Here is a 50,115-nt window from a genome sequence, read left to right on the forward strand (position 1 = left end):
ACGGAAATTACGACGATCGCCATCGCGACGGTCGTCACGACGGTACCGCGGATTGTCATTGCCGCGGCCGCCGCGGTATCCGCGATGGTCGTCATGACGCTGGCCGTCGCGGTTGAACTTGCGCGGACCGTTGTGGAAACGACGCTCCTGGCCTTCACCTTCACCATCACGATGGAAATCGCGGTCGCGGCGGAAACCGCCGTTGCCCTTGCGATAGCCGCCCTTGTGGTCGTCGTTGTGGAAGCCACCGGAACGGTGTCCGTAGGACTTGCCGCCGTTGCCGCGCGGCTTGAATCCCTTGCCGCCGCGGTTGCCCGGACGACCCGAACCGTAGGACTTATGGTTTCCGTAGGACTTGCCGCGGGATCCGCGCTGTTCTTCTGCCATGCTTTTCCTTGTTTTCCTTAGATTTTTTCTCGATGATTGTGATTTGACGGTTATACCGATCGCGTCGGTTCGGCGCTCATGCGCGTTCGACCGCGCCAAGAGCCTTCTTGCCTCGACGGATAAGCGCGAAACGCCCGTGCAGGAAGTCGTCTTCCGTGAGGGTCTGGTCCTGGTCCGCGACGCGTGCGTTGTTGAGGTACACGCCACCGGATTTGATGGTCTTGCGGGCCTCGGAAATCGACTTGAACAGTCCGGCCTTCATTCCGGCTTCGGCGACGCGGTCGCCGACGGAGGCCTTGGCGAATTCGCCATCGACCTTCACACCTTCGAGGGCCGCTTCCAGCACGGACTCCTCGATGCCGGCAAGGTCTCCGCCACGGCCGAACAACGCGCCGGCCGCGTCCAGCGCCTGGCGCGTCGCCTCTTCCCCATGCACGAAACTGGTGACCTCCCAAGCCAGGGTGCGCTGTGCCTCGCGCGCGCCCGGATTGGTCTTGCTCTCCTCGACGAGACGTTCGATTTCGGCCTTCGGCAGGAAGGTGAACGCCTTCAGCAGGTTCTCCATCTCGCTGTCCGGACGGTTGAACCAGAACTGGTAGAACTTGTAGGGGCTGAGCATGGTGCCGTCCAGCCAGACGGCGTTGCCTTCGGACTTGCCGAACTTCTTGCCCTGGGCGTCGGTGATGATCGGGCTGGTGAACACGTTCACGTCCACGCCACGCACCTTGTGGATCAGGTCGAGGCCGGAGGTGAGGTTGCCCCACTGGTCGGAACCGCCGATCTCCATCACGCAATGGTATTCGTCGAACAGGTGCAGGAAGTCGTTGCCCTGCAGCACCTGGTAGCTGAACTCGGTGAAGGAGATGCCTTCCTCGGAGTTCAGACGCCGCGCCACCGTGTCTTTGGCGAGCATGGTGCCCATGCGGAAGTTCTTGCCGACGTCACGCAGGAAGTCGATGACGCTCATCTGCGCGGTCCAGTCGTAGTTGGACACGAAACGCACCGGATTGTCGCCTTCGGTTTCGAGGATGCCGCCGATCTGCTTCTTCAGACGCTCGGCCCAGCCGGCCACGACATCCTTCGGATTCAGCGTGCGTTCGCCGGATTGACGTGGATCGCCGATCAGTCCGGTGGCCCCGCCCACCAAGGCGATGGGATGGTGGCCCGCCGCCTGAAGGTGACGCATGTTGATCAGCTGCACCAGATTACCGATGTGCAGGGAGGCTGCGGTCGGGTCGAAACCGCAATAATAGGTGATGGGCTCTCCGTTCAACGCTTCGGCGAGTCGATCCCTGTCAGTGGACTGGGAAATCAACCCGCGCCATTCCAGTTCATCAAGGACGGAATCGAAACCGGCCTCCTTGAAATCGATGACGTGAGCCATAGCTGTTTTCTCCCTATCGAATTGTGGACGTTACCGCGTTTTACGCACCCTACAGTCTCGCAGAAGACGAAGACAGCGGGACTTGGCGTTTCCGCCCGCGATCACGGGAACGCGGGATTCGTCCAACCAGCGCAGAAACGCCCGTCAGTCATGCCTTCCACCAGTCGCACCTATGTTGAAGACCGTGCCAAGCCATGTCGCTATGGTCGTCGTCATTTCCTTCTGCGGATCATCTCGCGCACGGTTTCGATGATCTTGCTGTATTTCGCCGATTCGGTGGAACGCATATGCGGGAACGCCGCGATCATGCGGCGCTGCTGCCTGTTGAGCACCGAGGCGACCGCCGTCTGCGCATGGGCGAACAGTTCCTGCGAGGACTCGGAGAGACCATGCACCTTCTCCGAGAACACGTCCCTGCCCCATTGCCACGAGTCGCCGGCCTTTTCGGCGTACGACTGGACCATGTCGCCGAGTTTCGCGAGGTTGTCGGCCAAATCGGCCATGCCGAGCACGGTGACGATGGTATCGATGATGACGGCCACGGCGAACACCGCGCACATCGCATGCACGGCAGGCAACGGAATCACGCTCGTGGCGTATGCGACTGCCGGGTGCACGACGTTGACGATGAGCACGCCGGCGAAACCGAACACCACGGCGCCGAGCAGGCAGATGCGGCCGTGGATGTTGAACCGGTAGTTGCTGTAATCCCACCATCGCGCGTGGAACAGCCGCTCCATGCCCCATGACGTGACGTATTCGAGCACGCTCGCGCCGAGCGAGGAAACGAGAAAAATCGCCATGGAATCGTGCACGTCACGCAATAGCACGACCGCGAGCACCGCTCCACAACCGTAGATCGGGCATAACGGCCCGTTGAGGAAACCACGGTTCACCCAGCGGCGTTCGGTCGCCGAAACGAGGATCGATTCGTAGATCCAACCGATGAATGAATAGAACAGAAACCAGAGAAACAGATATTCCAAGGCAATCATGCCGAATCCTCGTCGTTTCGAATCGTCGTCAGCGCGAAATGCCGGAGGTGCCCGGCCTTTTCGGCCTGTCGAACCTTTCCATGGAGAACGTTTCCCTGGTGGCGCTGATCTTGTCGGCCAAGGTGACCAGATATCCTTCGACATACCTGGGAGGAACCGGCGTCAGGGGAAACATATGGTGCGCGATGCTGTCACGCTCCACACGATTGAGCCTGAAATCCCTCATCGCGTTGCGCATGGCCGCTCCCCCGTGGGTGAATCCATGGAAACGGTGCGCGCCATCGTCCCAATCATGCCAGTCATAGAGAAAATAATCGTGGAGCAAAGCGGCGCGGACCAGCGAATGCAGGTCGACCCGATGCCACAGATGCAGCCGGTCGGCGAGCCATACCGCCAGACATGCCACACGGATGGAATGGGCGAATGTGGTCACCGCACCATGCTGGTAGCAGTTTCTCTCGATTCGCATATGCCGATGCCCGATGATTTCGGCGCCGTGTTGCTGCACGAGGCGTTGGATCTGCGTTCGAGTGAGATGCACCGCTTTGCCTGATTTCTCGATTATGTTTCCGATTGGCGGACTGCCGGTTACTTGAGCAGCGATTCCGGGCTTTTGTATGCGGAACCGTCGCTGATGGAGTTGGCGAAGACGCGCAGCTGCTCCACGGAGGACTTGGCCGCGGCGATCTGTTCGCGCACCCTGAGCGGCGAAGTGCCACCCTTGCCGTTGCGCGCGGAGACGGAGCCCTCGGTGGACAGCACCTCGCGCACTTCAGGAGCCTTGTCCGCGGGAAGGAAGCCCTGGAACACGCCGATGAAATCCTCGTCGGTCAGATCCCATAGCTCCTGTCCGCGGTCTTCGGCGATTTTCACGCATGCGCCGGAAAGCTCATGCGCGTGGCGGAACGGCACGCCGTTTTTGACGAGCCATTCGGCAATGTCGGTCGCCAACGCGAATCCGGTGGGGGCCTCGGCTTCCAGACGCTCCTTGTCGAAGGTCATGGTAGCGACCATGCCGGTGAAGGCGGGAAGCAGCACCTCGAGGGTGTCCACCTGATCGAAGACGGCTTCCTTGTCTTCCTGCAGGTCGCGGGCGTACGCGGTCGGCAGGCCCTTGAGCGTTGCCAGCAGACCGGTCAGGTCGCCGATGAGACGGCCGGACTTGCCGCGTGCGAGCTCGGCGATGTCCGGGTTCTTCTTCTGCGGCATGATGGAGGAACCGGTGGAGTACGCGTCATCGAGACGCACGAAGGCGAACTCCTGGGTGTTCCAGATGATGATTTCCTCGGAAAGACGGCTGATGTCCACGCCGGTCATGGCCGCGATGAACGCGAATTCCGCGACGAGGTCGCGGCTTGCCGTACCGTCGATGGAGTTGGCGGTGACTTTGGAGAAACCGAGTTCGCGGGCCACCGCCACCGGGTCGAGGCCGAGCGTGTTGCCGGCAAGCGCGCCGGAGCCATACGGGCTGGCGTCGATGCGGTTGTCCCAATCGGACAGACGTTCCACGTCACGCAGCAGCGGCCAGACATGGGCCATGAGCTGGTGCGCGAGCAGAACCGGCTGCGCATGCTGCATGTGGGTGCGGCCCGGCATGACGGTGCGTCCGGCTTTTTCGGCCTGCTCGATCAGCGCGGCGGCGAGGCCGAGCAGCAGTTTGGCGATGACGCGGCTGTGGCGGCGCAGCCACATGCGAATCAGCGCGGCGATCTGGTCGTTGCGGGAACGGCCGGCGCGCAATTTGCCGCCGAGTTCGTCGCCGGCGATGTCCAGCAGTCCACGTTCGAGGGCGGTGGCCTCGTCCTCGTCATCCTCGATCGGCGCGAAAGCGCCCGAATCGACGCGGCGCTGCAGTTCGTCGAGGGAATCCTCCATGCGCTGCAGCTCGTCGGCGGTCAGCAGTCCGGCGCGGCCGAGCGCACGCGCATGCGCACGCGAGCCCGCGATGTCGTCGTCCGCCAGACGCCAGTCGAACTGGGTGGATTTGCTCAATCGGGCGAGTTCCGGAGACGGTCCGGATTTGAAGCGGCCACCCCACAGGGCGAGGTGCTCACCATTGGTTGTGCTCTCGGTCATTTTCCATATCTCCTTGCAAACATGACTGAGGGAGAGAATACCAGTCAGGATAGTCCTAACGGCGTTCTCTCCCCCATCAGTCAGAACGATTCGCCGGCGCGGTGACGCGTTCGGCTCACTCGACGCTGTTTTCCGGGACCTCGATGCCCTTGCCGAACTTGATGTCGCGGGCAGCGGCCACGCGGCTCGGCAGACCGTAGATGTCGATGAAGCCGTTGGAGGACTTCTGGTCGAAGCTGTCGCCGGAATCGTAGGTGGCGAGGTTGTAGTCGTACAGCGAGGTGTCGGAACGACGGCCGGTCACCACGGCGCGTCCACCGTGCAGCACCATGCGGACCTCGCCGGAGACGTACTTCTGGGTGTCTTCGATGAAGGCGTTCAGGGACTGCGTCGCCGGGGAGAACCACTGCGCGTCGTAGACCAGCTCGGCCCAGCGCTTGTCGATGTCGCGCTTGATGCGGTGCTGCTCGCGCTCGAGGCAGCAGTTCTCGAGTTCCTGGTGGGCGGTGATCAGCGCCACGGCACCCGGAGCCTCATACAGCTCACGGGACTTGATGCCGACCAGACGGTCCTCGATCAAGTCGATGCGGCCGATGCCCTGGGCACCCGCACGACGGTTCATCTCTTCGATCGCCTGCAGTGGGGTGACGTCGCGGCCGTCGATCTTGACCGGCACGCCCTGCTTGAATTCGATGACAACCTCGTCCTCGACCGGCGGGAACGCCGGATCGTCGGTGTACGAGTAGCAATCCTTGGTCGGACCGTTCCACGGATCCTCGAGGAAACCGGTCTCGATGGCACGGCCCCACACGTTCTGGTCGATGGAGAACGGGCTCTTCTCGGTCTGCGTGATCGGCAGCTTGTGCTCCTTGGCGAACGCGATTTCGACATCGCGGGTGAGCGACAGGTCGCGGATCGGGCTGATCGCCTTCAGCGTCGGATCGATGGACGCGATGGAGACTTCGAAACGCACCTGGTCGTTGCCCTTGCCGGTGCATCCATGGGAGATGGTATCGGCGCCGAACTGGTGGGCGGCGCGCACGAGGTGCTTGGAGATCAGCGGACGGGAGATGGCGGAAACCAGCGGGTACACGCCCTCGTACATGGCGTTGGCCTTCAAGGCCTTCATGCAGTATTCGTTGGCGAACTCGTCACGGGCGTCGACCACGTAGGCCTCGACCGCGCCGCAATCCAAAGCGCGCTGCTTGATGGTCTCAAGGCTCTCGCCGCCCTGGCCAACGTCGAGGGACACGGCCACGACATCCTTGCCGGTGCGCTCCTTGAGGTATGAAATGGCGACGGAGGTGTCAAGACCACCGGAGTACGCCAGGACGAGACGATTCTTATCGCTCATGGTTTCCCTTTCTTGCAACAAATGTTATTCATCAGTATATGCAATACCTTGTATATTTATGCATATCTGACGCATAATGTCCACTATACGGCCATTCACCCTTTGGACACGACGTCCAAGAGCCATTGCGCGCGTTTTTTCGCGCTGTCGTCGTCGGCGCAGATCACCATAACGGTATCATCGCCGGCGATGGTACCCAGCACCCCGCCGATCGTCTGCTTGTCGATGACGCTCGCGACATACTGCGCGGCGCCCGACGGGGTATGCACGACCACGAGGTTGCGCGCGGCGGCCACGGAAGTGACCAGTCCCGAAAGGATGCGGCTTATCTGTTGTTCCATTTTGGCGTCCGAACCGCCCGTTGGATGGTCCTCGGGCTGTTGGACGCCGATGGCATACGCGACGGTGCCGTCGGACAGGCGCGTTTTCGTGGCGTGGATCTCATCGAGGTCACGACTCAACGTGGCCTGGGTCACTTCGATGCCCTGATCGGCGAGAATCTGCGACAGCTGCGATTGCGAAGTGACGACGCACGTCAGCAGCGCCTGCTCGATGGCGCTCAGTCGAGCGGCCCGGGTGGCAGGACGCTGCAACGCGGGAGTTGAATCGGTCATCAGACCAGCAGACTTTCGTCTCCACGAGCCTTGCCGGCCAGCCAGGTCAGCAGGGCCTTCTGGGCGTGCAGACGGTTGCCCGCTTCGTCCCAGACCACGGACTGCGGCCCGTCGATGACCTCGGAGGTGACTTCCTTGCCGCGATACGCCGGCAGGCAGTGCTGGAAAATCGCGTCATCCTTGGCCTCGGCCATCAGGCCGGCGTTCACCTGGTAATCCCAGAACGGCTTGGATCGGATGGCGTATTCGGCCTCCTCGCCCATGGAGACCCATGTGTCGGTGAACACGCAGTCGGCGCCGGAGACGGCTTCCTTCGGATCGGTGGTCACGAGGACGGAGCCGCCGGTTTCGGAGGCGATGGCCTCGGCATCGGCCACGATCTGCGGATCGGGCAGGTAGCCGTAGGGGCCGGCCACGCGGACGTCCATACCGGCCACGGCACCGCCGAGCAGGTACGAATTCGACATGTTGTTGGCGGCGTCGCCCACATAGGCGATGGTCTGGTTCTTCAGGTTGTCGACGCCACCGCGATGCTCGGCGATGGTCTGGAAATCGGCGAGGATCTGGCAGGGATGGAACTCGTCGGTCAACGCGTTCACCACCGGGTGCGTGGAGTAGCGTGCCATCTCCTCGACGCGGTCCTGCCCGAACGTGCGCCACACCACGCCATAGGCCATGCGGTCGAGCACGCGCGCGGTGTCGGCGACGGGTTCGCCGCGGCCGAGCTGGGAGCCCGACTTGTCGATGACCAGAGGGTATCCGCCCAATTCGGCGACGCCGATGGAGAAGCTGGAACGGGTGCGGGTGCTGGGCTTGTCGAAAATCACCGCGATGCCCTGGGGGCCGGCGAACGGCTGGTGGTAGAAGCGGTTCTTGTGGAACTTGATGGCCAGTTCGAGAACCTGCTTCTGTTCTTCATGATTGAGATCGTCGTCACGCAGCATGTGGCGCAATTCAGGTGTTGCCATGTTCGGCTCTCCTTTCGAATCCGGTTGGCTCAGTCGTTGGGCAGATCGCACGGAATCTGCGCGAGGATGGAAACGGCCTGGTCGATGTCCTGTTCGGTGACGACCAGCGGCGGTGCGAGACGCAGGGCGTCCGGAGCGACCGCGTTGACGATGAGACCGTGTTCCAGCGCCCAGTTCATCGCGGCGTGCGCGCATGGATGAGCGAGTTCGATGGCGTCGAGCAGACCGCTTCCGCGCACCGAGGTGAACAGCTTGTTGCCGCAGGCGCTGATGGCGTCGCGCAGCTGCCTGCCGCGCACGTCGGCGTTCGCCACGAGGCCTTCCTCCTCGATGGTGCCGATCGTCGCCAGAGCCGCGGAGGCGCCCAGCGGATTACCGGCGAACGTGGAACCGTGCGAGCCCGGGGTGAACAGCGCCGACAGCTCGGCGCCGAAGGAGATCATGCCGCCCATCGGGAATCCGCCGCCGACGCCCTTGGCGAACGTGACGATGTCCGGGGTCACGCCGCCGGAAAGCTCCTCACGCTGGAACGCGAACCACGAACCGGTGCGGCCCATGCCGGTCTGCACCTCGTCGATGATGAGCAGCGCGTGGTGCTCATCGCACAGCTGACGCGCCTTCTTCACATAGTCGGCACCCAGAGGACGGACGCCTGCCTCGCCCTGGATCAGCTCCATGATGACGGCCGCGACCGGTCCCTTGCCATGCTTGCCCTGGCCGGTTTCGGCGAAGGCGTCATGCAGGGCCTGGACGTTTCCGGCCTCCACGAATTCGAAGTTCGGCACCAGCGGTTCGAACGACTTGCGGATGGCGGGCTTCCAAGTGGCGGACAGCGCGCCCATGGTGCGGCCGTGGAAGCCGTGGGTCATGGAGATGATGCGCGCCGGCTTGCCGCCTTCGGACGGCAACGCGCCCGGAAGCGTGCGGCCGTACAGCTTGGCGAGTTTCAAGGCCGCCTCGTTGCCTTCGGCTCCGGAGTTGCCGAAGTATACGCGGGAGCCTTCCGGAGCCCCTGCGAGTTCGACGAGCTTGGAGGCCAGGTTGATCTGCGGCTCGGTGGCGAAGTAGTTGCTCACGTGGGCGGCCTTCGCGGCCTGTTCACTGATCGCCTTCACCCACTTCGGGTGCGCGTAGCCCAGAGCGTTCACCGCGATGCCGGCGAGGAAGTCGAGGTATTCATTGCCATCGACGTCCCAAAGATGCGCGCCCTTGCCGTGATCCATCACGCGCAATGGCGTGCCGAACACGTTCATATGCACCTGGGAGTACTTCCCCAGCCACTTGGAGTCTTCGTTGCCGAGCGTTTCCAACTGTTCAGTTGCCATAATAGGAATTCCTCATTTCAATGCCGTCTTCGGGCACGACCATGGTGCCGATGCCGGCGGTGGTAAAGATTTCGTTCAGGATGGAGTGCGGCTTGCGTCCATCGATGATGTGGGCACGCGGGACGCCGCCGTCGATGGCCCTCACGCAGGCTTCCATCTTCGGCCGCATGCCGCTTTCGAGGTCGGGCAGCATGTCGCGCAGGTTCTCCACGCCGATGCGTCCGATGAGGGAATCACGGTCGGGCCAGTCCGCATACAGGCCGTCGACGTCCGTCAGGATCACCAGCTTGCTGGCGCCGAGCGCCGAGGCAAGCGCCGCGGCTGCGGAGTCGGCGTTCACGTTCAGCACCTCGGTGGCGTCGTCCTCGTTCGGAGCGACCGAAGACACCACGGGGATGCGTCCCGCGTTGATGAGATCCTCCACGGCCGAGGCGTCGACGCTCACCACGTCGCCGACAAGGCCGATGTCGGTGGGCTTCCCATCGATGATCGGCTTGCGCTGCATGGCGGAGAACAGGGCGCCGTCCTCGCCGGACAGTCCGACCGCGAACGGACCATGCGCGTTGATCAGACCAACCAGCTCACGTGAGACCTTGCCGGTGAGCACCATGCGCACCACGTCCATGGCTTCCGGAGTGGTGACGCGCAGTCCGCCCTTGAACTCCGACTTGATGCCCAATGCCTTGAGCATGCGGGAGATCTGCGGGCCGCCGCCGTGGACGACCACCGGATGCAGGCCCACCTGGCGGAGGAACACCATGTCCTGCGCGAAGCATGCCTTGAGATGGTCGTCGATCATGGCGTTGCCGCCATACTTGATGACGATGCGCTGGCCCGCGAACTCCTCAAGCCACGGCAATGCCTCGATCAGCACCTCCGCCTTCTGATCGGCGCGCAGGTCGGTATGCACGTCGAAATGGAATCCAGGTCCCTTGAGCTCTTTGGTCATTGGTGTTCAATCAGCTTTCGTAATCAGCGTTAATGTGTACGTATTCGTGGGTCAGATCGTCGGTCCAGACGGTCGCCTCGGCATCTCCGGCGTTGAGGTCGATGTCGATGTGCACCTCCCTCGGCGTCATGTCCACTTCGGAACGGTCGCGGCCCGCGCCGCCGTTCTCGCAGATGCGGACGCCGTTGACGTCCACGGTCACCTTCTCGGAGTCGTAGGGGGCGTCCTGAACGGAAACGGTTCCCAGGGAGCTGACGATTCGGCCCCAGTTCGGGTCGTTTCCGGAGATGGCGCACTTGAGCAGGTTCGACGCCGCGACCGCGCGGGCGCATGCAAGGGCCGCGTCCTCGGTGGTGGCTCCAGTGACCGTGATGCGGATGTCGTGGCTTGCGCCCTCGCCGTCGCCGATGATCTGGCGGGCCAGCGACGCGGTGGCCTTCGCCACCAGTTCGTTGAACTCGTCAGGGTCCGGCTCCACACCGGAGGCGCCCGATGCGAGCAGCAGCACGGTGTCGTTGGTGGACATGCAGCCGTCCACGTCGATGCGGTTGAAGGATTTGTCGACTCCGGCGTTCAGCGCGGCCTGCAATTGGCCGGCACTCACGACGGCGTCGGTGGTGATGACGCACAGCATGGTGGCCAGCTGGGGCGCGATCATGCCGGAGCCCTTGACCATGCCGCCGACGCGGAATCCGGTGGAGCCTTCCAGCTCGACGGTCTTCGCCTTGGTATCGGTGGTCATGATGGCGTGGGACGCGTCCGCACCGGCCTGGGCGTCATCGGCGAGGGCGTCATATGCCTTCTGGGCGCCCGAAAGCACGTTGTCGAGCGGCAGCAGCTCACCGATCAGGCCGGTGGAGCACACCGCCACGTCCTCGGCCTTCGCACCGAGCAAGCCGGCGACCTTTTCGGCCGTGGCCTTCGACTGTTCGTATCCCGGCTTGCCGGTGCAGGCGTTGGCTCCGCCGGAATTGAGGATCACGGCCTTCAGATGGCCGTCCTTGACGACGGAACGGGACCACTGCACGGGGGCCGCGCAGAAACGATTCGACGTGAACACTCCGGCGGCCGCGTCAAGCGGACCGTTGTTGACGACCAGGGCCAGATCCTTCTTGCCTTCGACGGAAGAGATGCCGGCCGTCACTCCGGCCGCGGAAAAACCTTGTGCGAACGTTACACTCACGGTGCCACTCCAATCTTTGTCAAACCTGCGTCTTCAGGAAGTCCCAATGCCACATTCAGCGACTGCACCGCTTGGCCGGCCGTGCCGCGGTTGAGATTGTCGATGGCCGCGAACGCCAGGAGACGTCCGGCCTTGTGGTCGACGGCGACCTGGATGTGGGCGGCGTTCGAGCCGATGATGTTGGCGGTGGCCGGCATCACGCCCTCCGGAAGCACCACCATGAAATCCTGGCCACGGTAGGCGTCGAGCCATACCTGCCGGATTTCGGCGTCGGTCATCCTCAATGCCTTGTCGGTCAGCTTCGCCGAAACGGAGGCGAGGATGCCGCGGGCCATCGGAACGAGTATGGGGGTGAATCCCAAGGTGAATTCGCTGGCGGCCGCGGCGCTTTTGCCCGCGGCGTGCGCGAAGTTCTGCAGGATCTCCGGAATGTGACGGTGCGTGCCGCCCACCGAATACGGCAACGCCGAGCCGAACGCCTCGGCGGCAAGCAGATTCGTGCGCTTGAGGTTCTTTCCCGCGCCGGAATAGCCGACGACCAGGTCGGCGACGATATCGGTCGGGTCGACCAACCCCTGCGCCACACCGGGTTGCAACGCCAGCGTCGTGGCGGTCACGTTGCAACCCGGACCGGCGATGCGCTTGGTTCCGGGCAGCGCCTCGCGCTGACGCGTGTAGGAGCCGTCCGCCTTGGTGCCGGTGATGAGTTCCGGCATGCCGTACGTCCAATGTTCGTAGAAGTCGCCGCCGTAGAACTCGTCCCACGCGGACTGTTCCTCAAGACGGTGGTCCGCGCCGAGGTCGACGACCACGGCGTTCGGGTCGAGTTTTGCCGCCAATGCGCCTGATGCGCCGTGCGGCAAAGCGAGGATGATCACGTCGTGCCCATTGAGCACTTCCGGTGTGGTGTCCTCCACGACCAGATCCGCCAGCTGCGGAATATGCGGCATGTGCTTGCCGAGCTTGTCGCCCACCGATGAATGTCCGGCGACGCAGGTCACTTCGAAATTCGGGTGCGCCGCAAGTATGCGAAGCGCCTCGCCGCCCGCATATCCTGTGGCGCCGGCCACGGCTACCGTGTATTTGGCCATGTCACGTCTCTTTCCTTGACTCGCTAAAACAGTGTTCAGCATACACTTTATGCAATACTTTGCATAACTATGCATCTGAATTGTGTCGGATAGTGGTCATCGACGTTTCCACAATGCAATCGGCCGACGTTCGAAACCGGTTCAGGCGGTGATGGAATCCGAACCGTTGCCGCCGCCGTTGCCGAGCATGTACTGCATCATCTCGTTGTACAGGTCCGTGGTGGACATGCCGTGCACGGTGAGCCAGATCACCGTGATGGTGTACAGCACGTTGATCACCACCGCGGCGAATCCCAGCCAATAGCCTTTCATGTGCAGTTTCTTGGTGCGCCACATCGACACGGCGCCCATGATCGCCGACAATACCGGCACCGGCAGGAACAGCGCGAAGATAAAGGAGATGATGGCGTAGGAATCCCAGTGCCCGTACCATGGATTCTGCCTGGGGTCGTCGAGGTTGATGCCTCCCGGATAATTGGGATTGTATGGCTGTTGGCTTCCGTTTTGGGGATTTGGATACCCGCTGTTCCACTGACCGGCGTTCGGCTGGCCGGCCCATTGATTCTGGTTTCCGGGCTGCTGGTTGCCGTAGGGCTGGCCATACGGCTGATTCGGGAACTGCCGGTTGTACGGTTGGCCGTTCTGCTGGCCATACTGCGCGTTCCGGATCTGAGGATTCTGCTGTCCGTCGTCGGATTGCGGCTTTGGCTCCGGTTCGGGAGCCCCATAGACGTATGGATTGTATCCGGCCGGGTACTGACTGGACATGGCGCCGTATTCCGGCTGGTTGTACTGCCCGTAGGCCGGCTTCTGCGCCGGCCGTTCCGTATTATCGGCCGAAGACGAAGGAACCGGAGCAGCTCCGGCATCATCTCGACGTTCGTCGGATTTTGTTTGCTGGTTCTGTTCCGGTTCGTTCATCAATCGTCCTTTTTTGTTCTTTGTTGGGACCGGCGTCAGGCGCGCAGCTGCGCACCCAACTTGGCCGCTTCATCCACAATACGCTTGCGGATGGCCTCGCTGTCGTCGGAGGTCAGCGTCTTGTCCTTGGCGCGGAACGTGACCGCGTACGCCAGGGACTTCAGGCCTTCTCCCAGCTGGTCGCCGGTGTAGACGTCGAACAGCTTGATGTCTTCCAGGGCATCGCCGGCGGCGTTGGCGATGACCTTCTCCAAATCGGCCGCGGTGACGTCGGTCGATACGGTGAAGGCGAGGTCCTGCTTGACCGGCGGGAAGGTGGAGATCGGCTTGGCCTGCACCGGCTTGCCGCTCAGCGTGGCGAACAGATCGGTCAGATTCAGCTCGAACGCCGCGGAATGAGCCGGGAAGCCCAAGGCCTCGTTCACATGCGGATGGAGTTCGCCGACCATGCCGACGAACACATCGCCGGCCATCACCTTGGCCGCACGGCCAGGATGCCACTGGGAGGGAACGTCCTCGGCCTTCGGCTGCACCAAGGTGAGGCCGGCGCCGATGCGGTCGGAGATGCGGCGCACGGATTCGACGGCGTCGCTCCAGTCCACCGCGCGGCGTTCGCCCAGCCAGCCGGAATCGACCGCGTTGCCGGTGAGGATGCCGGCGACGTGCATCGGCTGGTCCGGCAGGCCCGCGTCGAGCGCGGCGAGCTGCTCGTCGGTCGGCTTGACCGCGCCCGGCAGTGCCGGAATCGCGGGGGCGTCCGGATTCCACAGGTACACGTGGCCGATTTCGTACAGCGACACGTTTTCGGCGCCGCGGCGCAGGTTGCGCTGCACGGTCTGGGCCAGCGTCGGCAGAATGTCGCGGCGCAGGAACGGGCGGTCACCGGCGAGCGGGTTGGCGATTTCGACGCTGACCTTCTCGACCTCTTCGGCGTTCAATGCGAAGTTCTTGTAGTCTGCAGGGCCTACGAACGGATAGCTCAGCGTTTCCACCATGCCGTATTCGGCGAGCTCGTCGGCCACCTGGCGCTTGCGCAGCTGCTCCGGGGTGAGACCGACCTTGCCCTTGACCGGCGCGGGCGGAACGGTGACCGGAATCTCGTCGTAGCCGACGAGACGGGCGACTTCCTCGACCAGGTCGCATGGCTGGTTCAGATCCGGACGCCAGCTCGGCGGCATCACGGAGAATTCACCATTGCCGCCACCTGCCACGGAGCAGCCGATGTCGGTGAGGATGTCGCTGATGGTGTTCACATCGGTATCGAGACCGGCGACACGGGCCACTTCGGAGGCCTTGAACAGGATCGGGCGGCGCACGGCGACCGTGTTGAGGTCGGTCGGGTGTTCGCTCGGCTCGCCGTTGCCGTACTTGACCATGAGTTCGGCGGCCATCTGCGCGGCTGCCGGCTGCAACTGGTTGTCCACGCCACGTTCGAAGCGGCGCGACGCCTCGGAGGGGATCTTGTGGCGGCGTGCGGAACGTGCGATCGACACCGGGTCGAAGTGCGCGGATTCCAGCAGGATGTTCTTGGTCTCGGCGGTGACTTCGCCATACAGTCCGCCCATCACGCCCGCGATGCCGAGCACGCGGGAGCCGCGCTGTCCGTTCGGCGAATCGGTGATCAGCAGGTCCTCGACGCTCAAATCGTGTTCCTTGCCATCCAGCGTGGTGAGCTTCTCCCCTTCGTTGGCGCGACGCACCACGATCGGCCCCTCGATCTTGTCGAGGTCATAGGCGTGCATCGGCTGGCCGAGGTCGAGCATCACGTAATTGGTGACGTCGACGGCCAGGGAGATGGACCGCATGCCGGCGCGGACCAGACGGCGGCGCATCCAGTTCGGCGTGTGGCTCGACGGGTCGAAGCCGCGGACCGCGCGTGCGTAGTAGCGGTCGCAACCGACCACGCCGTGAATCGGATTGTTGTCGTCGACGACCACTTCGATATCGGTTTTGGTGCCTTCGGGGAGTCCGGTGGTGACCGGTGCCTTCTTGCCCAGTTCGATGGCCGGATCCGTGTACGCGGCACCGGTGGAGTGGTGGTATTCGCGTGCCACGCCGCGGTAGGAGAACGCGTAGCCGCGGTCCGGCGTGATGTTGATCTCCAGCAGCGGCTGGTCCAAGTGCAGCAGGTGCATGGCATCGTCGCCCGGCTGGAGCTTCTCGTACTCCTCCGGGGTGAAACCGTACTTGCGCAGCAGGATGATGCCGTCGTGGTTGTCGCCCAGGCCCAGCTCGCGTTCGGAGGCGCACATGCCGTTGGAGATGTGGCCGTAGGTCTTGCGCGGCTCGATCTTGAAGTCGCCCGGCAGGACGGCGCCCGGCAGGGTCACGACGACCTTCTCGCCGGCGGCCATGTTCGGCGCGCCGCAGATGATGCCGCGCGGCACCTTGTTGCCGTTCTCGTCGGTCTCGTTGTACTGGTCGCCGACGTCGACGTGGCACCAGTTGATGATCTTGCCGTTCTTCTGCGGTTCCGGGGTGGCGTCGACCACGTAGCCGACGACGATCGGACCGGTGACCTGGGAGGAGTGGATCTCCTCCTCTTCGAGGCCGACCTTCACCAGATCCTTGGCAAGCTGTTCGTAGGTAAGGCCTTCCGGAACCTCGACGTGGTCCTTGAGCCAATCAATATCAACCATTGGCATGGGTCAATCACTCCCCCATCACAAACTGTTCGCTGAATCGCACGTCGCCTTCGACCAGGTCGTGCATGTCGTTGATGTCGTGGCGCAGCAGCAGGGTGCGTTCCACGCCCACGCCGAACGCGAAGCCGGTGTAGACCTCGGGGTCGAGGCCCGCGGACTTCAGCACGTTCGGGTTGACCATGCCGCAGCCGCCCCATTCGAGCCAGCCGGCGCCGCCCTTCTTATCGGGGAACCACAGATCGAGCTCGGCGCTCGGTTCGGTGAACGGGAAGTAGCTCGGGCGCAGACGCGTCTTGGCCTCCGGACCGAACATGGCCACGGCGAGCTTGTCGAGCACACCCTTCAGATCGGCCATGGTCAGGTTCTTGTCGACCGCAAGGGCCTCGACCTGATGGAACACCGGAGTGTGGGTGGCGTCAAGCTCGTCGGTGCGGAACACACGGCCGGGGCACGCGATGTACAGCGGCACGCCACGGGTGATCAGACCACGGACCTGGTCGGAGGACGTCTGGGTGCGCAGCACCATGTTGGAGCCGACGAAGCCCGCGGCGTCCTTGGCCTGATTGCCCTTGACGTAGAAGGTGTCCTGCATCTGGCGCGCAGGATGGTCCGGCCCGAAGTTCAGCGCGTCGAAGTCGTACCACTCGGTCTCCACTTCCGGACCGTCGGAGATCTGCCATCCCATGGAGACGAAGAAGTCCTCGACATCCTCCATGAGCTTCGGCAGCGGATGGCGCGCGCCCAACGGCTTACGCTCGACCGGCAAGGTCATGTCGACGGTTTCGGCGGCCAGTGCGCGGGCCTCCTCTTCGGCCTTGACCTGCTTCTCCTTGGTGCCGAACGCGCGACCGAAGTCGGCGCGCAGCTTGCCCATGAGCTTGCCCGCGTCCTTCTTCTGGTCCTTCGGCAAAGAACCGATGGCCTTGCTTGCCTGCGTCATCGCGGATTCCGCTCCGGCGTACTGCGTCTTGATGGCTTTCAATTCCTCCATGCTGGAGGCGTTTTCGATTTTCGCGATGCCCTCGGCAACCGCATCGGTTACCGCTTGGGCGTCGAATACCGCACCTTCTGCCACGAGATACCTTTCTAATTTCCCGTTTGTTTTACGCGAAAAACGCGCAATTTCAACGTTTTCCGACTTCACATTCTTTCAACATGACTCGACATAGCCAAGCTCAGCAGCATCACCGCCGCGCTCGTGCCGAGGTTCAACGATTCCGCCTTGCCGTAAATCGGAATCGATACGATCCGGTCGACGCGTTCAAGCACCTCCCGGGTCAGTCCGCGCGCCTCGTTGCCGAACAGCACCGTCTTGGCGCCGATGGCCGATTCAGGCGACGCGACCACATCGGTCAATGATTCCGGCGGACGTGCGTCGGTGCCATACACGTCGGCGGCGTAGATGGTCAGACCGTGCTCGTCGCACCACGAGAAGAACTCCTCGGTGCCCATGCTGAGGACGGGCAGGTGGAACAACGAACCGGCGGTGGAACGGATCACCTTCGGATTGAAGATGTCCACGCAATCGTCGACGAACACCACCGCGGCGCAGCCGGACGCGTCGGCCGATCGGATGACGGTGCCGGCGTTGCCCGGATCGCGTACCTGCCAGAACGCCGCGACCATCGCATGGTCGTCGAAATCGTCGGGAGCGACGGCCGTATCGAGGAATTCGCGTGTTCCCGCGACGGCGAGCACGCCCTGCGCGTCCGAGCTCATATGGTGCATGACCGCATGCGTGACCTTGTGCACATACGTGCCGGACTGCATGGCTTTGCCGGCCATCTGCGCCACCGCGGGCGTCACGAAGGTGGCGTCCGGTTCCGCGGAGTCCACCTCCACATAAAGGTCCTGGACGATGTCGGGATGCCATGTCAGCAGCTCGCGCACCGACTGCGGCCCCTCCACCATGAAGCGGCCCGAGCGCCTGCGTCCCTTCCGATCCGCGAGCTCGGCCACGCGGCGGACGCGTTCCGACTTGGGATTCGCAATAACTTCGGATTTAATAGGCATACGCGTTAGCCTAACACCTCGCGCCCCGTCGCCACTCTTTTCATATCGCGTTTCCTCACCGCCATCGCCGTCCAGTGAATTCACAGATTCATCACAGCCACGTTCAAGGGTTCTCCCCGCAATCGGCAAAGAACCGCTTTTTACCATGGTCGTAAACGCCGCATGCGGCGGCGTAGGCAATGCCCATTCAATTCAGGGGAACCATATGTTCGTCATCAAAAACGCTTGGAGAAGCGTCACCAGGAACAAGGGCCGCAACGTCCTAATCATCGTGATCGTCGCCATTATCGCGGCGGCGGCCACCATCGGCCTGTCCATCAGGCAGGCGGCGGCCACCGCGAGGGAAAGCGGACTGGAGAACACCACCATCACCGCGCAGATCAGCCTCGACCGCAGCAAGCTCATCAGCCAGTCACGGGAACAGAGCAAATCCGATTCCTCCGGCCAATCCGACGACGGCAAACCCGATTTCGACGCGATGCGCTCGGCTTTGAGCGACAAACAGCTTTCCTTGAGCAAATATCAGAAGTATGCGAAATCGTCTTCCGCGGTGAAGTCGACCTATTACACGGAGACCACGGGATTGTCGGCAACCGACGATTTCCAACCGGTCTCCGATTCCTCCAGTTCCTCCAGCTCCTCCGATTCGAACAGCTCGGATAGCTCAAGCGGCTCATCGGATTCGAACGGCCAGTCCGACGGCAACGAACCCGGCGACAAGATGCCCGGCGGAGATATGGGTGGCCAAGGCGGAGCCGCCATGGTGAGCGGTGACTTCTCCCTTGTGGGTTTCTCATCCGACGAGGCCGTCGCCAACGCCTCCAACGGCACCTTCACCATGAAATCCGGCAAGGTGTTCGGCTATGGCACCGGCAGCGATGGCGATGCGATCATCTCCAAGTCGCTCGCCGACTTCAACGACCTGTCCGTCGGCGACACCGTCAGCGTCGCCGATCCGAATGACTCGGACACCACATACAAGCTGACCATCGTCGGCATCTACAAGAACTCCACCGAGTCGAGCCAGCAGATGGGCGGACCGATGTCGTCCAACGCCTCCGATCCGGCGAACGCGATCTACACTTCCGTGTCCACGCTCAAATCGCTGGGATTGGATTCCGATTCGGATTCCGATTCCGCGGCTCAGCTGAACTACACCTACGTGTTCGCCGACAAGGCGGACTACGAGACATTCGCCAAGGATGTCAAGAAGGCCGGCTTGGGTAGCGACTACACCGTGTCCTCCGCCGACGTGGAGAATTACGAATCCAGCCTGGTGCCATTGAACAACCTGTCGAAGTTCGCGCTGACGCTGCTGATTGTGGTGCTGGCGGTCGGCGGTGTGGTGCTGGTGGTCATCACCTTGCTGAACGTGCGCGAACGCAAGTACGAGATCGGCGTGCTCACCGCGATCGGAGTCAACAAGGTGAAGGTGGCGGCGCAGTTCACGCTGGAGCTGCTCATCGTCACGATGATCGGCCTCGCCTTGGGCACCGGAATCGGATCGGCAGCCTCCGTGCCGGTCTCCAACCAGCTGCTGTCCAGCCAGGTCGAGCAGCAGCAGACGCAGCAATCCAGCCAGCGTGAGCAGTTCGGCCGCGACATGCAGCAGTCGGGCGGCAAGACTTCAGATGATTCCGCCGATTCCGGTTCCTCTTCTTCCGGCGGCGCGAACGGCGCCGACACCACGAAGAACACTGCCAATGGCAAGCCGCAAGGCGGCGCTCCGGGCGGCATGATGGACCGCGCGACCAACTACGTCTCCTCCATCAACGCGACCGTGAACCTCGCCGTGGTCGGCCAACTGCTGCTGGTCGGATTGGCGCTGACGCTCGTCGCCGCATTGGTGGCCGTCGTCTTCGTGCTGCGGTACGAACCGTTGCAGATCCTCGCCGACCGCTCCTGAAACCGTTCCCGAAAGGAATCATCATGACCATGAATGCAGAATCCCCAGCATCGGAAACCACGCAGGGCGTTTCGAAAGCCCCCGTGCTCCGTTTGGACAATGTGAGCTATGCCTATACGAAGGGCGGAAAACGCGTGCTGAAGAACATCAGCCACGATTTCCACTCCGGCAGGGTGCATGCCATCACCGGTCCTTCGGGTGCCGGCAAGACCACGATGCTGTCACTAATCTCCGGGTTGGCCAATCCGACCGAAGGCAAGGTGCTGTACCGCGGCGCCGATCTGGCCAAGCAGGACCGATACCGCTACCGCAGCCATGACATCGGCGTGATCTTCCAAAGCTTCAATCTGCTGCCGAACATGACGGTGAGCGAGAACATCATCCTGTCGATGGACGCTTCCGGCAAATCCTTCGAACGGCCGAAGAGGGAAATCGTCGACGAGCTTCTTCAGCAGGTGCATCTGCCCGAAGAATACGCGAATGAGCGCATCCTGCATCTGTCGGGCGGCGAGCAGCAGCGTGTGGCCATCGCCCGCGCGCTGAGCTACAACCCGTCCATCATCGTGGCGGACGAGCCGACTGGCAACCTCGACATGGCCACACAGGACGACATCATGGGCATCTTCCGCGCGTTGGCCCATGACGAGGACCGTTGCGTCATCATCGTGACGCACAGTCCGGAAGTGGCCAAGGTCTCGGACGAGGTGTTCGAGCTGGCGCCGATCAGAAGGAAACGCAGGCCGGCACCGACGCGACGGTGAACGACCTGCCAGTAGACTGAGTGGTGGCTGTCGGCGACGACGGCCGCCACTTGTTTTTATAAGACCCATATGAACGTCCACCAGAGGCGGACAGCAACCTTGTACGGAAGGCAGTCAGATGAACATCACCGTGTATCTCGGCGCGCATGAAGGCAACGACCCCGTATACAAAAACGCGGTCATCGAATTGGCCGCATGGATCGCCGACAACGGCCACCGGCTCGTCTACGGAGGTTCCGACGAGGGATTGATGGCGGTGATCGCCGACACCGTGCTGGAACATGGCGGCAAGGTGACCGGCATCGAGGCGCAGATGTTCGTCGACAAGGGCGTCGCGCACCATGGGCTGACCGAACTGACCATCGTGCCGAACATCACCGAGCGTCGGACGCGCATGATCGAGCTCGGCGACGTGTTCATCGCCTTCCCCGGCGGCACCGGCACTTTGGAGGAGATCAGCGAGGTCGTGTCGAAGATCTGCCTCGACCAATTGACTCAGCCGTGCATCTTCTACAATCTCAACGGTTTCTATGACGACATGCGCGCGCTGCTGCGGCATATGATCGACGCCGGCTTCTCCACAACGGAACGCCAGCACGGCATTTACTTCGCCTCGAATCTGAACGACATCGAACATATCATCGCCACGCACCGGGCATGACCTGCGCATCCGCACTCGGGACAGGCGGCGTCCCCTGCCCGACGATTGGCGGCAAATGCCGGACGCACGCGGAATCCCGCAATACGGCTTACGGCGCAACGCCGTGCAGTCGTTCAGACAACCGGCAGCACGGCATGCAGCACCGTCATGATGGCCAATCCGATGACGGCGGTGACCGTCAGCGAGAATCCCGCGAGTTCGGCGTTGCCGGTCAACGAATCGGTGAACTTCGTGGAGAAGATCGTCACGGGCGCGAACGCGGCCAGCACCACGATCTCCCGGACGCGCTCGTCAAGCGGCAGCAGGAACCATGCGGCCACCGCGATAATCACACCGAAGAACAGACGCCACATAATCACCTTGCCGAGTTCCGAACGGTCCTTGCGGTTGTCGGGAACCTCCATCATCAGGCCAATCATCGCCATGGCGGCGAACGCATTGGCGTTGGCGAACGGCGTGATCAGCGTGACGATCCATTTCGGCACCGTCAATCCGGCGAACATGAACACCAGCATGAGCATGTAGATGTCGAAGGAGATCGAGGAATAGAAGTCGTGCGCCACGTTCCTGATCTTCAGCGCCAACGGCAGGTTTTTGGTGGGGCTTCCCAGATGCAGCAACGACCGCGTGATGGTCAATGAGGCGGCCGTGGCGATGATGGCGTTGCCGATGTCCAGCATGATGACCGGCAGGCCGGCGCTCGGCCCCATGAAGGTCTGCACCACCGGCAGGCAGAACGCGCCGATGTTCAGTCCCGAGGCGTTGAGCATCTGGTACGCACGGTACCGCGGCTCGTCGCCGTGGGAACCAAGGAACACGATGAAAAGGGGAATCATGCAGGCGAACAGTCCGAATACGACCAGCCACAGCAGATTCATCGGATGCTTGTTCGTGGCGAAGCTCATCACGATGGCGCAGGGCAGCGTGAGATTGAAGACGAGGCCCTGCACGACCTTGTAGGAATGTTTGTTGAAGATGTGGATGCGTTTGAGTATGTAGACGCTGATGATGACGAGCAGCAGGGAACCGGCTTGGAACAACATGGGCTCGAGTATAGGAACGTCATTCGCGAATCGGGGGTTCGAAAACACTATGTGGTCATAATGGCCGCTGGCCACATAGCATTGAATGAGGCATCCACACCTTTAAATTTATCGAATGGCCGGCGGTCCCATGGCATCGTCACGCATAGCGCTATGCCTGCCATTGGCAAAGCGCCAAATCAACGCGCCATCCCCCATCGCCGGCATTGCCATTTGGCTTCGGCGCCACGAACGTCACGCCCTCGGATTCCAACAAGGCACGCTGAGCATTCGGGCCGCCGAAAGCGAAGCCCGGCGCCAAAGAACCGTCCCGGAACACCACGCGATGGCATGGAATCCTCCCCTGCTTCGGATTGGCATGCAACGCCAATCCCACCAGTCTCGCGCAACGCGGCGCGCCGATCAGCTCCGAGACCTGCCCATACGTGGCGACCATGCCCCGCGGAATCTCGCACACCACCGCATATACGCGCTCATTAAACGATTGTTCTTCAGCCATGGTTCCATTATGGGCGTTCAGGGTTGACTTTCATCCACATATCATGAGGGCGCGGCACGAATCACCGGCGTGCCGCCGAAGCCGCCCACAATTTTCCGCTGCGCATGCGGCTTGCCCACCGTAAGCCGAACAACGCGCTTAAGGACAGGTCTAGGAGCCATGGATGACGAGGTCATATGCATCTGATGGCGGAATTTAGGCGAATTGACTTGACGCGTTGCCGACCGGAACACATAAAGAAACCCACTACATCCGATTACGGATGTAGTGGGTTTCCTATGGCCTAATAGGTGCAGTAGGCTATCCCGCTAATGCGCAAGACCTACTGCCGACTATGTTTCCGCCTAAGCGCCTATCAGATGTGGAAGTACAGCTCGTACTCCAGCGGGGTCGGGGCCAGACGAGCCTGGTCGATCTCGCCGCGCTTCAGGCTGATCCAAGTGTCGATCAGGTCCTCGGTGAAGACGTCGCCGGCGGTGAGGAAGTCGTGATCCTCTTCCAGAGCGTCCATGGCTTCGGCCAGAGAGCTCGGCACCTGCTTGATGCCCTCGTGCTCTTCCGGCGGCAGCTCGTAGAGGTCCTTGTCGACCGGTGCCGGAGGCTCGATGTGGTTCAGGATGCCGTCCAGGCCTGCCATCAGCTGAGCGGAGAAGGCGAGGAACGGGTTGCAGGACGGATCCGGAGCGCGGAACTCGATGCGCTTCGCAGCCGGGGAGGTGCCGGCCAGCGGAATACGGATGGCGGCGGAACGGTTACGAGCGGAGTACACCAGGTTGACCGGCGCTTCGTAGCCCGGGACCAGACGGTGGTAGGAGTTCAGGGACGGGTTGGTGAAGGCCAGCACGGAGGAAGAGTGCTTGATCAGGCCGCCGACGTACCAGCGGGCGAGGTCGGACAGACCACCGTAGTTCTTCTCGTCGTAGAACAGCGGCTTGCCATCCTTCCACAGGGACTGGTGGCAGTGCATGCCGGTGCCGTTGTCGCCTGCGATCGGCTTCGGCATGAAGGTCGCGGCCTTGCCGGCGAGGGCAGCGGTCTCGTGGACGACGTACTTGTACTTCATCAGGTCGTCGCCTGCGTGCTGCAGGGTGTTGAAGCGGTAGTTGATCTCCTGCTGGCCGGCGCCTGCCACCTCGTGGTGGGAACGCTCGAGGATCAGACCGACCTTCTGCAGGTTGGCGACCATGTCGTCACGCAGGTCCTGGTTGTGGTCAACCGGCGGAACCGGGAAGTAGCCCTTCTTGACGCGGTTCTTGAACGCGATGTTCGGGGTGCCGTCGTCTTCGGTGTCCACACCGGAGTTCCACGGAGCCTCGATGGAGTCCACCTCGTAGAAGGAGCGGCGCATGCTGTTCTCGAAACGCACCTTGTCGAAGATGAAGAACTCGGCCTCAGGGGCGAAGGAGGCGGTGTCGGCGATGCCGGTGGACTTCAGGTAGGCCTCGGCCTTGCCTGCGACCTGACGCGGATCGCGGGAGTACGGCTCGTCGGTCAGCGGGTCGACGATGGAGAAGGCCACGTCGAGGGTCTTGTGCTTGCGGAACGGATCGACGAATGCGGTGGAAACGTCAGGCACCAGCTTCATGTCGGATTCGTTGATGGCCTGGAAACCTTCCACGGAGGAGCCATCGAACGGCATGCCGTCGGTGAAGGCGTCCTTCAGGAACTCGCTGGCCGGCACGGTGAAGTGCTGCTGAACACCGATCAGATCGGTGAAGCGGACGGAGACATATTCAATGCCTTCCTTGTTGATAAGGGCCTCAGCATCAGCCTTGGTTTCGAGTGCAGTCACGGGACCGCTCCTTTCGAATGGGTAATTCGAATAAGTAACTTACAGGCTCTTAGTCTAGGTTCGCGCATTTCGCGCACTCGCCACTTGGGTTACGAGAATGTTTCGTAATATCGTATTTCGCGTGCGATTTCGCATAAAACAGGGGTTTGTGTGTTACGAATGTTCGTCAATCGCGTCTGAAAAGCGTTCATTTTGTGGACATTCGACTTTGACCGGCCTTCGTCGGCACCTTGTTCGTGAAATCAAAAGACCCCGGCCGCATGCATTGCGGTCGGGGTCTTGAGGAAAGGTCCGCGTCGTCTCGGACGGCTTCGGACATCAGCGTCCGCGCATCGCGCGGCGGCTGATGCGCTGCGGATGCGTCGGATCGACGCCCTTGGGCAGATTCATGCCGTTTTTCATCTGCAGCGTGCGCAGACGATCGTTGAGGATGCTCAGCTCGGTCTTGGTGAGCACGAAACGGGTCCTCGGGTGGATGGCGGCGACCAGCTTGTTCTTGTGGTGGGTCGGCTCGTAGGTCTTGCACTTGAGGATGGTCTTGCGCAGGTCCTTCAGACTGGTCTGGTTCTTGCCCTTGCCCACGTAGACGCGGTAGACCGGAATGTCGGAGCCTGCGGTGACGCCCTTGATGCTCTGTTCCTGACGGTCCATGCCACGCTTGACGCGGCCGTATTCGCCCTCGCCCAGCAGGTAGATGCCGTTGTATCCGGTGCCGCGCCAGATGGCGTCCTTGGTCTTCGGATCGACCCACACCGGCTCCTGCGGGAAGTTGAATCCGGCCTTGCTGATGTTGCCGAGCACGCTGATGGCGGCGCCCGGACGGCCTTCGAGCTTCGCATAACCGACCTTGTCGGCACGGTTGGTGAGCGTCATCGTGAACAGCAGCATGCCGATCATGATGGCGAGGATGATCGAGAAGATCCAGCCGATCACCGACCACTTGAACACGATGCCGAGCACCACGAACACGACGATCGGGACGATGAAGGCCGCGGCGCACAGCCAAGGCAGCGCGCTGTCTTCCGCCTTGGTGTACTTGAAGATCTGGATGATCTGCTTGAGGGTGCTGTCCTTCTTCGCCTTTTTCTTCTTCTTTTCTTCTTTATCTGCCATCGATTTTCCTCACTTGGTTATGCGATTTACACACACTGGGCATCAAGTCTATCAGTAACCCTGCCGGAAGGCGCATCGGCCGCTGCGCTCACCGGGTGTGCAATGGACGCCCGTCCGCTTTGAGCAGTCCTTCGCCGAGGGCTTCGCTGAACGTCGGATGCGGATGGATGAGACGCGCCGCGTCGGCGAGTGGCACGTGGTTGCCGACCAGCTGCTCGGCTTCCGCGATCAGATCGCTGGCGATGGGGCTGACGATATGCACGCCCAGCACGAGTTCCGTTTCGGGATCCGACGTGTACGCGCCGCTGACGATGGTCATGGACCCGCCCTCGCCGCTCATCAGCATGCGTGAGTTGGACAGCATCGGGTATGCGGTCTCCTTAGGATCGACAATGTCGTCCCGCAATTTCGCCTCGTCGAAGGTGAGTCCGACGCAGGCGGCCTCCGGGAAGGAGAACACGACCTGCGGCACCGTCTCCTCCAGCACGGGTTTTGGGTCGAGCCCAGCGATGCTTTCGGCGATGACGATGCCCTGCTCGAACGCCCTGTGCGCCAACGCGTGCCCCGCCGTGATGTCGCCCAGAGCCCAGATGGACGGGACATTCGTCCTGCCGTATTCGTCGGTTTCCACATAACCGCGTTCGTCGAGCACGATGCCATTCGACGTGAACCAGTCCGCATCGGTGTTCGGCAGGCGTCCGATCGCGGCAAGCACCACCTCGCCGTATGCGGTGCGTTCCTCGGAAGAACCGTTCTGCGTATAGTGCACGGTCGCGCCGAGGTTCACGCCGATGTCGACATGGGTGACCTTCGTGCGCGGCACGATGTTCACCCCTCGCCGCTTCAGCTCCCGCGTCAGCGTCATGGACGCGCGGCGCTCCCACGACGACAGCACGCGGTCCTTGCGGATGAGCAGGGTCACGTCGCTTCCCGCCGCGTTCCACAGGGACGCGAATTCCAACGCCACAGCGCCCGCTCCGATGATCACCGCATTGGATGGAAACGTGTTCTGTTCCAAGGCCTGCGTGGAATCAATCAGCGCTCCGGAGAACGGATTGCCCGGCAAAGGCATCGGACGCGATCCCGTCGCCAGCACGATATCGTCGGCATGGATCGCAAGCGTGTCGTCCACGGGCTCCTCGACCCCCGCCTTCACGGAACGCGTCACCTGCGCCGCTCCCCCAGCGGGCGCGACCTGCACGGTATGGCCGTCGCGCAAGGCCGCCTCTCCGTGGAACACGGTGACGCCGCGATGCGCCAGCAGTCCGGCCAACCCTCTGGTCATGGTCTCGACGGTGGACGTGCGAAAATCGCGGAGTCTGCCGAAATCGATGCTTTGGATCTCGATGTTGATGCCGGTGCGTTTTGCCATGCGCGCGCTTTCCACTTGGTGCGCGGCGGTCAGCAGGGCCTTCGACGGGATGCAGCCGCGGTTGAGGCACGTGCCGCCAACCGTCGCGTCACGTTCGATGAGCGCCACCGATTTGCCGAGTTCCGCCGCTCTCAGCGCCGTGGAGTACCCTCCCGGTCCGGCTCCGATGATGGCGATGTCGAAATGCTGTTCCGTCATGCTGCTCCTCATTGATTCACGCATGGTGCCTTCCGCGCTGCCGCATGACGCGCGGGAATCCGGCACCTTCTGAACTAACTACCCATGGTAGTGGCAGGTCGGTGACAACCGGACGGCAAACAAAAACCGCCGGCGAATGCCGACGGTTTCCAAAACATCACGGCCGAGGATCACTCCGGCCAGTGGCCGCGCTTCGGGTAGCGCGGCTTCGGCAGCCTCCAACGGCGCATCTGGATGGAACGGCTCCACGCATAGGAAGCGGACCGCATGCCCTTGGCGACGGACTTCTCACCGAACTTCTCGATGAGCTTCTTCTTGAGCTTGTGCCACATGACCGCGATGTCGATGATGACCGCGAACAGGTACACGTACATGAGCATCATCAGCGGCAGGGACAGCACCGGCCACTTGTAGGTCACGATCACCGAGGCGATCAGGATGAGGAACGCCACGGGGATGAAGAACTCGCCAAGGTTGAATCGCGCGTCGACGTAATCGCGGATGTACAGACGCCATGGCAGACGTTCGGATTTCGGCATGTGGTTGATGTCGCCGGTCTGCATGGCCTCGTATTCGGCGTTCTCGCGTTCGCGCAGGCGGGCCTTGGCGGCCTTGCGGCTGGCCTCGCGGTCCTTGGGAACGAGCGGACGCAGGTTCTGCGCCTGGGCGGCCTTGCGCTTCGGGGTCGGATGACCCTTGCCGGAGGTGGGCTCCTGCGCCTTCGTTTCGACCGGCTTTTGCGCCGGCTCTTCCTTCTTAAACAAACTCATGCCTATAGAGCGTAAGTTGACGTATCGACGCTGCATCGGCGTCCGGGCATACGTCTGCCACCGATTGAACGGGTTCCCTCGGACGGATACAATGACTATCGTTCATGGCAATTTCGATTCGTTCAATATCAAGGAGCGATATGGCAACTTCACGCACAGAGGAGATCCGCGCGCGCGTCGACGCGGATTTCGACCGCATCGTCGACGTGCTCAACCGGAAGATCGCATTGCAATCGATTTCCGCGAAGGGCATCACCGCGGACCATATGAGGCGTTCCGCGGAATTCGTGGCCGACGAGCTCAGGAAGGTCGGCATCGACACCAAGGTGGTGCAGTCCCACAATCCCGACGGCACCCCGGGCGCCTGGGAGGTCATTGGCTCTCGCGTCGTCGCCGAAGACGCGCCGACCGTGCTGCTGTACGCGCATCACGACGTGCAGCCGGTGCCGGACGCCGGCGCATGGCACACCGATCCCTTCGTCGGCACGCAGGTCGGCGACCGTTTGTACGGACGCGGCTCCGCCGATGACGGCGGCGGCATCGCGATTCATTCCGGCGCGCTGAAGGCGCTGGGCGACGAGCTGAAGGTCAACATCAAGGTGTTCATCGAAGGCGAGGAGGAGATGGGCTCTCCGAGCTTCATCCCGTTCATCGAGGAGCACAAGGACGAGTTCGATTCCGATGTGATCATCGTGGCGGATTCGGGCAATTGGTCCGCGGAGATTCCGTCGCTGACCACGTCGTTGCGCGGCAACACCGTTCTCGACGTGCATGTCAAGGCGCTGAGCCACCCCGTGCATTCCGGCCAGTACGGCGGTCCGATCCTCGACGCCAACACGCTCGCCGCGATGCTGATCGCCTCCATCTACGACGAGAACGGCGACGTGAACGTTCCCGGCGTCGCCAGCGAGGAGCCGGTCGGCGGCCTGCAGCGCGATCTGGACGAGGCCACCGTGCGCGCGGATGCCGGCATCGTCGATTCCTACAGGCTCGCGGGCACCGGATCGCTGGCCTCCCGTCTGTGGACCAAGCCGAGCGTCACCGTCATCGGCTTTGACGCGCATCCCGTGGAGGGCTCCTTCAATGTGATCTCCCCCGAGACCACGTTCCGTCTGAGCCTGCGCACCGCGCCGAACCAGCGTCCGGAAGACGCCCAGGACGCTCTGGCCAGGTTCCTGGTGGAGCATGCGCCGTTCGGCGCCGAGGTCAGTGTAGACAAGCTCGACAACGGCATGGGCTGGGCCATGGATCCGAACGCCGTGGCCACCAAGGACGCCATGGAGGCCATGGAAGAGGCGTTCGGCGTGGCACCGGTCAACAAGGGTGAGGGCGGTTCCATTCCGTTCATTCCGGAACTGCAGCGCATCTTCCCGCACGCCCAGGTGCTGGTCACCGGACCGGAGGACCCGAAGGCCAACGCGCACAGCCCGAACGAGTCCATCAGCCTTCCGGGCTTGAAGGGCAATGTGATCACCGAGGCGCTGCTGCTCGACAAGCTCGCCTGACACAGCTTCCCCGTTCGCCGCGCGGCGTTGCGATGACGCCAGACATAAGCCAGACATAATGGGGGAAGACGATGTGACGGCGGATGACCACCCCCGCCGCATATAACGTAATCGGCTGGTGCCACGAATGTTCGTGGCACCAGCCGATTACGTTATGGAATCCGATTGCCGAAGTCCGGTCGGAGGAATTCCCCGTACCGGGCTTCCCAAGCGGTCAGGATGCGGTGTTGCTGAACGCCCAATTCCAGTAGCCGGTACGGTAGGCGGCGTACAGCGCGATCGCCGGCACGGCCACGCAGATCGCGTAAAACACCCAATCGACCGCATGCAGCTTCGACTCGCGCGCCTGGCTGCGTGGCGCGTCCGAGCCGAATCCACGGGCCTCCATCGCCGTGGCGAGTTTCGTGCCACGGCGGATCGAAACGACCAGCAGGCTGAACGCCTGGGAGAACACGCGTTTGATGGCGCTGCCATCGCCTAATCCACGGGAACGCCGCGACTGCCCAAGCGCGCGCCAGTCATCCTGCAGCAACGTGAACATGCGCATGCCGGCCAGACCGCCGTAGACGAATCGCGACGGCAGATGCAGAATCTGCACCAATCCGTCGGCCAAATCGGTCGGATCGAGTCCAAGCGCGAGAATCACACCCGGCACGGCGATCGCCGCGACACGCAGAAACGTGGCGGCGGCGAGATATACCGACCCCTGGGAGACCACGATAAAACCGAAGTCGGCCAACACCGTTCCCGAAGTCTTGCCGTACAGGGAAACGGAGATGAAGCTTCCCGCGGCGGCAATCCACACCGGCCAGGTCTTGCGCAATACCGTCCATGGGGCCAATCCGCCGATCCACAGCAGCAGCATCTCCAAGCCGAAGGCCACGGATGCGGAAACGACGTCGAGCGTGAAGAACATCGGAATGCACAGTATCAATGCGCCGATGAACCGGCTCACCGGATTGATTTTCGCGATGAACCACGACGGCGATGCAGCTTTGGCCACTTCGTGACGCTTCGCGTGCGGCACCACATTGATGGTTTCCATCTGTTCGGCCATGTCACTCCCCCTCACTGACCAGCACGCGGCGTGCGCCCAACGAGCGGATCAACGGCTCGTCGTGCGTCACCATGATCACCGAGCAGCCGGCATCCCTCGCTCCGGCGATCAACCGCACCATTTCCGTCCATGTGGTGAAATCCTGGCCGAACGTCGGCTCGTCCATCACCAGCACCTTCGGCGCCGCGGCGAGCATGGAGGCCACGGAAAGACGCCTTTTCTCACCGCCGGAAAGCGTGAAGGGATTGGCGGGCGCGAACCGTTTGAGGTTCATGCGCTCCAGCATCTCGTCCGCTATCGCGTACGCCTCATCATCCGATTTGCCCATGGATTTCGGTCCCACCGCCACTTCGTCGCGCACGCTGGCCGTCACGAACTGGTGTTCCGGCTCCTGGAACACCATGCCGATGCGGCCGAGCAGATCGCGGCTTTTCCAAGTGAACACGTCGTTGTCGCGATGCGCGGGGACCATGCCGTCGGCCATGCGCACATGGCCCGCGACCGGCTTGAGCAGACCGGCCAGGGTAAGCGCCAATGTGGATTTTCCGGCGCCGTTCCTACCGGTCAGCGCGGTGATCTCACCGGCATGGAAGGCGATATCGACATGCTCGCCAAGCGCGGATTCCCGTCCGAAGCTCAGATCGTCCGCATACAGCACGACGTCCTTCGCCGGCGAATCGGACTTGGGCGCATGGTTCTCGATGGCGCGTCCGGGCACCCATGCGCCGCCGTCGGCGAGCACGTCGCCCATCGTGCCGAACACTTCCTGCGGCGTGCCGTCGGCGAGCACGCCGCTCACATGGGTGTCCGCCTCGGGCTTGCCAAGCACGATGACACGGTCGACCAGATCGAGCCACACGTCGATGTGGTGCTCCACCACCACAAGCGTCTCATGGGTGCGTTCCAGCACGTCGCGGACCGCATCGTGCACCTCTTTGACGCCTTCCGGATCAAGATTGGCGGTCGGCTCGTCAAGCAGCAGCAGTCCGGGATGCATGGCGAGCACGCCGGCCAATGCCAGACGCTGGCGCTGCCCGCCCGACAGACGGCGGGTGGAGTGGCCGAACCTCATGTAGTCAAGACCGACGATGTCGAGGGCGGCTCGGGCACGCTTCCAGATCTCGGCCTTCGGCAGGTTCAGGTTCTCGCATCCAAAGGCCGTGTCGTCGCCGGCGCGTTCCAGAATCGTCTGCGAATCGGGGTCCTGCAGCACCAGTCCGGAAGCGCCGCGCGCATGACGCGCGTCGACGCCGCCGACCAGCAGTTCGCCTTCCTGCTCGCCTTCGTCGTCACCGCCCAGCACACCGGCCAAGCCGGACATCAATGTGGATTTGCCCGCTCCCGAAGCGCCCAGCAGCAACACGCGTTCGCCCGGATGAATCTCGAAATCGACATGTCGCAGTGCGAAATCCTTGCGCGAGGCGTGGCGCCATCCCCAATCGCGGGCGATCACGCCCGCGGGTGCAACGGCGCTCTCACTGTCGGTAGTCATCGATCGTTCTTTCTTCTCTGTGAATGGTTGTGGTGGATGCGGAATCGCAGATCATGCGAAACCCATATTCAAAAGGTCCCGTGGACATCCGCGGCAAGCGCGGCACGGGACCTTGCGGGCCGAAACGGCCTGTGCGTGTCAGACCAAGGTCTGCGTGCGACCGGATTCGAAGCGGTCGAGCGCGCCGGTCTGGGCGATGGCACGCTGCAGCAGGTACATCACCGCGCCGGCAAGCACCGCGCCGGAAATGGCGGAGGTCACCAGATAGACGCTCACGCGCAATGCGCCCCATGCCGGGTTGGTCGCCCAGTAATACAGCGCGCAGCCCACGCCGGCAAGCGCGCCGGAGATGGTGGTGGACAGCCAGTTCCACTTCCTGTACGCGAAAATCGCGAATCCGATTTCGGCGCCGAGGCCCTGGACGATGCCGACGATCAGAGAGCCGCCGACGCCCCACTGGTTGCCCATGGTGAGCTCAAGCGCTGCGGCGAGTGTTTCGGCGAACAGCGCCGCGCCCGGCCTGCGCACGATGATGGCGGCCAAAGGACCGGCGAACAGCCAGAACGCGTTGAGCAGGCCCTCGAAACCGGGGGTCACCGCTCCGACGATGGCGAGCGGAGCCGTGCAGACGATGTCCCAGCCCCAGAAGATCACGCCGGATGCCACGGCGATGATGGCGGCGACGACGATATCGACGACACGCCACTTGTTGTTGTGCTTCTTCACTGCGGAAGATTCATTGGTCATGAATGTGCCTTTCTCTTCAAGGCACGGGAGAAGAGAGACTCCGTGCGCCGGCATTACCCGGTATACGTTCATACGGTTGAAGCGTGGGCTTCCTCTCAGCCATATGGCCCCCGTGTCCGTGTTCCGATAGTACACACCGCGCGCGATTTGCGATAGCTTCCCATAATCACGTTCCATCATACGGACGCGCTCGTGGGAACCGCGGTGCGGCCACGTCTCGTCATACCGAGCCATGGCCGCTTGTGGTGGTCGGTGACGAGCGACGGCGGCCGTCACATCGGCATGCGCATCAACGATTCGGCCAGGTTCCTGAAGGTCTCGCCGACGCCGTCCGCGCGAAGCGCCCCATCCTCGTTGAGCACCGCGGGGCGTCCCGCCTCGCCGGTTTCGCGCAGTTCCGGATCAAGCGGCAGCTGCGCCAGCAACGGCACGTCATGGCCCAAAGCGGCGCTCAACTGCTCGGATACGCGTTGGCCTCCGCCTTCGCCGAAGATCCTGAGCTTCTCGCCTTTGTGCTCGTAGTAGCTCATGTTCTCCACGACGCCGCGAACCTTCATCGGCACCTGCAACGCGACCAGACCGGAACGCACCGCCACGTCGGAGGCCGAGGGCTGCGGCGTGGTGACGACCACCAGCTCGGCGTTCGGCAGGGCCTGAGCCACGGAAATCGCCATGTCTCCGGTGCCGGGGGCCAGATCGAGCAGCAGCACGTCCGGCTCCCCCCACCACACATCGGAAAGGAACTGTTCCAAGGAACGCTGCAGGCGCGGTCCGCGCCAGAGAATCGCGCGGTCGGCGCCGGCGAACATGCCGATGGAGATGAGTTTGACACCCCATGCGGTGACCGGCATCAGCATGCCGTTGAGATTGGTCGGCTGCGTGTGCACGCCGAACAGGCGCGGCAGGGAGAAGCCGTAGATGTCGGCGTCGATGGCCGCGGTGTCGTAGCCGAGGGCCGCGAACGTCGCCGCGAGATTCGCGGTGACGGAGGATTTGCCCACGCCGCCCTTGCCCGACGCGATGGCGAAGATACGGGTTTTGACATCCGGTCTGTTGAACGGATTGCGGCGGCGTTCCGCCTTGAGTCCGGCCACCAGTTGGGTGAGTTTGTCGTGGCTCATGGAGCTGACGCTGATGTGCGGGACGAGCTTCGCGTCGGGATACGATTCGACCGCGCCGTTGATCTGGTTGGTGATGGTCTGCGAAAGCGGGCATCCTTCGACGGTCAGTTCCACGTCGATGTTCACATCGTATGCGCCTTCGGCATCGGCAGGCGTCGCCTTGATGGACGCTATCATGCCCAGATCGGTGATGGACCGGCCCAGTTCCGGGTCGATGACTTTGCTGAGTCGCTCATAGATGCGCCCTTCGATGGTGCGCTCGTCGGTCATGTTTCCTCCTTGTGCCGCATATCAGAGTAGCGTCCGTCGGCACGGCACGCCAGATGGCCGTCGACCGCGCCGTCCGCTCCCGGCCTTAGATCAGGGTTCCTTCCTCATACTCCGTGTCTTCGCCGTCTTCGTCATCCGCATCGTTTCCGTTGGATGCGGCGGCGCGGGGCGTGACCGTTCCGGTGTCGAGCAATTGTCTGAACTGGTCCTCATCGAGCATGGGGATTCCCAGTTCCTCGGCTTTGGCGGCTTTGGAGCCGGCGTTCGCACCGACCACCACCCAGTCGGTTTTCCTGCTGACCGATCCGGCGGCCTTGCCTCCGCGGGAGACGATCGCCTCTTTGGCGGAGTCGCGGGAGAATTCCTCGAGGGACCCGGTGACCACCACGGTTTTGCCCGCCAGAGTCTGTGGAAGCTCGCTTTTCCGCGCGTGAGCGACGCCCACGCCGGCGGATTTCCACGCGTCGAGCACCGCGCCGCGCCAATCGCCGGGCTCGCGGGCCGCGGCGAACCATGTGACGATGGATTCGGCGATTTCCGGTCCGATGCCGTCGATCTGCGACAGTTTTTCCGCATCCGCCTGCTCGATGGCCTCCAGCGAGCCGAAGGCGTTGGCGATGGTGCGCGCGGTCGGCGGGCCGAGCCGCCGAATCGACAACGCCACCAGCACGCGCCACAGGTCGGCATGGCGTGCCTTGTCCATTTCGTCCAGCATTTTACGGGTGTTCTCGGCGGGGCGGATGTACACCGGCTGCACACTGACGGTACCCGTGCGGGAGGTCTTGGTCTCCTCACGAATTACCACGGCGTCCTCCGGCACCGTGTATTCCGGATACCGCGACGTTCCATCAGGTTCGTCTTTGCGCTTCCTCGCCGGCGTGGGGGCGGTCCAGAACGCGGGGACCTGATGCCACAACCCGGAACCGCCGATGCGTTTGCGCACCTTCTTGCGCCTGCCGTTGGCGCCGACGGTCTCATGGACTTCGATGATCGGCGCCTCGCGCCACACGCGCACGTCCTTCAGGTCCGCGGACGACAGCGAGAACAATCCCGCCTCGCTCGACAGCACCGGTGTCTGCGGTTCGGGAAGACTCAGACCCGCCAACGGCTCGTAGGGGTCGGGCTCCTCCCCCGGCTTGACGATGATTTCGGTGATGTTCGGCGCGTAGGTCTCCACGGAATCCGGCCGGTTCTCCTCCGGATTCGTCAGCGCCACCGCCGACTGGTCCCCCAGATGTTCGATGTCGAACGCTTTGCGGGACGCCAAGTTGATGATGCGTTCGGTCAGCTGCGCCGGGCAGGATTCCACGTTGGGGCAGCGGATGTCCTTGTCGCCTTCCTTGGCCGGGGCGAGCCGCGTGCCGCACGACGGGCATCGCGTGGGCATGACGAACCTGCGCAGCTCGTCTTCGCGCCCCTTGCGGCGTTCCAGCACCGGCCCCACGAGTTCCGGAATCACGTCGCCGGCCTTGCGTACCACGACGGTGTCGCCGATGAGCACGCCTTTGCGCTCGACCTCGAACGGGTTGTGCAATGTGGTTCTGGATACGGTGGACCCGGCGACGTACACGGGTTTGAGCACCGCCACCGGCGTCACGCGTCCGGTGCGCCCCACCTGCACGGTGATGTCGAGCAGTTCGGTGTTGACCTCCTCCGGCGGATACTTGTAGGCGATGGCCCAGCGTGGCGCGCGCGAGGTGGCGCCGAGCGAACGCTGCAGTCCCAAATCGTCCACTTTCACGACGATGCCGTCGAGCGCGTGCTCGATGTCGCCGCGGTGCTCGCCGTAATATTCGATCATGTCGAGGATCTGTTGGAACGACGTGACCTCGCGGTTGTGCGGGGAGACGGGAACGCCCCATTTCCTGTACAGCTCGTAGGCCTCGGACTGGTCGTTGACCACGTCATGGCCGTCGTTCGCGCGGCCGGCGCCCCAACGCAGCGAACCGATGCCATGCGCGTAGAAGCTCAGGCGGCGCGTCGCCGTGACGCGCGGATCCTTCTGACGCAGACTGCCCGCGGCCGCATTGCGAGGATTGGCGAACGGCGCGCGTCCCGCATCCTCGTTCTCGTTGTTCAATGTGTGGAAATCGTCCCAACGCATGAACACCTCGCCACGGACCTCCACGAATTCGGGAATGTCCTCGTCCGGTCCGGAAAGGTTCTGAGGGATGGTGGAGATGGTGCGCACGTTGAGCGTGATGTCCTCGCCGGTCACGCCGTCGCCGCGCGTCAACCCCTGTTCGAGCACCCCGTTGCGGTAGATGAGGTTCAGCGCGAGACCGTCGATCTTGACCTCGCAGGTCATCGGCAGCGGTTTCGACTCGGGCCAGTCGAGTGCGCGCAGCACGCCGTCGTACCATTCCCGAAGCTCCTCGATGGAGAACACGTCATCGAGGCTCATCATACGCGAGGGGTGGCGCACGGAGGCGAAATCGTTGGAGAACGTGCCGCCCACGCGATGCGTCGGAGACTGCGGCGAATCCAATGACGGGAATTGCGCCTCCAACGATTGCAGGCAGCGCAGCCGCGCGTCGTACGCGGCGTCGGATGAGACCGGCGCATCGTCGATGTAGTATGCGATCTGGTCGGATTCCACCCATGCCGCGACGCGCGCCCACAGGCGAGCGGCCTCGGGAGCCTCCATGGCCGCGATGTCGAGACGGTCGAGACGCATCGCGTCCGCGTCGGTCGGCTGCAATGCGGCGATCCACGCGTCGCTGCCGGGCGCCAGTCCCGCCAATCCGCCCTCGCCGACGACGACGGCCCCCGATTCGCCGCCATCCGTGTGCGGCGCGTCGAAATCCCATGCCAGCTGTTCGGAATCATCTTGACGAGTCATCGCCACCACTTTCCATTTCCGTCATTCAAAAACCGCTATATTATCGCACATTCGAAAGTCCCTCCGGCCCGGCGACCTACGGCTGCCGGACCGTCGGCGCCATTGAGGATCCACGTATGTTTGGACGTACGTGGATCCCGCGGACCTCAGTTGTTCAGCGACCTGAGGAACTGGGTCTGCACCACGTCGGCGCCGTCGCGGCCGTCGTCGTCCATGCGCGCGGCGGCCACCGACAGCGTGCGCGCCGGAACGAACATGCCTTCGTCCACGCAGACGCGCGCGGCCTCGCGCACCAGGGACGCCACCTGGGTGTTCGGCCATACCGGCAGTCCGGCCTCGGCCAGCACATGCATGGCTTCGGGAACGTTGGTGGGGACCGGAATGCATTGCGACCTCGTGCGCGAGATAAGTTCCTGCAATTCGTCCTCCAGCATGGCGATGCGTCCCGGGGCGATCTCGTCGCTCATGATGTACGCGGCGGCCGCGATGTCAAAGCGGTCGCACATCCATTCCGCGTAGGCGAGACGGTAGTAGGCGAACGACGCATCCTCACGGTCGAGCGCCACATGCAACGCGTTCAGGCATGCGGCTCGGGCGGAGTCCCAATCCTCGGCACGCGCCAGCTGCACGGCGAGCTTGAGGTGCGACAGCGGATAGGCCGGCGCGTAGCGGACCATCGCGTTGAGATGCGGCAAGGCCGCGTCCACGCCCTTGATCTGCGCCAGGATGTCGGACAGCTCCATGTGCGTGTAGAACAGGTTGTCCGGAACCAGCACGGTGCGTTCGCCCTCCGTGGCGAACATGCGGTTGTAGATGACGCGCTCCGCATAGGAGTTGAAGTACCTCGGCACGCCGGGATTGTCGGCGTACAGCCGGTCCACGCGCTCCACGGCGTGTTCGGCGCATTCGATGGCCTGGTCGATCTGCCCGGAGAAGAGCATGTCGCGGGCCTTGAGCCGCTCGGCGTCGAGTTCGTCGGCGAGGGTGAAGGAGAAGTCGGGAGTGTCCTTGCCGTCGATCAGTGCGCTGGTCACCTGCGGGGCGAGTTCGGTCAATTCCGGGTCGCCGATGGCGTTGACGATGCCCATCGCCTTCTGGGCCTTGACGACCGATGGCGTGCCGGAGTCCGAGGCGAGCCGATGGAACTCCCCCACCGCGCGTTGCAGCAGGTCCACGCGTTGGATCGACAGGCCGGACACGTTGCCGCAACCGAACAGCTTCGCGTCACGTTCATCGAATTCGATGTCGGAAAGCTCCGGTTCCTCCTGGCTTCCCGCCGGGGAGAACCGGCTGTCGCGCAGGTCGAAGGTGGCGTCGACGGGCTTCAACGCGCCCATGCCGTCCACATCCATCTCGGCGTCGAACATGCGGTAGGTGCCGGTCGGGTCGGCGAGGCCGTATTCGCGCAGACGCGCGAGGAACTCGTCGCGGGTGAACGTGACCGTCACCAGATTGCGCACGGTCGGGTTCCTGCGCAGCTGGCTCATGGGGTCGTCATCGTCCAGCTGGCCGTCCGCGGGATCATCGCCGATCATGCCGGCGTCGGAGGAACCGCCATCCTGGGATTCCGGGGAGTCTCCCGGAACCGCGAACGCCATCTCGTCGAGGTCGACGTCCTTCATCAGGTCCTCGAACCGGCTGTCGATGGAATCGCCATCCGCGTCGCCATCAGCAGGGGTCGTTCCATTCGCGCGGTCGGCGGCCTTCGTCGAATCGGTGGGTTCCCCGGTCTGCTGAGACAAATCGGAGGAATGCGGGGCGCCCGGCTGGGATGGGTCGCCGTGGAAGTCCCCGTCTTTCGGATCGGCTTTGGATCCGGAGGTGCCGACTTCGCCCGCGCGGATGCGCTCGAACGCGTTCAGCGCCTCGCTCATCAGCTCGCTGATCGCCGAATTCTGTTCGGCCACCGCCTCTTCGAGCCCGATCGAATCGATGTGCAACGCCACCCGGCGGATATTGGGGTCCGCGCCGAAGCTCAGCGCGGCCATCATCAGGCCGACGCGAAGGTTGTAGTCGGCGCTCATGCGTGCGCGTTCGGCTCCTTTCATCTCGACCCAGGCGTGCTTGGAGGCGTCGTACCGGGTCGACGGCATCATGGACACGCCGGCGGAGGTGAAGCCGATGGCCATGTTGCCGTCCTTGAGGCTGCACCGAAAATCCACATCGAAACGGTACGGGAGGCGCAGGCTGCGCAGCAGCTTCGCCATGGTTCGGCGGTACACCCATTCCGAACCTCCATCGGCGCCGTTCCCGTCGCGCCGCGCCGAGTCCTTCGCATCCTCGGCGATGCCGCGGCGTGTTTCGGCGGCGAAGTCCAGCATGCGGTTAACCGCCTGCATGCCTTCCTCTTGGTCGTTGTCGAGAATCGCGCCGAACTGGTCGTCCGGCTTCAGCGCGATCAACGCCGGATTCTCCAACAGGGCGCGGTCGATCTGCGCCGCCTCCGCGCGGGTCACCGTGTCTTCCGTGGGCAGCGCACCGATGCGCGCGTTGCGTTCCAGCCACGAGCTGACCGCCGCGAAGCGGTTGAGGTTCCCTTCGATGTTGAGCGCGCGCAGCGACGCCGCGAACGGCAGCGTGGAGTCCCACGTGAAGAAATAGCATCCGGAATAGCTGGACGTATACAGGCGCAGCGGCTCCGCGCCGTGCACGGCCTCGAGCCCTTGGTCGGTGTCGAGCGCATGCGCCTCGCGCATCAGGTCGGCGAAATACTCCTCGAGCCCGGAGACCCGCATGTCGCGCGAGCGGGCGCTCATGGTGTCGCGGATGGATCTGCGGATCGCTCCCATGGGGGCCTCGCGGTTGAGTCTGCGGAAGATGTTGCCCGAACCGAAGCCCACAAGAAGGCCGTTCATCTGCGGCAGCATGTAGGTCGTGAAGAAGGCGACGGCGACGGCGTCCCGGTATTCGAGATCGTACCGCATGGATTCGGACAGTTTGGCGCGCGTCTGCTCCAAAGTGTAGCGGTCGCCCACCTTCAGCCATGAGGCGAGCCATATCATGCGGCCGTCGGGCATGCGTCCCACCACGCCGCCCTGCGAGGCGCGCAGCCTCTTCGGATCGCGCTTCGCGGCGTGGCCGAACCGGGGTCCGTCCGGTATCGTGACGGTCTCCTCCTTGATGAACGCGAAACGCGGTTCGAGCTCCTGCACGTCCATCGCCGGATCGGTTCCGGCGAACACGCGAGCCTTGCTGTCGGCCAGCGCGATTTGCGCGAAGTGGCTGTCGTCGGTGAACAGTCCGATGGAGAATGCGCGTCCTTTGGTCTGCGGGAGTTGTGCCCAGCCGAGTCTGAGACGTCCGGGCACGCCGTCGAGTCCGTCGAGGATGCGGCGTTTGATGAGCGGGTTGAGGTGGATGGCGTTGCGGGTGAGTTCGTCGACGATGTCGTCCGGTGCGCCGAGCGCCTTGCCGAAGGGGTTGTGATGGCCGCCGTCGGTGGTCCGGGTGGCCTGTCGGATCAGGTTGGTTGCCTCGTGCCTGATGCGTGCGAGCATGTTCCGATGGTGGTCGGGGTGGTGTGCTGGTGCTGGTGTCGGTGTGTGATGAGGCATGTGTCCATTCTTTCAATGCAATGCGACATGCGGCTATTAGAATAATGACGTGGCTTTTTCGAAGGAACGTATGTTGGCGCGTCGTCGTAGGTGCGCGGCCATTGTAGCTGTTTTCGTTGTCGTGGTGTTGGTGGAGTGCGTGTTGTGCAATCTGCCGTTTTTCCGCACGGTGGCGGCGTCGGGCGATTCGGCGGCCGCGTATAACACGTTGGGGCCAGGTCTTGAACGGACGAAGGATGGCCTGTTGCGGGTCACCGATCCGACGCAGGCGTATTTGCAGGTGGCTGCGGACGGTTCTTCGGATTACGTGCGTGTCGATCCGGTTTCGGATGGGGTCTTGTCGCGCGCGTTGCGTTCCCGCTCGGCGTCGGAGAACGTGTTGTGGACCGTTCGCGTTCGTCCTGATGCGGATCGTCGGGCGTGCGGGGTGAGTTCGGTGTCGTTGTCGTCTCCGCGCTCGTTGTACGTGAAGGCGGTGGCCGGGCGCACGGTCCGTCTGCAGATTCTCGAGCCGAAGGGTTCGTTGATTCCGTTCGAGGCGGTGCGGGCGAATGTGCGGGTGCCGTTCTCGTTGAGTCCGTTGCGTATCGTGGCGATGCTGCTGTTGTTCGCGTTGGTGGCGTTGTGGCGTCCGGGGTCGAGGCTGTGGAAGGTTCCCGTGGACATGTCGCGTCGACGGCAGCGGATCGTTCTGGCTTTGGTCCTGGCCGTTCCGGCTGCGGCGACGTTGGCCGGGGTGGTGTGGCAGTTGGCGAACGCGGTGCCGTTGCGTTTTCATTCGGATGGCATGTATACGTATGATTTCGACCAATACGACCATGTCGCGCAGTCGTTGCTGCATGGCCGTCTGTGGCTTGACCTTGATGTGCCCGACGCGCTGTCGGGCGTTTCGGACCCGTATGATGTGGCGACCCGTCAGCGTCTGTTGCATTCCGGGGTGCAGCCGATTTATTGGGATTACGCGTTTTTCCATGGACATTGGTACTCGTATTTCGGCGTGGTTCCGGCGGTGCTGCTGTTCGTGCCGTACCGTTTGGTCACGTCGTTGTGGGTCGATGGCGGTTTGGCGTTGCCGACGGGCGCGGCCGTGTTGTTGCTGATGTTTGGTTTTCTGGTGTTCTCATGTCTGCTGACGGTCCGGTTGGCGGTCCGTCTGCGGCCCGGGGTGTCGGCCGCGGCGACCGGCATGCTGTGCGCGTTCGTGTTGTTGGCTTCCAACGGCGCGTATTTGTGGTATCGCACGAATTTCTATTCGGTGCCGATCGCGGCGTCCCTGATGCTGAGCACGCTGGGGTTGTGGCTGTGGCTGGGCGCGTCGATGCCGCGCAAAAGCCGTTCCGGGGGTCCCGCGGATCCCGGCGCCTGCATGTCGGATGACGGCGTGCCCGCGCTGTCGCTGCCGCATCTGGCGGCCGGTTCGGTGTGCATCGCGGCGAATCTGGGCTGCCGGCCGCCGTTCGTGCTGGTGGCGCTGCTGGCGTTCCCGATGTTCTGGCCGCAGATCCGTTCCATCATCCGTCGTCTGTCGGCGTCTCGCCGCGCCGGCACGGACACGTCCGGTATTGGGACGGTCGCGCGTGTCGGGGTGTTGCGGTTGCTGCGCGCGCCGCTTGCGGTGGTGATTCCCGCATTGGTGGTCGTGGTTCCGCTGTTCGCCTATAATGCGGCCCGTTTCGGTTCGCCGTTGGATTTCGGCTCGGCATATCAGATGACGGTCACCGATCTGACGAGCTACCGTCAGCCGGCGTCGAATCTTGTGATGACGGTCGTGTATTACCTGTTTCTGCCGTTGCGGTTCACTTCCACGTTCCCGTTCCTCGCGGTGTCGCCGTCGCCGTTGCCGTCCTGGGGGTTCGCGGAGGCGATGCCCGGCGGTCTGCTTCCCATGGTTCCGCTGGCGGCGGCCGCGTTCGCGCTGCCGTTCCTGCGCCGGCGCATGCGCGCTTGCGGCGACGCGAACCTGTGGCATACCCTGATGGGGTGCCTGCTGCTGGGATTGCTGGTCGTCGTGTTGGATGCGCGTCTTGCCGGTCTGGGCTGGCGGTATATGGCCGATTTCGGCTGGCTGTTCGCTTTGGCGGCGATGCCGGCGCCGCTCACCATGTTGGATTGCCGTGGCGTCCGGCTGCGTTGGTTGGCCCGTGCGGCGTTCCTCGCGCTGTTGGTGTTCGGCATCGTGGTCATGGTGATGTCGCTGTTCATGTTCGGACGCGATGACGAGATGTTCCGCAACAACGCGCCGCTGTTCCACGAGGTGCAGTCGTGGTTCGCGCTGCTGTAGCGGGCGCCGTTCCGTCCTATGGACATGTCTTTCAGGTATATTTCAGCTTTTTATCACGTATCATCCAAGTTTTTTTCCGGTTCGTTCCGAGGTTGCCGGATAATAGTTGATATCGTCAGTGTTCGCTTTAAGATGAAAATCACCGTGGAGATTCCATCATGAAACTCTTGTCGTTGTTGTCAGCCCATTCCCATGCCAAGCGTTGGCTCGCCGCCGCGCTCGCATTGATAGTCGCGGCGGGCGTGTGCCTCGCCAGCTACGGCAACGTGGACGCGGCCATCCGCCAGAACAGGATCGAACGTCTCAACGCGCGCATCGAGAACATCTACACGTCCGAATACCAGAATGCGGCGGATGAGAAACTCGCGCAGGAGAAATCCACGTCGGCGGCGACCGAGGACGACATGCTCATCGTCGAGAACCCCTACGGCACCAACACCACGTCCCTGTACGTGTATTTCACCACCGATGACGCGGTGTCCGTCTCCTATACCGTGCACGCGGACGGATACGCCGATTTCACGCGTACCGCGTATCAGCGGTCCAAATACGCCAAAACCCATGAATTCCAGTTGCTCGGACTCATTCCCGACGTGAAGAACACAATCACGTTCACCTTGACGAACAGCGACGGCGATTCCCGCACGAAGACCGTCGAACGCAAGGGCGCCTCGCTGCTCGGCAACGAGGAGACGCAGCTCGAGCAGACCGTCTCCGCGAAGTCCGGTCAGAACCTCGGCGACGGGTTGTACGCGATCCTCGGCAACGATTCCGACGAGCAGGACTTCATGTTCTACTACGACACGAACGGCGTGCTGCGCGGCGAGATCCCCGTGCTCTACTATCGTTCGCACCGTCTTCTGTTCGACAAGAACGGCCTGATGTGGTTCTCCGCGTCCACCAAGCATATGGTCGGCATGAACCGTCTCGGCAAGCTGGAGAAGATCTACGACCTGGGCTCCAGGTACATTCTGCACCACGACTACGCGTTGGATTCCAACGGCGACATCGTGATGCTCGCCACCGAGCTCAACCGAGACGACCACGCCGTCCAGGACCAGGTCGCCAAGCTCGACACATCCACCGGCAAGGTCACCAAGGTGTTGGACTTCGGCGAGATGTTCGCCGACTACAAGGCGTCGACCACGCATGCCGGCACCGACGAGTCGGATATGAGCGCGAAGGGCCGTTGGGATTGGCTGCACGTCAACACCATCCAGCTGCTCGATGACGGCTCGGCGCTGTTCTCCGCCCGCGAGACCTCCACCATCATCAAGGTGAACGACCTGGAAAGCAATCCGACGCTCGACTACATGATCGGCGAACGATCCGTGTGGAAGGGCACCAAGGAGGCGTCCTCGTTCCTGACGAAGGTCGGCGACTTCTCCGACACCGGCGGCCAGCATTCCATCACCTACGTCGCCGACGACTCGCTGCCCGACGGCCAGTACTACCTGTACATGTTCGACAACAACTACGGCACCTCGCTGACCCGTCCAGACTTCGACTGGTCCGTGATCGACGGCATCTCGACCGAATTCTCGTCCGACACGGCCAACTCGCAGTACCGCAAATACCTGGTGGATGAGAACGCCGGCACCTACACGGAAGTCTCCTCCTTCGACGTGCCCTACTCGCCGTACGTGTCGTCCGCGCAGGAGCTCTACAACGGCAACATCCTCATCGATTCGGGCATGAAGGGGCTGTTCGGCCAGTATTCGTCCGACGGCACGCTATTGGCGCAGTACAAGATGACGCTCAGCTCGAGCTACATCTACCGCGTGTACTCCTACGATTTCTCCGGCTTCTACTTCGCCTGACCCGCGCGCGTCCTACAATCGGTTCCATGGGATTGTTTGATGCATTGTTCGCCGGCAAGCGTTCCGTTCCGGCATCCGAGGCGACGTTCATCCTCGACAAGGCGGGACATGTCTACGATGACGGCAACGTCGGATTGCGGGACGCCACGATCACCATCACGCCAAGCAACAGACGCGTGGCGGTGATCGGGCTGAACGGTTCCGGAAAGACCACGCTGCTGAAGCTGCTGGACGGCGCGCTCACGGCCACGTCCGGCACGGTGCGGATCGCGGCCGACGACACGGATTACGACCCGTCAGTCAAACGCGATCTGCGCCGCATCGAGGATATGGTCGGACGCGTGCGCCGCGAGGAGATCCCGAACAGCTACTATCAGGCCAAGTCGATCCGCGAGGCGGTCGAGCAGCCGTTGAAGAAGCACAAGGTTCCGGAAAGCGAACGCCAGGCGATCATCGGCAACCTGTTCGCGCATTTCGATCTGGCATCCGTGGCCCGAGAGCCGGCCTCCGCGTTGGACGGCGAGAAAAGGCACCTGCTGGCGATCGCCGCGGCGCTGAGCTTCTCCCCCGCCGTCATCGTCGCGGACGAGCCGACCAAGGGATTGGACGAAATCGCTTCGGCGCGGGTCGCCAAGGCGCTGTTCAGCTACGGCAAGCAGGTGATTTTCGCAACGCATGACACGGAGCTGATCACACGTCCGGAATACGCGATCGACCGTGTGATCGTCGTCGATGAGCATCGCATCGTCTTCGATGGCGACGCGCATGAGGCCGTCGGCCACTATACCGATCTCATCCAGGCCAGATACAAGGCGCTGAAAGCCTGATTCGTCCGAAGCCCGCCGAATGGATGTGTCCCAGCCGATTCCGTTTTGGTCGGGACATGCGTTCGGCGGGCTTCGACAATCCAAGCGTGCCGATCGGGTTCAGCCGATGAGTTCGTTGACCGTGTCGAGCACCACGCGCACGTTGCCGCGGAACTCCTCAGGCTCCGGTAGGAGGGAGATCGCCAGATAGCCGTTCGAGGTCATGTCGAAGAAGTATCCGGGCTGTCCGGAGACGCCGTGCCGGTCGATCATCCGCAGCACCAGCTCGTTCTCGTCAAGCACTCCCGGCACGCGGAGCAGCACGTTCCATCCGCCTTCGGCACGCAGCACATCGACCAGATGATGCTCGTCGGCGTCCAACATGGCATGCAGAGCTTCGAGATTGCCGCGCACCCGTTCGCGCACGCGTGCGGTCTGCGCTGGAGCATCCTGGAGCAATGCGGGGATGCGCTTAGCGATGATCTCGCTCAGCGGCAGATAATCATCGGCGATCACATCAAGCCGACGCTTCGCCTCGGCCACATCCGCATCAGGACCCGATACTTGAATCCAGCCGACTTTGGCATGCGGCGCGGCGAGCATTTTCGAAAAACCATCGAGCGCGAATGTAAGAGCGCCGCGCTCCCCCGCGAGACGCGCGTTGCCGGAGAATGGCTCGAGGTCGTAGTCGTAGAACACCTCGTCGGCGATGATGGCCACCTCGTGGCGCGCGCACAGGTTCACAATCGCTTCCCGCTCCGAGGGTTTCACATACGATCCGGTCGGATTGTTGGGGTTGATGAGCACCAAGGCCCTGATGCGCGCGCCGTCCGGGCCGTCCAGCATGCCTTCGAGTTCGGCGACGTCGATGTACCAGGATCCGTCGAACCGCTGCTGGTATTCGATCGTGTCGACGCATTCGAGACGCGCGATCGATTCGATCAGCGGGTATCCCGGCTTGGGTGCGAGTACGGCGTCACCCGCGTCGCACAGCAGTTTGATCAGCCACGAATAGGCCTCCGACGTGGAGCTCAGCACATACAGGTCGTCCGGTGTGCAATGGCCGATTTCCTGCGCGTCGAGGAACGCGGCCAACGCCTCGCGCGCGTACCGCTGGCCGCGCGGATCGGCGGTGTATACGGCGGGCACGGCGGCCGGGGCGAGCGCGTGCCGGGTCGGATTGGAGTCGTTGAGTCTTCCCAGCGTCCGTCCGGCCGCTTTCGCCGCGGCCTCCGCCTTTGCTATCGGATTGGGTTCGCTGATGTCGACTCGTGAGGAAAAACGCATGGTTCCACACTACTCGCACCACGGGAAGCGCCATCGTGCACGTCGCGCGTCCGGCGCGCGGCGTCTTTCCTTGCGATTCGCGCCGAACGGACCACGCCGGCAGATCGCATGTCCGACCTGCCGGCCGCAACGGATATGCGAAAGGTCTCCGGACCATTCGGCGATGGTACGGAGACCTCTGGAAAACTCGCGGGTAGACGGCACGTCAGCGCTGCTTCACGCTTGCGTAGTATGCGGCGCCGACGATGCCGGCCTCGTTGTGCAGCTGGGCCGCGACGATCGGGGTCTTGATATCGATGTACGGCAGGAACTTCTGGGATACGCGCGATACGCCGCCGCCTACGACGAACAGCTGCGGATCCAGGTAGAACTCCACCAGGGAGTAGTACTTGGTCAGGCGCTTCGCCCACTTCTTGTAGCCCATATCGAGCTTCTCGCGTACCGAGGACGCCGCGTACTTCTCGGCGTCGCCCTTGTTCTTGAGCAGTTGCAGGTGCCCCAGCTCGGTGTTCGGGATGAGCTCTCCGTTGAATATCAGCGCGGTGCCGATGCCAGTACCCAGCGTGGTGGCGACGACCAGGCCGTCCTGCCCCTTGGCCGCGCCGAAACGCTGTTCCGCCAATCCCGCCGCGTCGGCGTCGTTCACCACGGTGACGGGGCGCCCACAGGCTTCGGAGAACACTTCGGTGACGTCCACGCCGACCCAGGACTGGTCCAGGTTGGCCATGTATCCGAGTTTCTCGCCCACATGGATCGGTGCCGGGAAGGCGATGCCGACCGGCGCGGATTCGGGCACTTCGAAGTGTTCGAGCTGCTGGCGGACGATGTCGCCGACCGCCTGCGGGGTGGAGACCTCGGGAGTGAGAATCTTCAGACGTGGTTCGGCGAATTCGCCCTTTTCGAGATTCACCGGCGCGGCTTTGATGCCGGAACCACCGATATCGACGCCGAATGCCTGTGCAGTTTCAATCATCGTTGACCTCTCCTATCAAGGTTGCGTTTTGGAGTTTCGAACCGGTATTCGCCATGGTAACTCGCATCATGCCCAAAAAACGCGTTCAGGACACGATTTGTGAATACGATTGCATAATCTGCCACGCGGAATTTCCGCCGACGTCGATGGTTTTCTGCAAACGAATGCCCCATGCCGGTCGAACATGCCGTGCATGGGGCATTCAGAACGTGGTGCGACGTTCGTTTAAGCGGCGAGTCCGCCGTCACTTCAACGGCGGCATCGGGCTCCAGTCCGGGGCGTGCAGCAGCTTGCGGGAGTCCCACCATCCCTTGACGATCTGCACCAGACCGGTCCCGACATGCCCGCGGTCGACCATCACCAGGCGGATGACCTCCTTGGCGGCGGTCAGCAGGGTGCCCAGGCCGAACAGCAATGGACGGTAATCGCCGTAGGTCATGAAGTAGCGCGCCATGTATCCGCGGTTGCGCATGATGTGGTAACGGTTCATGTCGGAGGTGGAGTTGAGCTGGCGCAGACCGGCGATGTCCCAGTTGCCGATCTCGCGGGTGCGGCGGAGGATCACGTCGGGCACCACGATCGGATTGGTGACCTTGCTGGCGCGGTAGCCGTACATCGTGTCATCCCAGTAGATGAAGAAGCGCGGATCGGGCAGACCGATCTGCTCGACGATGTTGCGGCGGAACAGTCCGCCTTCGAAGCACAGCGTGTCCATGACGCGGTAGCCCGCGGGACCGAACGCCGAAGGCGCGATCGGATTCGGGATGCCGAGCGGCACGATGAAATCGTACTGCCAGTAGAACGGGCCGCCGTCGTAGTCGTAGCGGCTGCCCTGGATCACGTCATGGCGGTCGGTCCACTTCGCCAGACGCTCGATGGCCTCCGGCATCACGGCCACGTCGTCGTCCATGACCCAGAACCATTCGGCGCCCAGCTCATAGGCCTTTTCCACACCTGCGGAGAAGCCGCCGGCGCCGCCGAGGTTCGCGGTCTGCGGCGCGTACACCACCCGGCTTTCGTTGCCCGACCTGTCGGCCACGGTCTCGCCCCACTGGGCGGTGACCTTGGCGCGGAAGTCCTCGACCATGCCGCGGGTCCTGTCGGACCGCTCGTTGTCCACGACGACGACGCGCCACGGCGCGACCGTCAGTTTCTCGATGGATTCGAACAGCGTGGCGAGCAGCTGCTGGCGCTTGTACGTCACCACGACGATGGCCAGCTTCTCGATGGTTTTCTTCGCAACTTGCTTTTCAGTCATGGGCTCCATTGTTGCACTCGCCCTCAACCGTATGAAAACCGTATGGCCCCAACGTTCCAAACGCCTTCGGAGAATCGCCTTCCATGTTCGGATATGTCAATTTCGCGACATGTTTCTTGCGTGGCGCGTGCGGTTTTGGCATAATGGTCGATGTAATGCAGGGGAACCCGCGCGACGGGTTGAGATGGGCGTGGCCGTCCGAACCCTTTGAACCTGATGGCTAACACCAGCGTAGGGAGGCATGTCTTTGACTGGTACGACATCAACGACTCCATTCGACCGTGAATACGACGCGACGCTTGGCGTGCGGCGCGACAATCTTCCGCCATTCGCGCAACGTCTGCGCAAGACCGCGGACCTGGTGTGGGAGGAGGGTTACCGGCAGCCGTTCATCCGCGAACTCGGCGCCGGAACGCTCGACCGCGACCGCTTCGCCTTTTATCTTCTGCAGGATTTCCGCTATCTGAACGATTACGCGAAGGTCCACGCCCTGGGATTGGCGAAAACCGACGATCCGGAAATCATGCGGTTCATGCTCGACGTGCAGAACGGCGCGCTGAAGGTCGAAACCACCGTGCACCGCACGTATCTGTCGAGTTACGGCATCACCGAAGAGCAGATGGACAACGTGCGCCAGTCGGCGTTCGCGCGCGCATATACGTCGAACATCCTGTCCATCGCGTACGGCGGGGACATCGCCGACATCCTCGTGGCCGTGCTCCCCTGCGCTTGGGTGTACGCCGATTACGGATACCGGCTCGCGCGCGAGTTCGAGGGCACTTTGGACGCCAACCCGTACAAGAGCTGGGTCGACATGTACAAAACGGACGAGTTCTGGCAGGGTTCCGTCTGGCTGATCGAGCATATCGAGAAAATCGCCGCGGACCTGGACGAAAAACGCAGAAAGGAGCTGGTCGACATCTTCGTGACCGGCGTGGAGAACGAGTACATGTTCTGGGCGAGCGCGTACGACATGCAGTACGCGTGGAGGCCGGAATGGGACGGGGAGCGCTGAGGCCCGATTCCGACGACTCCTTGACTTCCGATTGTTTTTCCATTGCGCAAAGGGCGGCCCGCCATCC

At 62.8% G+C, this 50,115-nt stretch carries 38 protein-coding genes, 1 pseudogene and 2 riboswitches; of the genes and pseudogenes, 8 read left to right on the top strand and 31 right to left on the bottom strand.

All coding sequences use genetic code 11. From position 1 onward, the window contains the following. The 16 genes and pseudogenes from B3C64_RS01375 to B3C64_RS01450 all read right to left on the bottom strand — a co-directional run. A pseudogene (locus B3C64_RS01375) lies at positions 1-387 on the bottom strand (helicase); the annotation flags it as partial. Between the two features lie 76 nt (positions 388-463). Next, positions 464-1,771: a tyrosine--tRNA ligase gene (gene tyrS, locus B3C64_RS01380; RefSeq protein WP_291533210.1), complete on the bottom strand. Its 1,308-nt coding sequence runs from the start codon at positions 1,769-1,771 to the stop codon at positions 464-466. Positions 1,772-1,983: 212 nt separating this feature from the next. Further along, positions 1,984-2,766, bottom strand: a complete 783-nt coding sequence (locus tag B3C64_RS01385) for a putative ABC transporter permease (protein ID WP_291533211.1) — start codon at positions 2,764-2,766, stop codon at positions 1,984-1,986. Between the two features lie 28 nt (positions 2,767-2,794). Beyond that, on the bottom strand, positions 2,795-3,307 hold the full coding sequence (locus tag B3C64_RS01390; RefSeq protein ID WP_291533212.1) for an HD domain-containing protein: 513 nt from the start codon (positions 3,305-3,307) through the stop codon (positions 2,795-2,797). 47 nt (positions 3,308-3,354) lie between these two features. Then, positions 3,355-4,842, bottom strand: coding sequence for an argininosuccinate lyase (gene argH, locus B3C64_RS01395; protein ID WP_291533213.1), 1,488 nt, complete (start codon positions 4,840-4,842; stop codon positions 3,355-3,357). A gap of 115 nt (positions 4,843-4,957) precedes the next feature. Beyond that, a complete protein-coding gene (locus tag B3C64_RS01400) occupies positions 4,958-6,196 on the bottom strand; it encodes an argininosuccinate synthase (RefSeq protein WP_291533214.1) in 1,239 nt (412 codons plus the stop codon). 95 nt (positions 6,197-6,291) lie between these two features. After that, entirely contained in the window at positions 6,292-6,810 is a 519-nt protein-coding gene (locus tag B3C64_RS01405) for an arginine repressor (protein ID WP_291533215.1), read from the bottom strand. Then, entirely contained in the window at positions 6,810-7,778 is a 969-nt protein-coding gene (argF, locus tag B3C64_RS01410) for an ornithine carbamoyltransferase (protein WP_291533216.1), read from the bottom strand. The genes B3C64_RS01405 and argF overlap by 1 nt, the downstream gene beginning before the upstream one ends. A 29-nt stretch (positions 7,779-7,807) precedes the next feature. Continuing rightward, complete coding sequence (locus tag B3C64_RS01415) at positions 7,808-9,103, bottom strand: acetylornithine transaminase (protein WP_291533217.1); 1,296 nt, start codon at positions 9,101-9,103, stop codon at positions 7,808-7,810. Further along, positions 9,093-10,052 carry an acetylglutamate kinase gene (argB, locus tag B3C64_RS01420; protein WP_291533218.1) on the bottom strand — a complete coding sequence of 320 codons (960 nt, stop codon included), beginning with the start codon at positions 10,050-10,052 and terminating at the stop codon, positions 9,093-9,095. Before argB ends, B3C64_RS01415 begins: the two co-directional genes overlap by 11 nt. Positions 10,053-10,062: 10 nt before the next feature. Then, a complete protein-coding gene (argJ, locus tag B3C64_RS01425) occupies positions 10,063-11,235 on the bottom strand; it encodes a bifunctional glutamate N-acetyltransferase/amino-acid acetyltransferase ArgJ (RefSeq protein ID WP_291533219.1) in 1,173 nt (390 codons plus the stop codon). Beyond that, on the bottom strand, positions 11,232-12,326 hold the full coding sequence (gene argC, locus B3C64_RS01430) for an N-acetyl-gamma-glutamyl-phosphate reductase (RefSeq protein ID WP_291533220.1): 1,095 nt from the start codon (positions 12,324-12,326) through the stop codon (positions 11,232-11,234). The genes argJ and argC overlap by 4 nt, the downstream gene beginning before the upstream one ends. Positions 12,327-12,467: 141 nt before the next feature. After that, positions 12,468-13,247, bottom strand: coding sequence for a hypothetical protein (locus tag B3C64_RS01435; protein WP_414632142.1), 780 nt, complete (start codon positions 13,245-13,247; stop codon positions 12,468-12,470). 35 nt (positions 13,248-13,282) lie between these two features. After that, entirely contained in the window at positions 13,283-15,892 is a 2,610-nt protein-coding gene (gene pheT / locus B3C64_RS01440; RefSeq protein ID WP_291533221.1) for a phenylalanine--tRNA ligase subunit beta, read from the bottom strand. A gap of 7 nt (positions 15,893-15,899) precedes the next feature. After that, positions 15,900-16,967 (bottom strand): phenylalanine--tRNA ligase subunit alpha, encoded by a 1,068-nt coding sequence (gene pheS / locus B3C64_RS01445; RefSeq protein WP_291533223.1) that lies wholly within the window; start codon positions 16,965-16,967, stop codon positions 15,900-15,902. A gap of 65 nt (positions 16,968-17,032) precedes the next feature. Then, positions 17,033-17,905: a TrmH family RNA methyltransferase gene (locus tag B3C64_RS01450; protein ID WP_291533225.1), complete on the bottom strand. Its 873-nt coding sequence runs from the start codon at positions 17,903-17,905 to the stop codon at positions 17,033-17,035. A gap of 205 nt (positions 17,906-18,110) precedes the next feature. Between B3C64_RS01450 and B3C64_RS01455 the strand changes: the two genes are divergently transcribed. The 3 genes from B3C64_RS01455 to B3C64_RS01465 all read left to right on the top strand — a co-directional run bounded on the left by B3C64_RS01455 (position 18,111) and on the right by B3C64_RS01465 (position 21,233). Beyond that, the gene (locus tag B3C64_RS01455) at positions 18,111-19,811 is read left to right on the top strand and encodes an ABC transporter permease (RefSeq protein ID WP_291533226.1); all 1,701 of its coding nucleotides are present in this window, start codon (positions 18,111-18,113) and stop codon (positions 19,809-19,811) included. 23 nt (positions 19,812-19,834) lie between these two features. Beyond that, entirely contained in the window at positions 19,835-20,572 is a 738-nt protein-coding gene (locus B3C64_RS01460; protein ID WP_414632143.1) for an ABC transporter ATP-binding protein, read from the top strand. 118 nt (positions 20,573-20,690) lie between these two features. Beyond that, positions 20,691-21,233 (top strand): TIGR00730 family Rossman fold protein, encoded by a 543-nt coding sequence (locus B3C64_RS01465; RefSeq protein WP_291533227.1) that lies wholly within the window; start codon positions 20,691-20,693, stop codon positions 21,231-21,233. 113 nt (positions 21,234-21,346) lie between these two features. Here the strand turns inward: B3C64_RS01465 and B3C64_RS01470 are convergent, their stop codons facing one another. The 6 genes from B3C64_RS01470 to B3C64_RS01495 form a co-directional block, all read right to left on the bottom strand. Next, positions 21,347-22,276: an AEC family transporter gene (locus B3C64_RS01470; RefSeq protein ID WP_291533228.1), complete on the bottom strand. Its 930-nt coding sequence runs from the start codon at positions 22,274-22,276 to the stop codon at positions 21,347-21,349. 151 nt (positions 22,277-22,427) lie between these two features. After that, complete coding sequence (locus B3C64_RS01475; RefSeq protein WP_291533230.1) at positions 22,428-22,775, bottom strand: MGMT family protein; 348 nt, start codon at positions 22,773-22,775, stop codon at positions 22,428-22,430. Positions 22,776-23,130: 355 nt separating this feature from the next. Next, entirely contained in the window at positions 23,131-24,567 is a 1,437-nt protein-coding gene (gene glnA / locus B3C64_RS01480) for a type I glutamate--ammonia ligase (RefSeq protein WP_291533232.1), read from the bottom strand. A 318-nt stretch (positions 24,568-24,885) separates the two neighbouring features. Then, on the bottom strand, positions 24,886-25,680 hold the full coding sequence (locus B3C64_RS01485) for a DUF4191 domain-containing protein (protein ID WP_291533233.1): 795 nt from the start codon (positions 25,678-25,680) through the stop codon (positions 24,886-24,888). A gap of 88 nt (positions 25,681-25,768) precedes the next feature. Beyond that, positions 25,769-27,250, bottom strand: coding sequence for a dihydrolipoyl dehydrogenase family protein (locus tag B3C64_RS01490; RefSeq protein WP_291533235.1), 1,482 nt, complete (start codon positions 27,248-27,250; stop codon positions 25,769-25,771). Positions 27,251-27,420: 170 nt separating this feature from the next. Then, a complete protein-coding gene (locus tag B3C64_RS01495) occupies positions 27,421-28,020 on the bottom strand; it encodes a DUF3043 domain-containing protein (RefSeq protein ID WP_291533236.1) in 600 nt (199 codons plus the stop codon). A 140-nt stretch (positions 28,021-28,160) separates the two neighbouring features. On the opposite strand from B3C64_RS01495, the gene B3C64_RS01500 reads away from it, so the two are divergent. Next, positions 28,161-29,525 (top strand): dipeptidase, encoded by a 1,365-nt coding sequence (locus B3C64_RS01500; RefSeq protein WP_291533237.1) that lies wholly within the window; start codon positions 28,161-28,163, stop codon positions 29,523-29,525. A 214-nt stretch (positions 29,526-29,739) separates the two neighbouring features. On the opposite strand, the gene B3C64_RS01505 is transcribed toward B3C64_RS01500, so the two are convergent. From B3C64_RS01505 to B3C64_RS01530, 6 genes are all read right to left on the bottom strand, one after another. Then, entirely contained in the window at positions 29,740-30,582 is an 843-nt protein-coding gene (locus B3C64_RS01505; protein WP_291533238.1) for an energy-coupling factor transporter transmembrane component T family protein, read from the bottom strand. A gap of 1 nt (position 30,583) precedes the next feature. Beyond that, the gene (locus tag B3C64_RS01510; protein ID WP_291533240.1) at positions 30,584-32,074 is read right to left on the bottom strand and encodes an ABC transporter ATP-binding protein; all 1,491 of its coding nucleotides are present in this window, start codon (positions 32,072-32,074) and stop codon (positions 30,584-30,586) included. A 138-nt stretch (positions 32,075-32,212) separates the two neighbouring features. Further along, positions 32,213-32,821 (bottom strand): ECF transporter S component, encoded by a 609-nt coding sequence (locus B3C64_RS01515; protein ID WP_291533242.1) that lies wholly within the window; start codon positions 32,819-32,821, stop codon positions 32,213-32,215. Between the two features lie 22 nt (positions 32,822-32,843). Next, positions 32,844-32,945: riboswitch (TPP riboswitch) on the bottom strand. Between the two features lie 148 nt (positions 32,946-33,093). Next, on the bottom strand, positions 33,094-34,212 hold the full coding sequence (locus tag B3C64_RS01520) for an Mrp/NBP35 family ATP-binding protein (RefSeq protein WP_291533244.1): 1,119 nt from the start codon (positions 34,210-34,212) through the stop codon (positions 33,094-33,096). A gap of 85 nt (positions 34,213-34,297) precedes the next feature. Then, on the bottom strand, positions 34,298-37,054 hold the full coding sequence (gene ligA, locus B3C64_RS01525) for an NAD-dependent DNA ligase LigA (RefSeq protein WP_291533245.1): 2,757 nt from the start codon (positions 37,052-37,054) through the stop codon (positions 34,298-34,300). Between the two features lie 146 nt (positions 37,055-37,200). Next, positions 37,201-40,551 carry a tetratricopeptide repeat protein gene (locus B3C64_RS01530; RefSeq protein ID WP_291533246.1) on the bottom strand — a complete coding sequence of 1,117 codons (3,351 nt, stop codon included), beginning with the start codon at positions 40,549-40,551 and terminating at the stop codon, positions 37,201-37,203. 127 nt (positions 40,552-40,678) lie between these two features. Here B3C64_RS01530 and B3C64_RS01535 point away from each other — a divergent pair, with 127 nt between their 5' ends. The 3 genes from B3C64_RS01535 to B3C64_RS01545 all read left to right on the top strand — a co-directional run bounded on the left by B3C64_RS01535 (position 40,679) and on the right by B3C64_RS01545 (position 45,536). Beyond that, complete coding sequence (locus B3C64_RS01535; RefSeq protein ID WP_291533262.1) at positions 40,679-42,889, top strand: hypothetical protein; 2,211 nt, start codon at positions 40,679-40,681, stop codon at positions 42,887-42,889. 158 nt (positions 42,890-43,047) lie between these two features. Beyond that, positions 43,048-44,709, top strand: coding sequence for an aryl-sulfate sulfotransferase (locus B3C64_RS01540; protein ID WP_291533247.1), 1,662 nt, complete (start codon positions 43,048-43,050; stop codon positions 44,707-44,709). A 26-nt stretch (positions 44,710-44,735) separates the two neighbouring features. Continuing rightward, complete coding sequence (locus tag B3C64_RS01545; RefSeq protein ID WP_291533248.1) at positions 44,736-45,536, top strand: energy-coupling factor ABC transporter ATP-binding protein; 801 nt, start codon at positions 44,736-44,738, stop codon at positions 45,534-45,536. 99 nt (positions 45,537-45,635) lie between these two features. Here the strand turns inward: B3C64_RS01545 and B3C64_RS01550 are convergent, their stop codons facing one another. The 3 genes from B3C64_RS01550 to B3C64_RS01560 all read right to left on the bottom strand — a co-directional run bounded on the left by B3C64_RS01550 (position 45,636) and on the right by B3C64_RS01560 (position 49,033). Then, positions 45,636-46,802: a pyridoxal phosphate-dependent aminotransferase gene (locus tag B3C64_RS01550; RefSeq protein WP_291533249.1), complete on the bottom strand. Its 1,167-nt coding sequence runs from the start codon at positions 46,800-46,802 to the stop codon at positions 45,636-45,638. Between the two features lie 205 nt (positions 46,803-47,007). Continuing rightward, a complete protein-coding gene (gene ppgK / locus B3C64_RS01555) occupies positions 47,008-47,775 on the bottom strand; it encodes a polyphosphate--glucose phosphotransferase (RefSeq protein WP_291533250.1) in 768 nt (255 codons plus the stop codon). Between the two features lie 244 nt (positions 47,776-48,019). Beyond that, on the bottom strand, positions 48,020-49,033 hold the full coding sequence (locus tag B3C64_RS01560; protein WP_291533251.1) for a glycosyltransferase family 2 protein: 1,014 nt from the start codon (positions 49,031-49,033) through the stop codon (positions 48,020-48,022). 149 nt (positions 49,034-49,182) lie between these two features. Then, positions 49,183-49,289, top strand: a riboswitch (TPP riboswitch). On the opposite strand from B3C64_RS01560, the gene tenA reads away from it, so the two are divergent. Beyond that, complete coding sequence (gene tenA / locus B3C64_RS01565) at positions 49,275-50,048, top strand: thiaminase II (RefSeq protein ID WP_291533252.1); 774 nt, start codon at positions 49,275-49,277, stop codon at positions 50,046-50,048. (Overlaps the previous riboswitch by 15 nt.) Positions 50,049-50,115 lie beyond the last annotated feature (67 nt).

The sequence above is a fragment of the Bifidobacterium sp. UBA6881 genome (assembly GCA_002451435.1).
In the GTDB taxonomy this organism is placed as follows: Bacteria; Actinomycetota; Actinomycetes; order Actinomycetales; family Bifidobacteriaceae; genus Bifidobacterium.

Bases quoted from the DNA above. Each gene is read 5' to 3' on its own strand.
- B3C64_RS01475 (WP_291533230.1), bottom strand. From the start codon at position 22,775: ATGGCTGAAGAACAATCGTTTAATGAGCGCGTATATGCGGTGGTGTGC.
- tyrS (WP_291533210.1), bottom strand. From the start codon at position 1,771: ATGGCTCACGTCATCGATTTCAAGGAGGCCGGTTTCGATTCCGTCCTT.
- B3C64_RS01465 (WP_291533227.1), top strand. From the start codon at position 20,691: ATGAACATCACCGTGTATCTCGGCGCGCATGAAGGCAACGACCCCGTA.
- B3C64_RS01515 (WP_291533242.1), bottom strand. From the start codon at position 32,821: ATGACCAATGAATCTTCCGCAGTGAAGAAGCACAACAACAAGTGGCGT.
- B3C64_RS01460 (WP_414632143.1), top strand. From the start codon at position 19,835: ATGACCATGAATGCAGAATCCCCAGCATCGGAAACCACGCAGGGCGTT.
- ppgK (WP_291533250.1), bottom strand. From the start codon at position 47,775: ATGATTGAAACTGCACAGGCATTCGGCGTCGATATCGGTGGTTCCGGC.
- B3C64_RS01455 (WP_291533226.1), top strand. From the start codon at position 18,111: ATGTTCGTCATCAAAAACGCTTGGAGAAGCGTCACCAGGAACAAGGGC.
- B3C64_RS01545 (WP_291533248.1), top strand. From the start codon at position 44,736: ATGGGATTGTTTGATGCATTGTTCGCCGGCAAGCGTTCCGTTCCGGCA.
- B3C64_RS01485 (WP_291533233.1), bottom strand. From the start codon at position 25,680: ATGGCAGATAAAGAAGAAAAGAAGAAGAAAAAGGCGAAGAAGGACAGC.
- B3C64_RS01510 (WP_291533240.1), bottom strand. From the start codon at position 32,074: ATGACTACCGACAGTGAGAGCGCCGTTGCACCCGCGGGCGTGATCGCC.
- B3C64_RS01505 (WP_291533238.1), bottom strand. From the start codon at position 30,582: ATGGCCGAACAGATGGAAACCATCAATGTGGTGCCGCACGCGAAGCGT.
- argH (WP_291533213.1), bottom strand. From the start codon at position 4,842: ATGACCGAGAGCACAACCAATGGTGAGCACCTCGCCCTGTGGGGTGGC.
- argB (WP_291533218.1), bottom strand. From the start codon at position 10,052: ATGACCAAAGAGCTCAAGGGACCTGGATTCCATTTCGACGTGCATACC.
- B3C64_RS01540 (WP_291533247.1), top strand. From the start codon at position 43,048: ATGAAACTCTTGTCGTTGTTGTCAGCCCATTCCCATGCCAAGCGTTGG.
- B3C64_RS01520 (WP_291533244.1), bottom strand. From the start codon at position 34,212: ATGACCGACGAGCGCACCATCGAAGGGCGCATCTATGAGCGACTCAGC.
- B3C64_RS01535 (WP_291533262.1), top strand. From the start codon at position 40,679: ATGTTGGCGCGTCGTCGTAGGTGCGCGGCCATTGTAGCTGTTTTCGTT.
- argF (WP_291533216.1), bottom strand. From the start codon at position 7,778: ATGGCAACACCTGAATTGCGCCACATGCTGCGTGACGACGATCTCAAT.
- argC (WP_291533220.1), bottom strand. From the start codon at position 12,326: ATGGCCAAATACACGGTAGCCGTGGCCGGCGCCACAGGATATGCGGGC.
- ligA (WP_291533245.1), bottom strand. From the start codon at position 37,054: ATGACTCGTCAAGATGATTCCGAACAGCTGGCATGGGATTTCGACGCG.
- B3C64_RS01385 (WP_291533211.1), bottom strand. From the start codon at position 2,766: ATGATTGCCTTGGAATATCTGTTTCTCTGGTTTCTGTTCTATTCATTC.
- B3C64_RS01435 (WP_414632142.1), bottom strand. From the start codon at position 13,247: ATGAACGAACCGGAACAGAACCAGCAAACAAAATCCGACGAACGTCGA.
- B3C64_RS01550 (WP_291533249.1), bottom strand. From the start codon at position 46,802: ATGCGTTTTTCCTCACGAGTCGACATCAGCGAACCCAATCCGATAGCA.
- B3C64_RS01450 (WP_291533225.1), bottom strand. From the start codon at position 17,905: ATGCCTATTAAATCCGAAGTTATTGCGAATCCCAAGTCGGAACGCGTC.
- B3C64_RS01560 (WP_291533251.1), bottom strand. From the start codon at position 49,033: ATGACTGAAAAGCAAGTTGCGAAGAAAACCATCGAGAAGCTGGCCATC.
- B3C64_RS01400 (WP_291533214.1), bottom strand. From the start codon at position 6,196: ATGAGCGATAAGAATCGTCTCGTCCTGGCGTACTCCGGTGGTCTTGAC.
- B3C64_RS01495 (WP_291533236.1), bottom strand. From the start codon at position 28,020: ATGAGTTTGTTTAAGAAGGAAGAGCCGGCGCAAAAGCCGGTCGAAACG.
- B3C64_RS01470 (WP_291533228.1), bottom strand. From the start codon at position 22,276: ATGTTGTTCCAAGCCGGTTCCCTGCTGCTCGTCATCATCAGCGTCTAC.
- pheT (WP_291533221.1), bottom strand. From the start codon at position 15,892: ATGCCAATGGTTGATATTGATTGGCTCAAGGACCACGTCGAGGTTCCG.
- B3C64_RS01530 (WP_291533246.1), bottom strand. From the start codon at position 40,551: ATGCTCGCACGCATCAGGCACGAGGCAACCAACCTGATCCGACAGGCC.
- B3C64_RS01415 (WP_291533217.1), bottom strand. From the start codon at position 9,103: ATGGCAACTGAACAGTTGGAAACGCTCGGCAACGAAGACTCCAAGTGG.
- tenA (WP_291533252.1), top strand. From the start codon at position 49,275: ATGTCTTTGACTGGTACGACATCAACGACTCCATTCGACCGTGAATAC.
- B3C64_RS01500 (WP_291533237.1), top strand. From the start codon at position 28,161: ATGGCAACTTCACGCACAGAGGAGATCCGCGCGCGCGTCGACGCGGAT.
- B3C64_RS01405 (WP_291533215.1), bottom strand. From the start codon at position 6,810: ATGACCGATTCAACTCCCGCGTTGCAGCGTCCTGCCACCCGGGCCGCT.
- B3C64_RS01490 (WP_291533235.1), bottom strand. From the start codon at position 27,250: ATGACGGAACAGCATTTCGACATCGCCATCATCGGAGCCGGACCGGGA.